The sequence below is a fragment of the Vibrio sp. ER1A genome (genome assembly GCF_000733315.1).
Classification (GTDB): Bacteria; Pseudomonadota; Gammaproteobacteria; order Enterobacterales; family Vibrionaceae; genus Vibrio; species Vibrio mediterranei.
This window is the reverse complement of the sequence record NZ_JPJA01000001.1, coordinates 1-56435: the sequence shown is the minus strand read 5'-3', so window position 1 is coordinate 56435 and position 56435 is coordinate 1. Positions and strand designations below refer to the sequence as shown.

56 protein-coding genes, 2 tRNA genes and 2 pseudogenes (1 of these 60 running past the window's edge) are annotated in these 56435 nt (G+C 45.1%); 28 read left to right on the top strand and 32 right to left on the bottom strand.

The features are described 5' to 3' along the window. Positions 1-1604: pseudogene (locus HW45_RS00300) on the top strand (hybrid sensor histidine kinase/response regulator); it begins 1825 nt to the left of the window's first position. 463 nt (positions 1605-2067) lie between these two features. Then, entirely contained in the window at positions 2068-2391 is a 324-nt protein-coding gene (locus HW45_RS00295) for a DUF3316 domain-containing protein (RefSeq protein WP_038223853.1), read from the top strand. A gap of 76 nt (positions 2392-2467) precedes the next feature. Here the strand turns inward: HW45_RS00295 and HW45_RS00290 are convergent, their stop codons facing one another. The 6 genes from HW45_RS00290 to aspA all read right to left on the bottom strand — a co-directional run bounded on the left by HW45_RS00290 (position 2468) and on the right by aspA (position 10383). Next, positions 2468-4171 (bottom strand): sodium:solute symporter family protein, encoded by a 1704-nt coding sequence (locus HW45_RS00290; RefSeq protein WP_006075414.1) that lies wholly within the window; start codon positions 4169-4171, stop codon positions 2468-2470. Positions 4172-4182: 11 nt separating this feature from the next. Beyond that, entirely contained in the window at positions 4183-4449 is a 267-nt protein-coding gene (locus tag HW45_RS00285) for a DUF4212 domain-containing protein (RefSeq protein WP_006075415.1), read from the bottom strand. 323 nt (positions 4450-4772) lie between these two features. Beyond that, positions 4773-5408, bottom strand: a complete 636-nt coding sequence (locus tag HW45_RS00280) for a response regulator transcription factor (RefSeq protein ID WP_038223850.1) — start codon at positions 5406-5408, stop codon at positions 4773-4775. 109 nt (positions 5409-5517) lie between these two features. Continuing rightward, positions 5518-7335: a protein-disulfide reductase DsbD gene (locus HW45_RS00275; protein WP_038223848.1), complete on the bottom strand. Its 1818-nt coding sequence runs from the start codon at positions 7333-7335 to the stop codon at positions 5518-5520. A gap of 137 nt (positions 7336-7472) precedes the next feature. Continuing rightward, on the bottom strand, positions 7473-8783 hold the full coding sequence (locus HW45_RS00270) for an anaerobic C4-dicarboxylate transporter (RefSeq protein ID WP_038223846.1): 1311 nt from the start codon (positions 8781-8783) through the stop codon (positions 7473-7475). Positions 8784-8931: 148 nt separating this feature from the next. After that, entirely contained in the window at positions 8932-10383 is a 1452-nt protein-coding gene (aspA, locus tag HW45_RS00265) for an aspartate ammonia-lyase (RefSeq protein ID WP_038223844.1), read from the bottom strand. Positions 10384-10735: 352 nt separating this feature from the next. Here aspA and HW45_RS00260 point away from each other — a divergent pair, with 352 nt between their 5' ends. Genes HW45_RS00260 through mutM form a run of 3 tightly spaced genes read left to right on the top strand, consistent with a single transcriptional unit; the run spans position 10736 to position 12566 of the window. Next, on the top strand, positions 10736-11239 hold the full coding sequence (locus HW45_RS00260; RefSeq protein ID WP_038223841.1) for an FxsA family protein: 504 nt from the start codon (positions 10736-10738) through the stop codon (positions 11237-11239). Between the two features lies 1 nt (position 11240). After that, entirely contained in the window at positions 11241-11747 is a 507-nt protein-coding gene (locus HW45_RS00255) for a hypothetical protein (RefSeq protein WP_081875726.1), read from the top strand. Between the two features lie 9 nt (positions 11748-11756). Continuing rightward, the gene (mutM, locus tag HW45_RS00250; RefSeq protein WP_038223838.1) at positions 11757-12566 is read left to right on the top strand and encodes a bifunctional DNA-formamidopyrimidine glycosylase/DNA-(apurinic or apyrimidinic site) lyase; all 810 of its coding nucleotides are present in this window, start codon (positions 11757-11759) and stop codon (positions 12564-12566) included. A 71-nt stretch (positions 12567-12637) separates the two neighbouring features. Here mutM and lpxM read toward each other — a convergent pair whose 3' ends face one another. From lpxM to coaBC, 4 genes are all read right to left on the bottom strand, one after another. Next, the gene (lpxM, locus tag HW45_RS00245) at positions 12638-13594 is read right to left on the bottom strand and encodes a lauroyl-Kdo(2)-lipid IV(A) myristoyltransferase (protein ID WP_038223836.1); all 957 of its coding nucleotides are present in this window, start codon (positions 13592-13594) and stop codon (positions 12638-12640) included. Positions 13595-13609: 15 nt separating this feature from the next. After that, on the bottom strand, positions 13610-14551 hold the full coding sequence (gene lpxL / locus HW45_RS00240) for an LpxL/LpxP family Kdo(2)-lipid IV(A) lauroyl/palmitoleoyl acyltransferase (RefSeq protein ID WP_038223833.1): 942 nt from the start codon (positions 14549-14551) through the stop codon (positions 13610-13612). Positions 14552-14556: 5 nt separating this feature from the next. Next, positions 14557-15147, bottom strand: a complete 591-nt coding sequence (gene slmA, locus HW45_RS00235; protein WP_006075426.1) for a nucleoid occlusion factor SlmA — start codon at positions 15145-15147, stop codon at positions 14557-14559. A 227-nt stretch (positions 15148-15374) separates the two neighbouring features. Beyond that, positions 15375-16577 carry a bifunctional phosphopantothenoylcysteine decarboxylase/phosphopantothenate--cysteine ligase CoaBC gene (gene coaBC / locus HW45_RS00230; RefSeq protein ID WP_038223831.1) on the bottom strand — a complete coding sequence of 401 codons (1203 nt, stop codon included), beginning with the start codon at positions 16575-16577 and terminating at the stop codon, positions 15375-15377. A 210-nt stretch (positions 16578-16787) separates the two neighbouring features. Between coaBC and radC the strand changes: the two genes are divergently transcribed. The 3 genes from radC to rpmG all read left to right on the top strand — a co-directional run bounded on the left by radC (position 16788) and on the right by rpmG (position 18179). Then, the gene (gene radC, locus HW45_RS00225; RefSeq protein ID WP_038223829.1) at positions 16788-17462 is read left to right on the top strand and encodes a RadC family protein; all 675 of its coding nucleotides are present in this window, start codon (positions 16788-16790) and stop codon (positions 17460-17462) included. A 299-nt stretch (positions 17463-17761) separates the two neighbouring features. Then, complete coding sequence (rpmB, locus tag HW45_RS00220; protein ID WP_004728407.1) at positions 17762-17998, top strand: 50S ribosomal protein L28; 237 nt, start codon at positions 17762-17764, stop codon at positions 17996-17998. A 13-nt stretch (positions 17999-18011) separates the two neighbouring features. Next, positions 18012-18179, top strand: a complete 168-nt coding sequence (gene rpmG, locus HW45_RS00215; protein ID WP_002535344.1) for a 50S ribosomal protein L33 — start codon at positions 18012-18014, stop codon at positions 18177-18179. A 100-nt stretch (positions 18180-18279) separates the two neighbouring features. Here rpmG and trmL read toward each other — a convergent pair whose 3' ends face one another. The 4 genes from trmL to HW45_RS00195 all read right to left on the bottom strand — a co-directional run bounded on the left by trmL (position 18280) and on the right by HW45_RS00195 (position 22523). Then, positions 18280-18756: a tRNA (uridine(34)/cytosine(34)/5-carboxymethylaminomethyluridine(34)-2'-O)-methyltransferase TrmL gene (gene trmL / locus HW45_RS00210; protein ID WP_038223828.1), complete on the bottom strand. Its 477-nt coding sequence runs from the start codon at positions 18754-18756 to the stop codon at positions 18280-18282. 471 nt (positions 18757-19227) lie between these two features. Beyond that, complete coding sequence (locus tag HW45_RS00205) at positions 19228-20352, bottom strand: M14 family metallopeptidase (protein WP_038223826.1); 1125 nt, start codon at positions 20350-20352, stop codon at positions 19228-19230. A 99-nt stretch (positions 20353-20451) separates the two neighbouring features. Further along, on the bottom strand, positions 20452-21837 hold the full coding sequence (cpxA, locus tag HW45_RS00200) for an envelope stress sensor histidine kinase CpxA (RefSeq protein ID WP_038223824.1): 1386 nt from the start codon (positions 21835-21837) through the stop codon (positions 20452-20454). A gap of 2 nt (positions 21838-21839) precedes the next feature. Continuing rightward, complete coding sequence (locus tag HW45_RS00195; protein WP_038223822.1) at positions 21840-22523, bottom strand: response regulator; 684 nt, start codon at positions 22521-22523, stop codon at positions 21840-21842. Between the two features lie 171 nt (positions 22524-22694). Here HW45_RS00195 and HW45_RS00190 point away from each other — a divergent pair, with 171 nt between their 5' ends. The 3 genes from HW45_RS00190 (at position 22695) to pfkA (ending at position 25584) form a co-directional block, all read left to right on the top strand. After that, the gene (locus HW45_RS00190; RefSeq protein ID WP_038223821.1) at positions 22695-23216 is read left to right on the top strand and encodes a CpxP family protein; all 522 of its coding nucleotides are present in this window, start codon (positions 22695-22697) and stop codon (positions 23214-23216) included. A gap of 218 nt (positions 23217-23434) precedes the next feature. Then, on the top strand, positions 23435-24346 hold the full coding sequence (gene fieF, locus HW45_RS00185; RefSeq protein WP_038223820.1) for a CDF family cation-efflux transporter FieF: 912 nt from the start codon (positions 23435-23437) through the stop codon (positions 24344-24346). A gap of 275 nt (positions 24347-24621) precedes the next feature. Beyond that, on the top strand, positions 24622-25584 hold the full coding sequence (gene pfkA / locus HW45_RS00180; RefSeq protein WP_038223819.1) for a 6-phosphofructokinase: 963 nt from the start codon (positions 24622-24624) through the stop codon (positions 25582-25584). A 121-nt stretch (positions 25585-25705) separates the two neighbouring features. Here pfkA and tpiA read toward each other — a convergent pair whose 3' ends face one another. Continuing rightward, positions 25706-26479 (bottom strand): triose-phosphate isomerase, encoded by a 774-nt coding sequence (tpiA, locus tag HW45_RS00175; RefSeq protein ID WP_006075481.1) that lies wholly within the window; start codon positions 26477-26479, stop codon positions 25706-25708. Between the two features lie 253 nt (positions 26480-26732). Here tpiA and HW45_RS00170 point away from each other — a divergent pair, with 253 nt between their 5' ends. Then, positions 26733-27080 carry a 5-carboxymethyl-2-hydroxymuconate Delta-isomerase gene (locus HW45_RS00170; RefSeq protein ID WP_038223817.1) on the top strand — a complete coding sequence of 116 codons (348 nt, stop codon included), beginning with the start codon at positions 26733-26735 and terminating at the stop codon, positions 27078-27080. Between the two features lie 14 nt (positions 27081-27094). Next, positions 27095-27454, top strand: a pseudogene (locus HW45_RS00165) (DUF805 domain-containing protein); the annotation flags it as partial. A 115-nt stretch (positions 27455-27569) separates the two neighbouring features. Here HW45_RS00165 and HW45_RS00160 read toward each other — a convergent pair. The 3 genes from HW45_RS00160 to glpX all read right to left on the bottom strand — a co-directional run bounded on the left by HW45_RS00160 (position 27570) and on the right by glpX (position 29809). Continuing rightward, a complete protein-coding gene (locus HW45_RS00160; RefSeq protein WP_038223815.1) occupies positions 27570-27899 on the bottom strand; it encodes a DUF3135 domain-containing protein in 330 nt (109 codons plus the stop codon). Between the two features lie 132 nt (positions 27900-28031). Further along, entirely contained in the window at positions 28032-28652 is a 621-nt protein-coding gene (locus HW45_RS00155) for a helix-turn-helix transcriptional regulator (RefSeq protein WP_038223813.1), read from the bottom strand. A gap of 149 nt (positions 28653-28801) precedes the next feature. Beyond that, entirely contained in the window at positions 28802-29809 is a 1008-nt protein-coding gene (gene glpX / locus HW45_RS00150; RefSeq protein ID WP_038223811.1) for a class II fructose-bisphosphatase, read from the bottom strand. A 341-nt stretch (positions 29810-30150) separates the two neighbouring features. Between glpX and zapB the strand changes: the two genes are divergently transcribed. The 3 genes from zapB to HW45_RS00135 all read left to right on the top strand — a co-directional run bounded on the left by zapB (position 30151) and on the right by HW45_RS00135 (position 32286). Continuing rightward, complete coding sequence (zapB, locus tag HW45_RS00145; RefSeq protein ID WP_006075487.1) at positions 30151-30393, top strand: cell division protein ZapB; 243 nt, start codon at positions 30151-30153, stop codon at positions 30391-30393. Between the two features lie 146 nt (positions 30394-30539). Further along, positions 30540-31193: a TetR/AcrR family transcriptional regulator gene (locus tag HW45_RS00140; protein ID WP_006075488.1), complete on the top strand. Its 654-nt coding sequence runs from the start codon at positions 30540-30542 to the stop codon at positions 31191-31193. 97 nt (positions 31194-31290) lie between these two features. Beyond that, complete coding sequence (locus HW45_RS00135) at positions 31291-32286, top strand: acetyltransferase (RefSeq protein WP_081875724.1); 996 nt, start codon at positions 31291-31293, stop codon at positions 32284-32286. 21 nt (positions 32287-32307) lie between these two features. Here the strand turns inward: HW45_RS00135 and HW45_RS00130 are convergent, their stop codons facing one another. Together HW45_RS00130 and gpmM are read right to left on the bottom strand one after the other, a co-directional pair. After that, entirely contained in the window at positions 32308-33438 is a 1131-nt protein-coding gene (locus HW45_RS00130; RefSeq protein ID WP_038223809.1) for a murein hydrolase activator EnvC family protein, read from the bottom strand. Between the two features lie 156 nt (positions 33439-33594). After that, on the bottom strand, positions 33595-35127 hold the full coding sequence (gene gpmM / locus HW45_RS00125) for a 2,3-bisphosphoglycerate-independent phosphoglycerate mutase (protein WP_038223807.1): 1533 nt from the start codon (positions 35125-35127) through the stop codon (positions 33595-33597). A gap of 396 nt (positions 35128-35523) precedes the next feature. Between gpmM and HW45_RS00120 the strand changes: the two genes are divergently transcribed. The 4 genes from HW45_RS00120 to cysE all read left to right on the top strand — a co-directional run bounded on the left by HW45_RS00120 (position 35524) and on the right by cysE (position 38621). Beyond that, positions 35524-35958 (top strand): rhodanese-like domain-containing protein, encoded by a 435-nt coding sequence (locus HW45_RS00120; RefSeq protein WP_031493039.1) that lies wholly within the window; start codon positions 35524-35526, stop codon positions 35956-35958. Between the two features lie 159 nt (positions 35959-36117). After that, entirely contained in the window at positions 36118-36585 is a 468-nt protein-coding gene (secB, locus tag HW45_RS00115; protein WP_031493038.1) for a protein-export chaperone SecB, read from the top strand. A 152-nt stretch (positions 36586-36737) separates the two neighbouring features. After that, positions 36738-37760 carry an NAD(P)H-dependent glycerol-3-phosphate dehydrogenase gene (gene gpsA, locus HW45_RS00110; RefSeq protein WP_038223805.1) on the top strand — a complete coding sequence of 341 codons (1023 nt, stop codon included), beginning with the start codon at positions 36738-36740 and terminating at the stop codon, positions 37758-37760. Between the two features lie 39 nt (positions 37761-37799). Next, positions 37800-38621 (top strand): serine O-acetyltransferase, encoded by an 822-nt coding sequence (cysE, locus tag HW45_RS00105; RefSeq protein ID WP_038223802.1) that lies wholly within the window; start codon positions 37800-37802, stop codon positions 38619-38621. A 58-nt stretch (positions 38622-38679) separates the two neighbouring features. Here cysE and HW45_RS00100 read toward each other — a convergent pair whose 3' ends face one another. Next, the gene (locus tag HW45_RS00100) at positions 38680-40023 is read right to left on the bottom strand and encodes an MATE family efflux transporter (RefSeq protein WP_038223800.1); all 1344 of its coding nucleotides are present in this window, start codon (positions 40021-40023) and stop codon (positions 38680-38682) included. 232 nt (positions 40024-40255) lie between these two features. Between HW45_RS00100 and HW45_RS00095 the strand changes: the two genes are divergently transcribed. From HW45_RS00095 to HW45_RS00085, 3 genes are all read left to right on the top strand, one after another. Continuing rightward, complete coding sequence (locus HW45_RS00095) at positions 40256-40546, top strand: co-chaperone GroES (protein WP_031493033.1); 291 nt, start codon at positions 40256-40258, stop codon at positions 40544-40546. A 68-nt stretch (positions 40547-40614) separates the two neighbouring features. Beyond that, complete coding sequence (groL, locus tag HW45_RS00090; protein WP_038223798.1) at positions 40615-42252, top strand: chaperonin GroEL; 1638 nt, start codon at positions 40615-40617, stop codon at positions 42250-42252. Between the two features lie 191 nt (positions 42253-42443). Further along, entirely contained in the window at positions 42444-43007 is a 564-nt protein-coding gene (locus HW45_RS00085; RefSeq protein WP_038223796.1) for a VC2662 family protein, read from the top strand. Positions 43008-43051: 44 nt separating this feature from the next. On the opposite strand, the gene HW45_RS00080 is transcribed toward HW45_RS00085, so the two are convergent. After that, a complete protein-coding gene (locus tag HW45_RS00080) occupies positions 43052-43474 on the bottom strand; it encodes an MgtC/SapB family protein (protein ID WP_081836363.1) in 423 nt (140 codons plus the stop codon). Between the two features lie 152 nt (positions 43475-43626). After that, the gene (gene epmB / locus HW45_RS00075; RefSeq protein ID WP_038223794.1) at positions 43627-44649 is read right to left on the bottom strand and encodes an EF-P beta-lysylation protein EpmB; all 1023 of its coding nucleotides are present in this window, start codon (positions 44647-44649) and stop codon (positions 43627-43629) included. 34 nt (positions 44650-44683) lie between these two features. Here epmB and efp point away from each other — a divergent pair, with 34 nt between their 5' ends. Next, entirely contained in the window at positions 44684-45250 is a 567-nt protein-coding gene (gene efp / locus HW45_RS00070) for an elongation factor P (protein WP_006075445.1), read from the top strand. A 60-nt stretch (positions 45251-45310) separates the two neighbouring features. Here the strand turns inward: efp and HW45_RS00065 are convergent, their stop codons facing one another. From HW45_RS00065 to frdA, 5 genes are all read right to left on the bottom strand, one after another. Continuing rightward, positions 45311-46006, bottom strand: a complete 696-nt coding sequence (locus HW45_RS00065) for a hypothetical protein (protein ID WP_038223792.1) — start codon at positions 46004-46006, stop codon at positions 45311-45313. Positions 46007-46159: 153 nt separating this feature from the next. Next, positions 46160-46522, bottom strand: coding sequence for a fumarate reductase subunit FrdD (gene frdD / locus HW45_RS00060; protein WP_006075447.1), 363 nt, complete (start codon positions 46520-46522; stop codon positions 46160-46162). A gap of 10 nt (positions 46523-46532) precedes the next feature. Beyond that, positions 46533-46916, bottom strand: coding sequence for a fumarate reductase subunit FrdC (gene frdC / locus HW45_RS00055; protein ID WP_006075448.1), 384 nt, complete (start codon positions 46914-46916; stop codon positions 46533-46535). Position 46917: 1 nt separating this feature from the next. Then, positions 46918-47658, bottom strand: coding sequence for a succinate dehydrogenase/fumarate reductase iron-sulfur subunit (locus HW45_RS00050; RefSeq protein WP_006075449.1), 741 nt, complete (start codon positions 47656-47658; stop codon positions 46918-46920). Continuing rightward, on the bottom strand, positions 47658-49475 hold the full coding sequence (gene frdA / locus HW45_RS00045) for a fumarate reductase (quinol) flavoprotein subunit (RefSeq protein ID WP_006075450.1): 1818 nt from the start codon (positions 49473-49475) through the stop codon (positions 47658-47660). The genes HW45_RS00050 and frdA overlap by 1 nt, the downstream gene beginning before the upstream one ends. 249 nt (positions 49476-49724) lie before the next feature. Between frdA and epmA the strand changes: the two genes are divergently transcribed. After that, complete coding sequence (epmA, locus tag HW45_RS00040; protein ID WP_038223790.1) at positions 49725-50699, top strand: elongation factor P--(R)-beta-lysine ligase; 975 nt, start codon at positions 49725-49727, stop codon at positions 50697-50699. Here epmA and HW45_RS00035 read toward each other — a convergent pair. From HW45_RS00035 to rsgA, 4 genes are all read right to left on the bottom strand, one after another. Next, on the bottom strand, positions 50696-51592 hold the full coding sequence (locus HW45_RS00035; RefSeq protein ID WP_038223789.1) for a DMT family transporter: 897 nt from the start codon (positions 51590-51592) through the stop codon (positions 50696-50698). The two genes, epmA and HW45_RS00035, sit on opposite strands and share 4 nt — an antisense overlap. Positions 51593-51705: 113 nt before the next feature. After that, on the bottom strand, positions 51706-53121 hold the full coding sequence (locus HW45_RS00030; protein ID WP_038223788.1) for an SLC13 family permease: 1416 nt from the start codon (positions 53119-53121) through the stop codon (positions 51706-51708). Between the two features lie 231 nt (positions 53122-53352). After that, on the bottom strand, positions 53353-54231 hold the full coding sequence (gene asd / locus HW45_RS00025) for an archaetidylserine decarboxylase (RefSeq protein WP_038223786.1): 879 nt from the start codon (positions 54229-54231) through the stop codon (positions 53353-53355). A gap of 132 nt (positions 54232-54363) precedes the next feature. Next, the gene (gene rsgA, locus HW45_RS00020) at positions 54364-55419 is read right to left on the bottom strand and encodes a small ribosomal subunit biogenesis GTPase RsgA (RefSeq protein WP_038223784.1); all 1056 of its coding nucleotides are present in this window, start codon (positions 55417-55419) and stop codon (positions 54364-54366) included. A gap of 99 nt (positions 55420-55518) precedes the next feature. Here rsgA and orn point away from each other — a divergent pair, with 99 nt between their 5' ends. The 3 genes from orn to HW45_RS00005 all read left to right on the top strand — a co-directional run bounded on the left by orn (position 55519) and on the right by HW45_RS00005 (position 56434). Further along, entirely contained in the window at positions 55519-56064 is a 546-nt protein-coding gene (gene orn, locus HW45_RS00015) for an oligoribonuclease (protein WP_006075671.1), read from the top strand. Between the two features lie 175 nt (positions 56065-56239). Then, positions 56240-56312, top strand: a tRNA-Gly gene (locus tag HW45_RS00010). Between the two features lie 45 nt (positions 56313-56357). After that, positions 56358-56434: transfer RNA gene (locus tag HW45_RS00005), tRNA-Met, on the top strand. Position 56435 lies beyond the last annotated feature (1 nt).

Here is a 56435-nt window from a genome sequence, read left to right as displayed (position 1 = left end):
TTGAGGAAGTGGCAACCATTGTTGATGAAGCGTCGGAGCTTTATCACTTTAGTCGTGGCTTGTTGCAAGGGGCAATTGAACATATTGGACAAGGCATTGCGGTAGTAGACAAACAGCTTCGGTTGGTAGCGTGGAACCGTCGATACCTCGAGCTATTCAGCTTTCCCGCTGGATTAATCTAGGTCGGCAGACCCATTGCTGATGTCATTCGTCACAATGCACAACAAGGCCTATGTGGGCCAGGTGATCCTAATGAGCACGTTCGCAAACGTATTCATTATCTGGAACAAGGCTCTCCTCATACGTCGTCTCGAGTGCGTCCCGATGGTAGTGTGATCGAAGTTCAAGGTAACCCTATGCCCGGCGGCGGTTTTGTTATGAGCTTTACTGATATTACGGTATTTAGAGAAGCGGAAAGTGCATTACGTGATGCGAATGAGCGGCTTGAAGAGCGGGTGATTGAACGAACGCAAGAGCTCGAACAGCTCAACAAACGATTGGTGTTTGCCACCAAAAAGTCTGAATCGGAATCGCAATCAAAAATGCGTTTTCTAGCTGCGGTGAGCCATGACTTAATGCAGCCATTAAATGCAGCTCGTTTGTTTGCCTCTTCTTTATCGGAGGCAAGCAAGGATGATGAAACACGCCAACTCTCTTCTCATATCGAGAGTGCATTGGGAGCCGCAGAGGAGTTGATTGGCGATTTGCTGGATATTTCACGGCTTGAGTCTGGGAAGTTGCAGACTAACGTGCGCGGGTTTCAATTGTCGGAAGTCTTTAACAACCTGAAAGCGGAATTTAGTGCTATCTCTATCGGTCAACAGATTGATTTCTCGGTTGTCTCTTCATCGCTCATTGTAAAGTCTGATCCAAAATTGCTGCGCCGCGTGTTACAAAACTTCCTCACTAATGCGTTTCGTTATAACCCAGAAGGTAAGGTGCTGTTAGGTGCAAGAAGAGTTAACGGGCGAGTAAGAATTGATGTCTGGGATGATGGCATTGGTATTCCTGAAGACAAGCAAAAAGAGATCTTTAATGAGTTTACTCGGGTAGATCAAGCACGCGCGGATCAAGGCCTTGGGCTAGGGCTTGCGATATCACGTGGTATTGCAAGAGTGCTTAATCACCAGATATCGATGCGCTCGTGGCCGGATAGAGGAAGCGTCTTCTCGATAACTCTGGATGTGGCGACTGAAGTGGCTCCTGTTGCCGACAAAGCTAAATTGGCGCCAGACGCGGGGCTAAGTCATCTCAAAGTGCTATGCGTGGATAACGAACCCGACATCTTAGTCGGGATGCAAACCTTACTAGCTCGGTGGGGTTGTGATGTTCGTACCGCGTTGGATCTGGTTGCGAGTCTTAAGCACTTAGAAGAGGGGTGGGAGCCTGATGTCATTCTATCGGATTACCGGTTAGACAATGGACGTACTGGGCTGGAAGTGCTTCAACAGTTTAGGTTAAGAATGGGTGATTCATTTAATGGTGTCATCATCAGTGCAGATAGAACCGAGTCGATGTTAGACGGGATCAAATCCAATGGTTTTGGTTTTATTGCGAAGCCTGTTAAGCCTTTAAAACTCAGAGCGATACTCAATCGCGCTTGATTACCATATCAAAATGGGAGACTCATTTGTCATAATTATGTTTATGAGTTTTCCATATCTTTACGTTAAATAACCATTCATTTACCTTTCTTGACAGACGCTTTACGTAGCTGAAGCTATCCTTATTAGTAAGCAAGGGAGCTGTTGCACTTTAATTTCAAGTTGATGAGATGTTTATCAAAACAATGGCTTGTTTTATTGCCTTAATTAACAATTGCTTATCTTTTAAGGCTAAAAAAAAGTCATTTTTCTGAAATTAGTGAGACATACGTCAGGTCTTATGGATAGCAACTAGCAAACAGAAATGATGGGTTGTCGTTACTGAAAACTAGTAATGATTGTTATTTTTGTTTTTATTTTTATTTTATCTCCTCGTAGAGGAGGTGTTGGTTGAGCGTTAGGTCGTTGTACGTTCACCTGATTGTTGATGTACCCGTGGGGTACAGCGTTATGAGGTGTCATTATGAAAAAACTACTATCTCTGGCTGCAGTGTTAGCAGCGGTACCTATGGTGTCATTTGCTCAATATGACAATATTTATGGTAACGGTGGCATTGAAACTGCACCATTTGCCAGCAAAGCAGAAGCTATGGCTGCTGCAGAACAGGCTGAGCAAGGCTTAGAAGGCATGCCTTCACATGAATTGGTTTATGTACTTAGAACTCCTCATAAAGAGTTGAAGCACAACAGTCTAAAAATCGTAAAGACAGAAGTGAAAACTCGTGAAAAAGATGGAATGTATACGGGGTTTGTTGACGTAGAATATCGCTTCTCTCGTTATGATTAATGTTAATTTTCGCTAGTACGAAATAAAAGCCACCGCAATTGCGGTGGCTTTTTAGTTTTAGCGTTGTAGCGCTATATTAGTGGTCGTGTGCTGCGCCCGCACCTTTCGGATAGCGGATTGACTCAACCATATCTTGTACTTCTTTCGGCACTTCAGCGGTGAACTTGTTAACGATGATAGAAACCGTGAAGTTCAAACACATACCTAGAGTACCGATACCTTCTGGGCTGATTCCAAATAACCAATTATCTGGTGTATTTGCTGCTGGGTTTACAAACTTGAAGTAGATGATGTAAGCCGCAGTGAACAAGATACCTGAAAGCATACCTGCGATCGCACCTTCTTTATTCATCTTCTTATAGAAGATACCTAGGATAATCGCAGGGAAGAAGGAAGCCGCTGCTAAGCCGAAGGCGAATGCTACTACCTGAGCTACGAACCCTGGTGGGTTGATACCTAGGTAACCTGCACCTATTACGGCGAGTGCGGCGCCTATCCGGGCATACATCAATTCTTGCTTATCGGTCATGTCGGGCTTAAACCCTTTCTTGAGCAAGTCGTGCGAGACGGCTGTTGAGATAACAAGCAGTAGACCTGCTGCGGTAGAAAGTGCGGCGGCAAGACCACCAGCAGCCAGCAATGCAACTACCCAGTTTGGTAATTGAGCAAGCTCTGGAGAAGCCAGTACGATGATATCACGGTTAATCTTCATCTCATTGCGTTCGTCGCCTGAGTAGAACATTCTGCCGTCACCGTTCTTATCTTCCCAACCTACTAGACCAGTGCTTTCCCAGTTTTTGTACCAGCTTGGTGCTTCAGCTGCTGCGACACCTTTCATGTCTGGACCGTTGATCGTGTCAATCATGTTAACGCGAGCGAAGGCTGCTACTGCAGGCGCAGTGGTATAAAGTAGCGAGATAAAGACAAGTGCCCAACCTGCTGAGATACGTGCATCTTTTACGCGAGGTACTGTGAAAAAGCGAATAATAACGTGAGGTAGACCCGCAGTACCGACCATTAGAGCTGCACAGATAAAGAAGACGTCGACCATACTCTTCGAGCCATCAGTATAAGCGGTAAAGCCAAGCTCTTGAGTCAAGCCATCAAGTTTATCAAGTAAGTAGGTTTCAGAGCCCGAGATAGTTGAGCCAAAGCCCACTTGTGGGAAGACTGAGCCTGTCATCATGAGTGAAGTAAACACGGCTGGTACTAAGAATGCAAAGATTAACACACAGTATTGCGCCACCTGAGTATACGTGATGCCTTTCATCCCACCCATTACCGCGTAGAAGAAGACGATCGCCATACCGATAACGATACCAAGGTTAATATCTACCTCTAGGAATCGAGAGAATACAACACCAACGCCACGCATCTGTCCAGCCACGTAAGTGAAAGAAACGAAAATTGCGCAGAATACTGCTACCATACGTGCCGTTTTAGAGTAGTAACGATCACCGATAAAGTCAGGCACGGTAAATTTGCCGAACTTACGTAGGTATGGTGCTAGACATAGAGCAAGTAGAACATAACCACCTGTCCAACCCATTAGATACACCGCACCATCGTAACCGATGAATGAGATAATACCTGCCATTGAGATAAATGATGCGGCCGACATCCAGTCAGCTGCCGTAGCCATACCGTTCGCTACAGGGTGAACACCACCGCCAGCGACATAAAATTCACTTGTTGAACCTGCGCGTGCCCAAATCGCGATACCGATATAGAGCGCGAAGGTAATACCAACAAGAATAAACGTCCAAGTTTGAATATCCATTAGTGTGCCTCTTAGTCTTCCTGTACGTTATATTTCTTGTCGAGAGCGTTCATACGAGCGACATAAACAAAAATCAGTGCAACAAAGGTGTAGATTGAACCTTGTTGTGCAAACCAGAAGCCCAGTTTAAATCCGCCAAACTGAATAGCGTTAAGTGCGTCAACAAACAGGATTCCTGCGCCGTAAGATACGATGAACCAAACGGCTAATAGGGATCCCATGATTCCTAGATTTTCCTTCCAATAGGCTTGAGCTTGTTCTGATGATTCGAACGCCATGGCCTTCTCCTTTTGTGTGGTGTTAACGTATTGTTACGTTTTATAAGGTAGCAGGCTAAAGGCGATAACTCAGTGCAACTTTAGTCGACAGAAGAAAATGATTAAGCGTATACAAAACAAAGCTTTGCTGAACTTCGGTATGAAAAGTGTGATGTTAATTTGATGTTAAATTAGCCAAAGGTCTAACGTTTATCGATAAGATTGGAAATAAAAGTAGTTGAATGAGGTAGGAATTTATTGCAAATACTGCATGAAATCCCCTTCAGAGCGCATAGTAACTAGCTCTAAAGGGAGTAGTGAAGCGAGTTGAGGAGCGGAAAGAGCTAGCTGTCGGATTCCATTTGCTGCAATAGAATCACCGCTTGAGTACGATTCTTTACACCAAGTTTTCTAAATATCGCCGTCATATGTGCTTTGATTGTAGCTTCAGAGACATTCAAATCATAAGCAATTTGCTTGTTCAGTAAACCATCAGACAACATGCCTAATACTTTGTATTGTTGTGGAGTAAGTGTCGCCAGCTTTTCCGCAAGGTCGTTGTTCTCAGCACTATCAATCAAAAGCTCAGCAGGGAAATAAGGTTCTCCGTTCAACACCTGATTCAAAGCATTAATCAGTTCACGCATGTCACTGGATTTAGGAATAAAACCAAAAGCGCCATGCGTTTTAGCCTGAGACACGATACTGGGCTCTTCACTAGCAGAGATAACGACGACCGGAATATCCGGATAGTCAGCTCGTAGGTGAATCAGTCCGGACATGCCATTGGCTCCTGGCATTTTAAGATCAAGCAAGATCAAATCTGGTTCATCATTCTTGGCAAGCAATCCAAGTAGCGAATCCAAGGAATCAGCTTCTAGTAGATTGGCACCACTTATCGCCATGTGCACTGATTGGAAAAGTGCATTCCTAAAGAGTGGGTGATCATCAGCGATAATAATGGTGTAGCTGGGTTCCATAACATCTCAACTTTTTACGAAAGTGTTAATTTATATTATTAATTCAGACGGCTCTTTGAACAAATGAATCAATGCAAAACTCTGATGAGAATCGAATTTTTATTGTCTATCATGGGCTCAAAGTATCAATCAGCTGGTTTTTACGAAGATGTTGCAAAAAATCTTCAGCAGGAACAAAGCCTGTAAGACGAGCGCTGGACACCGCATTGCCTTTTGCATCCCAAAATTCAATCGTAGGGAGTCCAAGCACATCCATCTGTTTAAGCAACTCAATATCTTGAGGTTGGTTTTTAGTGACGTCGGCTTGAAGTAACACAAACTGAGACAACACGGGCTCAACCGAGGCGTCATGGAAGGTGTACTTCTCGAACTCTTTACATGCCACACACCAGTCGGCATAGAAGTCCAGCATAACGGGTTTTCCAGCTTGTTTTGCTTTGGCGAGTTCCGCATTGAGCTCTTGTACATTACTAATCTGGATAAAACTGACAGTGACTTCGCTGCTCACATTATTGCTGGTGGAGCCAAACCAATGGTTCAGCAAAGGTTGTGCTGAAGCAAATAAACCTAGGATGGCCAGTATCCCAACACAGCTTTGTTTCCAACCGCCGAAGGGCAGTGCGTTTTTCTGATGATAAAGCCAACCAAAGGCAGAGATGCCCAGTACTGACCAAAGCACGGTACTCCAAAACTCAGGCAGTAGTCTTTCAAGTAGAAAGATTGGCGCTGCGAGTAAGACAAAACCAAACAGTATTTTAACTCGTTCCATCCAATTACCCGCTTTAGGCAGCAGTTTATTTCCAAATACCGCGGCAGCCATAAGAGGGATACCCATACCTATGGCAAGAGCATAAAGCGCGATACCGCCAGTCAGTAAATCTCCACTTTGTGCTACATACAACAACGCTCCTGATAACGGAGCTGTAGTACAAGGAGAACAGACTAAACCTGAGATAGCTCCCATGGCGAAAACACCAAATAAGTTGCCACCTTGCTGTTTATTGCTGAGATTATTGAGCCAAGTTTGCAGTCCGCTTGGGAGCTGTAGGGTATACAAACCAAACATAGATAATGATAGCGCGACAAACAAAGTACTGAGGCCGATCAACACATACGGATGCTGCATCGCGGCTTGAAACTGCATACCAGCAGACGCGACGACTAGTCCCAGCAGTGTGTAAGTTAACGCCATACCTTGTACATATACGAGGGATAATACCAGTGCTTGTTTATGGCTGCGTTTACCTCCGCCCAACACGATGCTGGTTAGGATAGGGTACATAGGTAGCACACAAGGCGTGAAGGCGAGCCCTATGCCTAATAGTAAGAATAATGCAGGCGTCCACCAGTTTTGAGCCAGTTTATCAGTCAGCTCACTATCTCGAGTTTTCGAGTGGGTGGCGCTAGCAGTATCCGCAGCTGTTGCTTTAATGTCATTCGCGTTATCGAGAGGAGTTGCACTGTCAAAGTCGAATGGACTGATGTCTATGACACGTGTTTCTGGTGGATAACAGAAGCCTGCTTTTGCACAGCCTTGGTACTGCACAATGAGCTTGGCTCCAGTCTGATATTGACTCATTGGTACTTCGACAAAAAGGGGTTCTGTGTAGATATTGACGTCACCAAAAAATTCATCTTTATACGGTGTTCCGTCTTCCATCTTGATGCTGCCAATAGCGACATTTTCACCACTGATTGCAATGCGCTCTTGATAGAGGTAATAGTCCTCTTTGACCTGCCAATCGATGAACACTTTATTACCTTGTTGGTAGAAGTTCATAGGGAAAGCTTCATCAACAGGGACAAAAGTATTGGCGGTATTTGGAGCGAAAGCTGGTGCATTATTGGAGTTGCCAAATAGCGCCCAGCTCGGGGTAGAGAAGGCAATAGCGAAAAGTAAGATGAACGGAGACAATATTCGGTACATACAAGCCAAGTAAACGCGATCGTGAATAAGTTGAGGTTATATTAACTTAGGACAGGAAGATAGGCTGTTTTGTTTCAACTCAGACAAAAAAAGAGCCGCGTATCAACGCAGCTCTCATTTTTTAGAATAGCCTAAGGTTAGCCAATCAAAATGCCGCCAAAGGCAAAGCCTAGTGCAACTGCTGTCGCGATAGTTGCCACACCAGGAATGAAGAATGGGTGGTTAAAGACTAGATTACCAATTCTCGTTGAACCTGTGTCATCCATTTCTACCGCCGCCAATAAGGTTGGGTACGTTGGAAGAACGAATAGTGCACTAACCGCTGCAAATGAGGCAACAGCTGTGAGAGGAGCAACTCCAATCGCCAATGCTGCTGGCATAAGTGCAACTGTCGTTGCGCCTTGAGAATAAAGCAGCATAGAAGCAAAGAACAGTACTAGGGCTAGCATCCATGGGTAGTCAGCAAGTAGCGCGCCTGCAAACTCTTTGATGCCGTCTACGTGTGCGTTAACGAATGTTGAGCCTAACCATGCAACACCTAGTACGCACACACATGCTGTCATGCCTGAGCGGAAGGTGGCTGCTGAAGGAATTTTAGACGCATCGATCTTCGTGGTTAGCGTGATGATGGCTGCCGCTGCTAACATCACCGTCATAATTGCTTCGTTACGTCCAAGTGCAGGGTCTTCAATCAAACCAATAGAGCCGGAGATAGCCGCTGCGTAACAAACAACGAAGGCAATCGCACCTAGGAAGATGTAGGTTGCTTTCTTCGCTGTCGGTAGGATCTCACGTTTTTGAGCAGTGTTTAGTTTGATAAGACCTTGAGCCAAGCGTTCTTGATAAACCGGATCATCTTTAAGCTCACTACCCATAAAGTTGGCAACAAACGCACCGACCATACAAGCGATAAAGGTGGTTGGGATACAAACCGCAAGAAGTGTTAAGTAATCAACGCCCATTGGCGCTAGCATAGCTGCAAAAGCGACAACTGCGGCTGAGATTGGAGACGCTGTAATCGCGATTTGGGAAGCGACAACGGCGATTGAAAGCGGGCGAGATGGACGAACGCCCTGACCTTTTGCCACTTCGGCAATTACAGGTAGTGTAGAGAACGCGGTATGACCTGTACCAGCCATGAGTGTCATCAAGAAAGTTACAATTGGAGCGTAAAAGGTAATCCTTTCTGGATGTTTGCGAAGAAAATCTTCAGCAACTTGTACTAACCAGTCCATGCCACCAGCAACTTGCATTGCGGCAATCGCAGTAATGACTGACATGATAATTAGAATAACATCCACCGGGATGTAAGCTTGGCTTGTCGGTACGCCTAAGACTAAAGATAGGGCAATAACACCCGCACCACCCGCTAAACCAATTCCAATACCGCCTATACGTGCACCTAAATAGATAAATAGCAGTACGACGGCCAGTTCTATAGCAACCATAGCAATTCCTCGCATTATATCTTTGGGTCATTTGTGTAAATGACGGAAGATATTTGTTTATGTCGTGTTATTTGAATTTTATAAAGTCTTTAATTTGGCAAAGTAACAACTAAAAAGGCTCCCCAAAAGGAGAGCCTTAACAGCAGTATTACTCGTAGCGTTTCGCTTTATACTGAGGTTTCATCAGATTGTCTACTGAGAATATGTCATCGAGCTCTTCTTCTGAAAGTAGCCCTCTCTCAAGCACTACTTCACGAACACTCTTACCAGTTTCAGCACAAATCTTACCCACAATGTCGCCTTCGTGGTGACCAATATAAGGATTTAGGTAAGTCACAATACCAATAGAGTTAAAGACATAGCCCTCACAGACTTCTTTATTAACGGTGATGCCATCTACACATTTATCACGAAGGTTAATGCAGGCATTCTTTAGAATATCGAGAGACTCAAACATGCTTTGTGCGATGACTGGCTCCATCACGTTAAGCTGAAGCTGTCCACCTTCTGCTGCAAATGAGATAGTGTTGTCATTACCAAGTACTTTGAAGCACACTTGGTTAACCACCTCAGGCACTACAGGGTTTACTTTAGCTGGCATAATGGATGAACCAGCTTGAAGCTCAGGTAGGTTCAGCTCGTTCAAGCCTGTACGTGGGCCTGAAGACAACAAACGAAGATCATTACAGATCTTAGATAGCTTAACCGCCAAGCGTTTTAGAGCGCCGTGTGTCATTACATAAGCGCCACAATCTGACGTTGCTTCAATCAAATCTTCAGCTGGAACACATTCTAGTCCAGTGACTTCAGTTAGGTGTTTAACGGCTAACTCTTGATAACCTTCTGCAGCGTTTAGGCCTGTACCGATGGCTGTTGCGCCTAGGTTGACTTCAAGCAGTAACTTAGAGGTGTAGTCTAGGTTACGAATTTCTTCGTTCAAAGTGACGGCCCAAGCATGGAATTCTTGGCCCACAGTCATAGGAACGGCATCTTGTAGCTGGGTACGGCCCATTTTTAGAATCGTAGAGAACTCTTGGCTCTTGTCTTCAAATGAACCTTTTAGATACTCGATAGCATCAATGAGTTTACGAACACTGTTGTAAACCGCGATGCGGAACCCTGTTGGGTACGCACAGTTGGTAGACTGGCTCTTATTTACATGGTCATTAGGGTTGATGAACTCATATTGACCTTTTTCTTTACCCATCAGCTCTAGCGCAACGTTAGCAATGACTTCGTTGGTGTTCATGTTGACAGAAGTGCCTGCGCCGCCTTGGAACACGTCAGATGGGAATTGGTCCATGCACTTGCCAGTTTCCAAAATAACATCACATGCTTGAATAATGAATTGCGCGATGTCTTTTGGAATGACGCCTAGTTCTCTGTTGGCTAATGCGGCTGCTTTCTTGGTCATTACCATACCGCGAACAAAGTCGGGTACATCAGAAATGGTAACGTTGGAGATATTAAAGTTTTCGATAGCGCGCAGCGTGTGAATGCCATAATAAGCATCCGCCGGGACATGACGTTGGCCTAATAGATCTTCTTCAATACGAGTGGCTTGAGTTGCTACAGGATTAGCGTGTGTGGTTGTAGCCATATTTTGGATCCTTAGATTATTGTTCTGCGTTGATTACAGTATATTTGCCAAATCTGTTTTAAGAATCCATTCGCCAGAATAATTGGCTAGTTATTACGTCCTGACTTATGGGGTACATATTACTCAAAGTAGCACATAAAAATAGTATCCAGATCACCTTTTTCACCGAAAGTTTGCACAACGTTGCGTAACGAGTCGGAGATGCGATAACCATCAAAAAAATTCATGAATTTATTGTTCAAATTTATACTTTGTAAAACTAAATCTGTGCTTTATACAGGTGAAATTGAGCATTTTATTTGTGGTTTGGTTCTAGGTCAGCGTAAACTGACATCAAACCAAGGAGGACGTTGTGTTTCCGATATTATTATTACTGTTTATTTTTGTACCAATTATCGAAATTGGGTTGTTTATTCAAGTCGGTGGTTTCCTAGGATTGTGGCCAACAATCGGGTTAGTTTTACTAACGGCTTTTGTGGGTGCGTCTTTAGTAAGAAGCCAAGGTTTGCAAACGCTAATGTCGGTGCAAACGCGACTTCAGCAAGGTGAAATGCCTGCACAACAAATTGTTGAAGGTGTCATGCTAGCGGTATCGGGTGTCCTATTGCTTACCCCTGGCTTTATGACGGATGCACTTGGCATGTTAGTCCTATTACCGGCACCGCGTGCGGCGATAGCGAAATATTTGATGAGTAAAATGGTAGTGAAAACCATGTCTAACGGAGCGTTTCACCAAGGCGGCTTCCAAGGTCATGATCCTTTCCAACAAAATCCTTTCGACAAGCACCAAGATGGCAATACTTTTGAAGGTGAATACGAGCGTAAGGATGACGATGATCGTAATAAGTTAAACTAACGTGATATTCAAACGTTTCAAGCTCACCAAGCGTCGTTGGAACAACATATTAATTATCGCCATCTCGGCGTTTATGTTGTTGATGGCGGCGCCAAATCTCATTAAGCAGTATCTTATTGAGCAAGATGTCGAGCCTCAGGTTTTAACTGGGTTGGTGCTAGATCCAAATGCCAGTCCAATTGAAATCAACTACGCAGGCATACAGTTTTATCTTGATGACGAGACTTGGCATGCCATTCCTGAAAAATGGACGTCAGACGCAGCTAGTGTCATTCAGCGTTGGCGAGCCATTCAGGGGACTCCTGTAGATGAGAAGACCTACGCCAAACTAAAACCTGTATTGGAAAACCCAGTGACGGTCGAGGTGTGGTATCAAGAGAAAGAAGAGCCTCAACGTATTACGGCCTATCAGCTTGAAAAATTCTGGCTGCTGAATACCTACGATGAAAATTGGGTTGCAGTCAGCTTTGAAGCCAGTAGTCTAATACCTACCGAATCCAATCAATAAAGGGCTCTTATGCCAGAGTTACCTGAAGTAGAAGTGTCTCGTCTTGGGATCAGTCCACACTTATTGGATGAGACCATTAAAGAAATTGTGGTACGCCAAAGACAATTGCGCTGGTTGATCCCACAAGAAATTCATCAGTTACATGGGCAAGCGATCACGTCGATTCGTCGTCGAGCTAAATATTTGCTGATAGACACTGATAAAGGAACGGCAATTGTTCACCTTGGTATGTCGGGAAGTTTACGTGTTCTTGAGAACCCACCTGAAGCGGAGAAACACGATCACGTTGATTTGGTTTTGAGTAACGGTAAAGTGATGCGTTACAACGATCCACGTCGCTTTGGGGCTTGGCTTTGGTGTGCGCCTGGAGAATCTCATGAACTCCTAGCGAACTGTGGTCCTGAGCCATTGACGGAAGAGTTTTGTGCCGATTGGATGTTGGAGAAAGCAAGAAACAAACGTGTGGCGGTAAAAACCTTCATTATGAACAACGCCAATGTTGTGGGGGTAGGCAATATCTACGCTTGTGAGTCCTTGTTTAGCGCTGGAATACACCCAACAACACCCGCTTATAAAGTGACTTTGACTCAGTGGCAGTTACTCGTTTCAGAAATAAAGCGTGTTTTAGCACAAGCGATCACTCAAGGTGGTACGACGTTAAAAGATTTTTCTCAATCGGATGGTAAGCCAGGGTACTTCGCTCAAGAGTTGCAAGTCTATGGACGAGCTAACGAACCTTGCCATCAGTGCGGAGAACCAATAGAACAAATGAAAATCGGGCAGAGAAACACCTTTTTTTGTTCCCATTGTCAGCAGTAATATTGTGTCTTGTATTCAAACAAAAGCGCTTGCCGAGGCAAGCGCTTTTGTTTTTGATTGATGTTTGGCGACTAGATATTGTCGTAGATACGAATACCGTCACGTTGGGTTTCGAGAAGGTATAGGTTCCACATATACTGCTCAGGTTTATCTCGTAGCAAATCTTCAATCGCTTTATTCATCGCCCGTGCATCTTGCTCCTCATCACCCGTAGGGAAGTTGTCGATAGCAGGCAGAATATGCACTTCGTATTTGCTGGTTTTGTCGTTATAGGCAGGCAGGACGGGTACTACTTTCGCTCGCGATAATCGAGACATTTTGCCAAAGCCTTTTAATGTGGCTTTTTCAGTAGCAAAGAAAGGCACAAATACTGAGTTTTGTGGACCATGATCCTCATCAGGCAGCCAATATCCGATATACCCATCTTTAATAGAGCGTACGAATGGTTTCACTCCAGCACTACGAGCAAAGATACGACCACCATATTGCATACGCTGAACATGCATCAGCCAATCACCAATAGGGTTGTTTTGTGGCTTCATGATCGTTGCGACTTTGTAACCTTGCGCAGCGAGCATCACCGCCGGGTAATCAACAGCCCATGCGTGTGGTGCTAAGATAATCACATTCTCACCAGCATCTAATAAAGGCATCAGATTTTCTTCACCGATCATAACGCCGCGCTTCTGGTTGTGTTTAGTTGAGCGAATCAAAAACTCTGAATACCCCAACAAGTATTGACCCGCTTTAGCAAACGTCTCTTCGACAATATGCTGGATCTCTTGCTCGGACTTTTCGGGAAAACACTTTTGTAGATTGAGGCGAGTACGCCTTACTACACGACCATTTTTGCCAACGATAATACCAGAGATGTAGCGGGCAAATTTATCGCGTGGTTTAGCGGGTACAAAAGCCAGCAAAACAGCAAAGAGAATACCGAGCCAAGTTCCCCAGTGTTTTGGGTGTAAGAATGCCCATTGGAATGTAGGATTGTAGAGGTTCTTATCTACGTGTTGTTGATTACTCATTCATTACCTTTGAGCTTATTGATACCTTGAGTCTGTAAGAGTTTTATCTGGCAGCGATTTGAACCGTTTGTGCATCCACAACCATTGCTCTGGCGCACGTAGGATAATTTGCTCAACATACTTATTCATGTAAGCGGCTGCGGCAGTCTCATCTTTCTTAGGGTAGTCGCCTTCTATGGATTCAGCAGCGATGATCTCATATTTGCCTTCGCTAGTCCTAAAACCTGACCCAGGAACAATGGCACACTTACTGGTGTATGCTAGGATACTGGTTCCTGTTGTTGTGCAGGCTTCTTTGACCGCAAATAGTGGAACAAACACTGACTTATTGTGACCATAATCCTGATCAGGTAAATAGAACAAACGATGGCCTTGACGCATAACGCGGATCATCGATTTCAGGTCAGTTCGATAGATCAGTTTATTACCATTACGTGTTCTTCCACGGTATTGAATGAACTCATACGCGGGGTTACTGTGAGGACGATAAGCTCCGTAACCAGGAAGCCCTAACACTGCGAAAGCTCGAGCGGTAATTTCGAGATTTAACGCATGTACACAGCACAGCAGTACACCTTTACCTTCAACTTCATGCTTTTCAAGCGCACTGATATCTTTTGCAACCAAAATACGCTTAAAGCGCCATGTTGGCCAAAACCAGGTGATTCCCGTTTCAATCAGAGCCATACCAGAGTTTTTAAAGTTCTCTTCGACAAAAGTATCAAGCTCTTGCTCATTCATCTCAGGAAAAGCGAGCTCAAGATTTCGCCGAGCAACTTTCGCTCTTTTCTTACCATAGCGCATCCCAAATTTGCCCAAACCTCGGCCTAGTTTGAGGAGGAGAGAATAAGGAAGCAAATTTACAATCAGCGCCAGTAGACCAAACCCGAACCATACTCCCCAATATTTAGGATGAAGTAACGATAAGGTAAAGTCTGGCTTTTTATCTGTTTTCATTCGGTTTACTGCAATTGTAGTTTGAGTAACGCCCAGTATTCATCAAACGTGGACGTTGGCGTGTATTTAAAGTCAGAGCGAACAAAGCGGTTTAAGCTACCTTCAACTTGACCAAGCAGTTGTGCTGCTAGGATTTTATCATCAACGGGGAAGCTTTTACCTTCGCGAATTTTGCGCTCACGAAGGATTTGACGTAAAGATGTCTCAATTCTTTCATAAAGCTGATTAATTCGGTCGCGTAATCGTTCATTCTCAAACATTAGAGCATGACCAGAAAGAATGCGACTTAATCCTGGGTTGCGCTCGGAGAAAACGAGAATCAATTGAAGCACCAGACGAATACGTGTCAGTGTGTCTTTTTCTTCATCGAGAATGCGGTTAATTCGAGACATTAAAGATTCTTCAATAAACTCGATAAGCCCTTCGAACATACGGGCTTTGCTGGGAAAATGACGATAGAGGGCTGCTTCAGACACCCCAACTTGCTTGGCAAGCTTTGCGGTGGTGATGCGAGATGTTCCTTCATTAGACTCAAGCATTTGAGCGAGTGCTTGAAGGATTTCCTCTTTTCTATTCGACTTTTTCGTAGCGGACATAAATCCTTTTCCTTTTGATTACTGCATGCCAATTTCAGCACGATATCGCCCATAAGTAGATCTGTTAGTGTACCTAAGCGGCTTATAACTACACAGTTCAACATGGTAAATGGTTGAACTGTGTAACAATCTCTGTTTTGGAGAGTACATTAACGGAAAGGCACTCTGTGATAAGCAGTTTGCCTATGAGTAACACAAACAGTGTGTGCCACCTTGTCTCATTAGATTTATGCTAGCTGCTCTGAGATAGCTTCCCAAATGGCGTGACTTAACTCAGTTTTCATTGCGCTGCCTAATGACTTGCTACCGCCTTGCCAATATACGGTAATCGCATTTGAGTCACTGTTAAAGCCTTGACCAGCGATAGATACATCATTTGCACAAATCATATCCAGATTCTTACGTTGTAGCTTATCTAAGGCGTACGCCTCGACATCTTGTGTCTCAGCGGCAAAGCCTACAGTAAAAGGACGTGACGCCGATAACGATGCCACTGAGGCAATGATGTCAGGATTCTTCACCATAGTGATATGCATATCATCGTTATCTGCAGTTTTCTTGATTTTTTGAGCGGCAATATCGACAGGGCGATAGTCGGCTACAGCAGCGCAGCCAATGAAAATATCGTGATGGGTGGCATTGGCTATAGCCGCTTGATGCATCTCTTCGGCACTGACAACGTTAATGCGCTTTACTCCATTTGGCGTTTGGAGAGAAACTGGACCTGAAATCAACGTAACCTCAGCACCGAGCTGCTGTGCTGCTTGAGCCAAAGCGAAGCCCATTTTTCCAGAGCTGTGGTTAGAAATATAACGGACAGGGTCGATAGCCTCACGAGTTGGGCCTGCGGTGATCACAACCGACTTGCCTGACAATGTCTTAGGACCAAAGAACTGCTCACATTTCTCGACCAATTGCATTGGTTCAAGCATGCGTCCTGGGCCAACGTCACCACAGGCTTGTTCACCAGCGGCAGGTCCCCAGATCATCATTTCTCGACGTGCGAGTGTGGCGATGTTTTCTTGGGTTGCTACGTTAAGGTACATTTGTTGATTCATTGCCGGTGATACGGCAACAGGAGCATCGGTAGCCAGAACCAGCGTTGACAGTAAGTCATTCCCCATACCCGCTGACATTCTAGCAATAAGGTCGGCAGTTGCTGGGGCTAGAAGAACAAGGTCAGCCCACTTAGCTAATTCAATATGACCCATGGAAGCTTCGGCAGCAGGGTCGAGTAAACTATCGGAGACTGGTCTGCCGGAGACGGCTTGCATGGTGAGAGGGGTAATGAACTCTTTGGCCGCTTTCGTCATGACGACTTGCACTTCTGCGCCGCGCTCGATGAGTCGACGCGTTAGCTCTGCACATTTGTAGGCTGCGATACCACCGCTAATGCCCAATAGTATTTTCTTTCCAGCTAATGTTTGCATAACCAGCTCCTTAAATTTTTCTGCGGCTAAGATAGCAAATGCGTTGATGTCCCGCCACTTTCAAGGGGCTTACCTGCAAAACTGCTGTTTGATAAACCGCGCAGTTACATACTAACGAGTATTGATTCGCAGCTTACTTGTTGCCACCTGTCTATTTATTGCTAACTAAGTAATAAAGCAGAGACCTAAGTTCTACTTTAACTATCCATCATGGTTCTAAAACATCTCCCTAGTGAATCATTACCTCGAGAGAAGCTGCTAAATAGAGGCAGTCATGCTCTGAGTGATGCTGAGCTGCTTGCCATTTTTCTGCGTACTGGAACAAAAGGCATGAATGTCGTGCAACTGGCAGATGCTTTGTTGTCAGATTTCGGTTCTTTAAGATCTCTGTTTACTGCTAGTCAGGAGGCATTTTGTCAACGTAAGGGGTTGGGGCTGGCAAAATACGTTCAGTTGCAAGCTGTGTTGGAAATGAGCCAGCGCTATTTATGTGAGACCATACAGCGAGGAGATAGTTTAAATAGTCCAGAGCAGACTAAACACTATTTAATGAGTGTGCTGCGAGATAGGCATAGAGAAGCTTTCTATGTTCTGTTCTTAGACAACCAGAATCGTGTCATTGCCGATGAAATAATGTTTGAAGGTACGATAGATGCTGCGTCTGTTTATCCTAGGGAAGTGGTAAAGCGCGCTCTGCATCATAATGCGGCGGCTTTAATCCTTGCTCACAATCATCCTTCGGGCGTGGCAGAGCCTAGTCAGGCCGATAGGCGTATCACTAGACGTTTAGCTGATGCGCTCGGCTTAGTCGATATTCGAATCTTGGACCATTTTGTCGTGGGGGATGGGGAAGTGGTCTCTTTTGCGGAAAGAGGCTGGATTTAACTGCTTAAATAGAAGAAAGTACATTTTATTGTAATAACTGTGATACAGAGCTTTTGTTTTGGTGATTTTCTGCTATGATTCGCGCACTAAATTATCAACCAACATCAGCTCAAAGTGAAAAAGATCAGCAAATTCTTAAAAAAGGATCTGTTCGGGTCTTGAGCAATGCATGTCAAGTTAGTATAATGCGCGACCTTTGATAGCCTTGTATGGGTATTCCATAATGGTTATGGCCTCTTATAATTGAGGTTCGGCCACCAAGGTTGATATCGAGCTGAAACGATTTGGAGAAGACATTCATGTCCCGAGTATGCCAAGTAACTGGTAAGCGTCCTGTAACGGGTAACAACCGTTCACACGCACGAAATGCTACCAAGCGTCGTTTTCTGCCGAACCTACAAACTCATCGTTTCTGGGTAGAAAGCGAAAAACGCTTTGTTAAACTACGTCTGACCGCTAAGGGTATGCGTATTATTGATAAGAAAGGCATCGATGCTGTTCTTGTTGATATCCGTGCTCGTGGCGAGAACGTATAAGAGGAATTAAGCAATGGCTAAAGGCATTCGTGAGAAAATTCGTCTAGTATCATCTGCTGGTACTGGTCACTTCTACACAACTGACAAGAACAAGCGTAACATGCCAGGCAAATTTGAGATCAAAAAGTTTGATCCAGTTGTTCGCCAACACGTTATGTACAAAGAAGCTAAAATCAAGTAATTGATTAGTTTCTTCTTGTTACGTATTGAAAACCCAGCTTAGTGCTGGGTTTTTTATTGCCTGAATTTCAGGCTCGGTTAACGCTCTCGCTAAAAAGGGCTTAAACCGCCCCTTCAAAACCAAACTGTCGCCACGCTTCATAGGCAATAATCGCCACCGCATTAGATAGGTTTAGACTGCGCGCATCTGGCATCATCGGAATGCGAATGCGTTGCTCCATCAGTAGACTTTCAATCACTTCTGCGGGCAGACCGCGGGTCTCTGGTCCAAATAGCAATACATCACCTTGCTGGTACTTCGCATCCGTGTGATGGCCGGTGGTTTTTGTGGTGCAAGCAAATAAGCGGTAGCTCGGATTGTTCTCTTCAAGGTAAGCGATAAAGGCGGCGTAGTCTTTATGACGTTTGACGCGAGCTAGATCATGATAGTCGAGACCGGCGCGACGCACTTTCTTCTCTTCTAAATCAAAACCAAGCGGTTCGATTAGGTGTAGGTTCGCGCCACAGTTGGCACAAAGTCGGATGATGTTTCCGGTATTCGGAGCAATTTCTGGCTCGTAAAGGGCGATATCAAACATATTGGTTGTAGACTCATACTAAACAATGAGATGAGTATACCTGAAGAGTAAAAAGAACGGCATCCTTCAAGCCTATCGTTATCCTGAAAACTATCGTCATCCCCGTGTAGGCGGGGAGCTACCCAAAGTGCACACCAAGCCTCATGTAGATTCCTGTCTACACAGGAATGACGACGTTGTAGAGTACGTCGTAGCTAAAATTGTCGTCATCCCCGCGAAGGCGGGGAGCTACCCATAGCGCGCATCAAGCCTCAAGTAGATTCCTGTCTACACAGGAATGACGACGTTGTAGAGTACGTCGTAGTTAAAATTGTCGTCATCCCCGCGAAGGCGGGGATCTACCCATAGCGCGCATCAAGCCTCAAGTAGATTCCTGTCTATACAGGAATGACTATGTTATAGAGTATGTCGTAACCCCAATTATCGTCGCCTCTGCGCAGGCAGAAGTGACGAGATACTCTAACTGCGAGATTAAAGCTTATCCGTCACAGCTAGCGTTGCCGCTACCATGTCATGACCAAACATAATACTGCGCTCTGGTGACCAACCGTAGAAAGGATCGGGATAGTTGTTGTTATCCTTAAATGGCATTTCAATAGTGTAAGACAAGCACTTAAATTGCTCAGCAACCCAATTAGAGCCAACCGTTAGGTTAGCCTTGCCCGGTTCATCCTTATCATAGCCATAGTCGTCTTGGAACTCAGGTGTGATAGTCAGTAGTGCCTGTTTGAACGCCGATTCCAGTGATGCTAAGCGCTCATCATAAGATGGGATCCCTTCAGAGCCAGCAGCAAAGTTGTATGGAATTGCTTCGTCACCGTGAATATCAAGGAACATATCCACACCGGTTTGCAGCATACGTTCGCGTACTAGATAGACTTCAGGACTCTGTTCCATAGAAGGCGTTTGCCATTCACGGTTAAGGTTCACGCCTACTGCGTTGGTTCTAAGGTGGCCGCGAATGCTGCCATCTGGGTTCATATTTGGTACCACATACACAACGGCTTGCTCAAGTAAGGCTTGAGCGGCGGTGTCGCTGTCATCAACAAGACGCTGAATTAGGCCTTCAATAAACCATTCCGCCATAGACTCACCTGGATGCTGGCGTGCAATGATCCAAATGTTCTTCTTACCTTCTTCTGGCTCACCAAACGTTAGCAACGACATATCGTTACCATCAAGAGTATGGCCTAGAGTTTCAAGGGTGCAGTGGTGCTCGTTTTGAGCCATGTGCAATAAGTCGAGATGGCGATCGTAGCTGTAGGGAGCAAAGTAAGCGAAGTACATTGAACTTCTCTCTGGAAGGAAGCTACAGCTCAAGGTGTCACCGTCAAAGTCACAAGGAATACGGAACCACTCCTCACGATCGTAGGACGCGACAATATCGTATCCCTTCCAGCCCTCTGGATAGGCTGACTTAGCTAAGTCTATGATCTTAATGGTATGTGCTAGCTCAGGTGTTGACTCCAAGCGAAAGTGAAACCACTGATAAAATTCTGACTGATTGTCGTTGACGATTTTAAGTTGGATATCATCTTTGTCATCGGCTTTGACGACTTGGATATTGCCACTTTCAAAGTTGCTGAAGATTTTCATCGGCTGAGTTCTCTTTATTCTGTGTATTGAGCAAGACGTCGAGGCTACCACATACCGCGCCTATTTGAGTATAAATACAATGTCAGTTTCGTGCCGACTTTATAGCGGGAGCTCGACATGCATCTTTAAACCACCTAAATGGCTTCGCGATGCTGTTATCTGACCACTATGCTGCAAGATTGCGCTCTGTGTTATAGCAAGTCCCAAACCCGTGCCTCCGGAGTCTCTATCGCGAGCCGTTGATACTCGGTAGAACGGACGGAAAATATCTTGTAGCTCGTCATCTGGTACGCCTGGGCCGTCATCCTCCACAGTAATCAGCAATGTCTCTTTATGAGTAGACAGGGTGATATCAATGGTGGCTGTACCGTAACGAATGGCATTTCTTACAATATTCTCAATAGCGCTCATGAGCAGTTTCGGGTTACCAGTGACTGTGACATCTGGGATAGTGGTAAAGCGTAAGGTCTTGCCTACTTGCTCTGCTTCAAACTCAGCATCGCTGAAGATCTCCTCCCATAAGCTGCTAGCTGGTTGTGACTCGCGTGTGACATGGCTGTCAGTATTCATGCGTGACAGTTCTAAAAGCTCGCCAATCATCTGTTCTAATCGTTGAGCTTCAGTATCAATACGCAACAGTTCTTGGCTTTCACCTTGCTTACGAGTTGCGAGTGCCGTTGCCATTCTCAAGCGAGTAAGTGGCGAGCGTAGTTCATGAGAAATATCGGACAATAAACGCTGCTGTCCAGAGATCATTTGATTCACGGCCATTACCATTTGGTTAAAGCTGCTGCCTGCTTGCTTGAACTCGGATGTGCCTTTTTCCAACTCAGGATCCTGCTTGAACTCACCATTTGCCACTCGCTTCGCTGCACGCTCTAATCTTCTCGCGGGTTGGCTTAATGCCCATGCGAGCCATAAGAGTAGTGGGGTACTGACCGCCATCACGGCAAATAGCAGTTGGAATGGCTTATCAAACATTCGCAGCAAGAACGGTGGCGGCTCTGTCCAACGTAAGCCGATATACAGATAAAAATCTTGTTTGGCTAGTTTAATCGGAACGGGACCTGCGAGCATGTAGCGGCCATACAGTTTCTGCATTGGTGTATCGAATGAGTCAACAGAGGTGATAAAATTCTTGAGGATTTTGGTCTTAAAATCCGGGTGTTTCTGTGTGCTGAGAATGTTACCTTCTTTATCAACGATAAACATACTTGGGCTACGTGGCTTACGGTTACCCATATGTTTAGGTTCAGGTTTATCAAGCTGATAGATAATACGCCCAAGGTTGGTTTGTCCTTCAAAACGTTTTTCTACTTTATCTCTTAAGGACAATAACTGTTGTAGTGGCTCTCCGGAAATCTCTTTAGTGACGCGCGGATCAAGGTGCGGTAAAGCAAGCACCGCAATGAGGACCAATAACATGGTAAACCAGAATATGGCAAAGATACGGCCATAAAGGCTGGTTATCTTGGGCAGTTTCATCATTATTCCTTAACCAACAAATATCCGCGTCCACGCAGTGTCTTGATACGTGGTTTGCCATCGGCTTTTTCTGGGAGTTTTTTACGTAAATTCGAGACATGCATATCGACGGCGCGATCGAAAGCAGACAACCTTTTCCCTAGCACATCAAGACTGAGAGACTCTTTGGTTAAGGTCTCCCCTGGTTTTTGTACGAAATAGTGTAACAGTGCAAATTCTGTAGTCGTTAAGTCTAGTAACTGCCCTTGGCAGTGAGCTTCTTGTTTGCCTGGGAAAACTTGAATGTCGTCGAATGACAGGCAATCAGTAGCGGCTGATTCTGGCTTAGATTGAGTGCGACGAAGAATCGCTTTAATGCGAGCGAGCAATTCTCGATCACTAAACGGTTTCGGTAAGTAGTCATCGGCGCCAAGCTCTAGACCGATAACACGATCTATTTCCTCACCTTTAGCCGTCAGCATCAAAACAGGGGTTTCCCACTTTTCGCGTAGTTTCTTTAGGGTATCCATACCATTGAGCCGTGGCATCATGACATCCATCAATACCAGATCGATATCCTGATGCATTGCTTCTAATCCGGCGATTCCGTCATTAGCCTCAGAGATCTCAAATCCTTCAAAGCTCAAGATGTCTTTAAGTAAGCTGGTTAGCTCGGTATCGTCATCAATGATAAGTATGTGTGCCATAAACTACCTCTATCTTGTCCTGTGCCCTGTAATAATAAAGCGTTAAATATCAGAAAAAGCGATCTTTACGATTCTTTACGCTCACTGTACGTTACTTTACTCACCAGACCCTATTCTATACTCAAGCGCTGCAGAGGCAGCCATGGTATGAATCACATAAGGGTAAAGATTATGAAATTTTCAAAAAAACTGGTTATCGCTGCAACGGTTCTTCCACTAGCACTAGGTTCAGCAAGCGCATTGGCATACGGTGGTGGCAAAGGTGGTCATCATGGTAAAGGCGGCGAAGGGATGTGCGGTGGCTTCGATGGTAAGCGTATGTTCCGTGAACTTGACTTGACGGATGCACAGAAAGAGCAAATGAAAGAACTTCGTCAGGCAAACAAAGAAGCAATGAAAGCGAAATTCTCTGGTGACTTTGCTGCTAAGAAAGCGGAAATGCAAGCTCGCCAACAAAAGATGCAAGATCTAGTACTTGCTGACAATTTTGATGTGGATGCAGCGAACGCTCTGGCTTCAGAAATGGTACAGCAACAAACAGAGCGTCGTGTTCAAATGCTTGAGAAGCAACACGAAATGCTTAATATTCTAACGCCAGAGCAAAAAGTGAAGTTCAAAGAGCTTCAGCAAGAGCGAATGGAAAAGTGTTTCTCTAAAATGGAGTCTCGTGCGGAGAAGCGTGCTGCTCAGTAACCATAACGAGTTCTTGGTTCGATAATATATAGCCCCTATGAGCTTTTTAGTCAGAGGGGCTTTCGTTTATACGACGCATCAAAGAATTTTGTCCTCAGAGCCTCGTCCGAATATTTGTCACTATTTTGTGTGACATCCAGCACGCTTTTTCTATTTTTGTCATCATTTATCAGTATACTTATACCGTGTTAGCAACAAGACAGGGAACGAGTGCAAGCATGACAAAGGGCAACTACGCTAAGTTGGTGACTACCGCAGCATGGGCTGCTACCACGATCGCGACTATCCTTCTTATTACCAAAGTGGTTACATGGTGGATAACAGGTTCTGTTAGTTTGCTAGCGTCAGTGATCGACTCACTACTAGATATTGCAGCATCAGTGGTTAATTTACTGGTGGTGCGCTACTCACTGCAACCTGCTGACAAAGAACATACCTTTGGACACGGTAAGGCGGAGTCGTTAGCTGCTCTAGCACAAGCCATGTTCATTTCTGGTTCCGCTTGCTTTCTTATCTTAAACGGCGTTGATCGTTTCTTTAGACCTCATGAATTGAACTCGCCTGAGCTAGGTATTTATGTCAGCTTTTTTGCGCTAGTGGTCACCTCTGGTTTAGTTGCATTTCAGAAATACGTGGTGCGCGAAACAGGCAGTCAGGCGATAGCAGCGGACTCGTTACACTATCAAACTGACTTGTATATGAACGCCGCTATTATGATCGCGCTCGCCTTGAGTTGGTATGGTATAGGTCAAGCAGACTCAGTATTTGCCATTGGCATTGGTATCTTCATACTGGTAAGCGCCGTTAAGATGGCTTATGAAGCAATACAGTCATTGCTTGATAGACAGCTTCCTGAAGAAGAACTCGTCAGAATTCGAGAAGTGTGTAATGAGGTTGAAGGTGTCATCGGCGTCCACCAACTGCGAACACGAATGTCTGGGCCAGTGCGTTTTATTCAACTGCATTTAGAGTTAGATGATAACTTGCGTCTGATCGACGCTCATAGAATTGCCGATTGTGCAGAGGAGCGATTGATGCTGGAGTTTCCTGAAGCGGATGTCATTATCCATCAAGATCCATACTCTGTTGTGTTATCGGAAGAAAAACAGCAAAAAGAGCAGGGCTGGTAACCAATACGTAAACAAAAGTGACTGTGAAAGCATTGAGAATGGCAACTTCAAAATCGATTGTCTATTATCAAGGCTCATGATAAAAAAGTGCGATTCTGATGTGAATCAACACAATAGTTCTTATAAACTGTAATACTCTTACATAAGTAATAAAGTTACGTCGGTGATGTTTTGGGGAACACATCGAAAAATCGTAGCAATAACAACAAATTCCGTGTGTCGCTACTAGGCGGTACACTCAAAATTGAAATTAGATTGCCAAATCGAGGGTGAGCATGATTAAGAAAATCGGTGTTTTGACAAGTGGTGGTGATGCACCAGGTATGAATGCTGCGGTACGTGGCGTAGTTCGTACGGCTTTGTCAGCGGATTTAGAAGTATACGGCGTATACGACGGTTACCTAGGTCTGTATGAAGACCGCATCCAAAAACTGGATCGTTCAAGCGTTTCTGACGTTATCAACCGTGGTGGTACTTTCTTAGGTTCTGCACGCTTCCCAGAGTTTAAAGAAGTGGAAGTCCGCGAAAAAGCGATTGAAAACCTTAAGAAGCACGGTATCGATGCTCTAGTAGTTATCGGTGGTGACGGTTCGTACATGGGTGCGAAGAAGTTGACTGAAATGGGTTACCCATGTATTGGTCTACCAGGCACTATCGATAACGATATCGCAGGTACTGACTACACAATTGGTTACCTAACAGCACTGAACACTGTTATCGATGCGATTGACCGTCTACGTGACACGTCTTCATCTCACCAACGCATCTCAATCGTCGAAATCATGGGTCGCCACTGCGGTGACTTAACGCTTATGTCTGCGATTGCTGGTGGTTGTGAGTACATCATCACACCAGAAACTGGCTTGAACAAAGATCAGCTTATCAACAATATCCAAGACGGTATTGCGAAAGGTAAGAAGCACGCTATCATCGTGCTGACTGAGCTTATGATGGATGCTAACGAGCTGGCTAAAGAGATTGAGACTGCAACTGGTCGTGAAACTCGTGCAACGGTTCTAGGTCACATCCAACGTGGTGGTCGTCCAACTGCGTTTGACCGCGTACTAGCGTCTCGCATGGGTAACTATGCAGTACACCTTCTAATGGAAGGTCATGGTGGTCGTTGTGTGGGTATCCAGAAAGAGCAATTGGTACACCATGACATCATTGATGCGATCGAGAACATGAAGCGTCCAGTTCGCGATGACCTATTCAAGGTTGCAGAAGAGTTGTTCTAACTTACTGCTATTCTAAAGATAAAAACCGCGGCTTAAGTCGCGGTTTTTATTTGCCTCAATAAAATGAAGGCATAAAAAAACAGGCTCGAATGAGCCTGTTTTTCAGTAATGCGATAAGCGATTACTTAGCTTTTGCTGCTGCCGCTGCTTTAGCGATTGCTGCGAAGCTCTTAGCATCTAGAGATGCACCACCAACTAGAGCACCGTCGATGTCTGGTTGTGAGAAGTATGCTTCAGCGTTCTCTGGCTTAACAGAACCACCGTATTGAATGATTACTTGCTCAGCAACTGCAGCGTCTTTTTCTGCGATTAGAGCGCGGATAGAAGCGTGGATGCGTTGCGCATCTTCAGCTGTTGCTGCTTTACCAGTACCGATAGCCCAGATTGGCTCGTATGCGATGATAGCGTCGTTTAGCGCTTCAACACCGTATGCGTCGATTACTGCGTTGATTTGACGTGCACAAACTGCTTCAGTTTCGCCCGCTTCGTTTTGAGCTTCAGATTCACCGATACAGAAAACTGGCTTCAGGCCATTTTCTTTTAGGAAAGCAAATTTCTTAGCGATGAACTCGTCAGATTCGTTGTGGTATTCACGACGCTCTGAGTGACCAATGATGATGTGAGAAGCACCAAAGTCTTTAAGCATTTCTGGAGACATGTCGCCAGTGAATGCACCGCTGTTGTTTAGGTCTGTGTTTTGTGCACCAAGAATGATCTTGTTGCCGCCTTCAGCGATTACGCGCTCTGCTAGGTCGATGTATAGTGCAGGTGGAGCTACCGCCACGTCTACACCAGTTACGCCTTCAAGTTCAGCGTTTAGGCCAGTTAGCAGCTCAGTTACCATTGCTTTGCTGCCGTTGAGTTTCCAGTTACCCATAACTACAGGTTGACGCATGAGATTTTCTCCAAAATCAGTGTTTGTAAAAAACGAATGTAAAAAATAAACGTGATTACGAAAGAATATAACAGATTAATTCATGTAGATCATGATTGGGGTCATTTCTTTATCGCTTTGACGTTTTATCCTAGTAAACAAGCCCAGAAGCTCACCTCAGTGATCCAGTAAACAGAATAATAGAATACTTCTCGGAATTTTCCTTATAGCTTGTTATACCTTGTCGCTTGATGGTTAAAAATAGGGATGTACCATGCCAAACCTTGTACTAGAGTACTCAAATACAGCGGACGAAAGACTGAATGTTCAGGGGTTGCTGGAAGACTTACACAGAGTCACGCTAAACTGTGGATTATTCGAGAAAGATTCTGTGAAATCACGCTCTTTACGTAGCCACAATTGGTTGATTGGTGAGTATGGAGACAGTGAAGATTTTGTTCATATTAGCTTTGAACTTTTGTCAGGTCGCACTGAGGAACAGAAAAGAGAGCTTTCGAGAAAGTTAATGGAAGTACTTCGAGAGCAGGCGGGACATATCAAAAGCTTGACGGTCAATGTCCGTGATATGGATAAAAGCTGCTTTCAAAAAATTACCAATTAAAAAGAGATTATGTGATGTCGTTTAAATCGTTACTGTTTTCGTTTCAAGGTCGTGTGGGACGCAAAACATTCTGGATGTGGAATGTCTGTTATTACCTTGCCATTATGATTTTTGCTCAAGGTATGAACGTACTGTTCCCGGCATTGGTACATATTTTGTTGCCAATCTTCTTGCTCATTATCTTGATTCCAGATTTGGCGATTACGGCAAAGCGTTGGCATGATCGTAATAAATCGAGTTGGTGGCTATTGCTGAATATCCCATTGGTCTTTGGTCGAATGAGCCTGCCGACATTGGATCCAGCAACCGCAGCTCAGCCGTCCATGGTACAAAGTGTTATCTCCTTTGCTGCGCTGGCTTGTGGTTTGTGGATATGAGTTGAATGTGGCTTTATGAAAGGCACAGAAGGCGAAAACCAGTATGGACGTGAGCCTCAATAAGATTGACGAATAATCAAAAAGGGAAGCATAGCTTCCCTTTTTTGTTGGTTTAGCGCCATTCTTCAGGTTTAGAGAAAGGCAAAATATCGGCGCTTTTGTTGCTCTCTGACGCTTCTCCATTTAAGGCTTGCGAGAATTTAACGATTTGACGATGCAATTCTTGACGTAATAACACATTGGCGTGAATGGGGTTTTTGGCGCGCTGTAAAACCCGTTCAATGTGAGATTGTTGAGCGTGCAGTCGAGGCTGCATCTCATCAGAACAGGTAGCGATAAACTGCTGGGACAAGTCGTGACGCAGTCGACTCAACTTCTCGGGGTTGTCCTTGGCCATTGCGGCTAGTTCATCGAATGACGGTAGAGTAATAGGCGTTACCATGTACGTTCCTCACCAAAAGAATCTCCATGCATATAATCAGCGTAGGAGTTAATGAGAAAAGACAAAATAAAACTGTAAATAGTCTCAGGAGTGAGACGAGCCAGCAGCGTTGCTATGAGCTGTTTATTGAAGTTAGCTTCTGTTGCTAAAGATATATACGCAGCGACGAGCACCTTGAACAATATGTTCGTCTCGTTGAACCGAAATATCGTTACCAACGAGGGCTTGAAAGACATTCAGCTCAGACTGACACAGAGTTTCACAGCGTTGTGCGGCTTTACAGATTGGGCAGTGATTTTCAATTAAGACAAAACCATCTTCAACCTGTTGAAATTCAGCCATGTACCCATCCTTATCGCGCAGTTCAGTGAGTTTCTCTACTTTACTTTGTAGGTCGGGAAGGCTGTCAAAATGAGGACGATAAGTCGCGAGGGTGTTTGCTTCGCGCTCTTTGGATACTTTATTGAGTCCTTCAGTACCAAACACTTGTTCAATTGCATCAATAAACTGAACCGTTAAATCACTGTGGCGATCGGAAAACTGGGCATGCCCTTTGGCAGTGAGTGACCAATGTCGATTCGGTCGACCTACTTTAACTTTAACATCTTCAAAACGTAGAAATCCTTCCTCTTCTAGGCCCTGCAAATGTTGCCTAGCGCCCATCGTGGTGATGTTTAAACGTGAAGCAATCTGTTTAGCGGTGACTGCTCCTTCTCGTTTTATGATGTCAATAATCTGGTCAGTGGCTTTCATTAGTGCGTCCGTTTCTCTTAAATCAGCCTATGGATAACGATAGTTGGGGTATTATGGCGAATAAGGTTAATAAAGCAAATTATTTACTATCTTCATAATAGATGAAAAAAACGCTGGCTACAGCCAGCGCTTTATTTCAATAATGGCGATTATAAAATGATATCGCGAATCTCTGGGTCTTTACGCTCTAAATAGTGCGTTGATTTAATACGGCGAATCGTACGGCAGCGGCCACGAATAAGCAGTGTTTCACTAGTCGCGATATTGCCCTGACGTGTGATGCCTTCAAGCAGGTCACCTTTAGTAATGCCTGTTGCCGAGAACACCACATTGTCACTACGTGCCATGTCTTCCATGCGAAGCACAATGTTGGCTTTGACACCCATATGTGCGCAGCGCTCAAGTTCAAGCTCACCCGCTTTACGGTTTTCTTCGTTATCGCCTTTCACTTCATGACGTGGAAGTAAGCGACCATGCATGTCACCATCTAGAGCACGAATAACAGCGGCAGAAACTACGCCTTCTGGTGCGCCACCAATGCAATACATAACATCTACTTCACTATCCGGCATACAAGTCAGAATAGACGCAGCTACATCACCATCTGGCACAGCAAAAACACGTACGCCCATGGCTTGCATCTCAGCGATAATGTCATCATGACGTGGCTTTGCCAGTGTCGTAACCACAAGCGTATCAAGAGATTTGCCTAAGGCCGCTGCAATGTTGGTTAAGTTTTCAGAAAGTGGTTTGTCTAGGTCGATAACCCCTTTAGCGCCTGGGCCCACTACCAACTTTTCCATGTACATATCAGGTGCTTTCAAGAAGCTGCCTTTTTCACCAGCGGCTAGAACAGCAAGTGCATTCGACTGACCCATCGCTGTCATGCGAGTACCTTCAATAGGGTCAACCGCGATATCAACAGCGTCACCACCAATACCAACTTGCTCACCGATATACAGCATAGGTGCATCATCAATCTCACCTTCACCAATAACGATTTCACCTTCGATATCGGTTTTGTTCAGTAGGCTGCGCATGACTTCTACTGCGGCACCATCCGCAGCATTCTTGTCGCCACGTCCAAGCCATTTATAACCTGCTAGGGCGGCACCTTCGGTAACTCGTGAAAAAGCCATTGCTAAATCGCGCTTCATACTGACTCCAATTAAATGAAAAATGACAAAAGGATTTATGGCGCGAATTCTAGCATATCCAAAAGGAAACGTTTGCTTTTTTGTGGTTTTGGTCGCTATCTTGTCGCTAAGTTATGATTACTCATTGAGAAAGTGCAGGGAGAAAGGTCAGAGTAAAGTGATAGCAGGGAAGGTTTGACAAGTTTTAGGTAAAGCTTATGTCATTTTGCGATGCTTTTTTGACCGAATGGTGAAAAATCTGCAATATAGGGCGTGTCTATCTTCTCTATGCTGAGTAGAATGGGACAATATAGAGTATGAAGTCTTTTCATGTCACAGAATTAAATTAAGGGTAGGCCGAGATGTCTTTTGAAGTACTGGAACAACTAGAAGCAAAAATTCAAACTGCAGTTGACACAATCGCGCTTCTTCAAATGGAAGTTGAAGAACTGAAAGAAGAAAAAGTGCAACTAGCAAATCAAGCGGAAGAGCTACGTAATAGCCGTGAAGAATTGGTTCAAAAGACTGAGCAAATGCAACGTGAGCACGGCCAATGGCAAGAGCGTATTCGTAACCTGCTTGGTAAAATGGACGAAGTAGAGTAATTCATTCGTCAAACGTATTCGAAAGCACTCATTTGAGTGCTTTTTTTATATCATTTGGTCTAACCAGTGCGACTCACCGTCTCATGACTTTTCGTACACAACTTGAGCACGTATACTAACCCCAACTAGGGAAAGGAAAAGTTAGAATGAAAACACGTGACAAAATAGTGTATGCCGCCCTCGACTTATTTAATTTAGATGGCGAGCGCAACGTGACGACCAACCATATTGCTGCTCATATCGAGATTAGCCCAGGTAACCTCTATTACCACTTTCGCAATAAACAAGAGATAGTGAGAGAGATCTTTGCGCTGTATTCGCAAGAGCTCATTGAACGTTTTACTCCTATCCAAGGTCAGCAAGAAAGTTTGGCGCTCCTCAAGCACTATCTTGATTCTATCTTTAATCTAATGTGGAAATATCGTTTCTTCTACGCCAACCTGCCAGAGATTCTGCAACGTGATCCTAAGCTACACGAAGAGTATATTGAGGTTCAGGAGCGATTGCAGGGTAACTTAGTTAATATCCTAAGAGCCTTTGTTGAACTCGATTTATTGACGATTAACGAGAAAGAACTTAAGTCATTGGTGACCACTCTGCATATGATGGCGGTTGGTTGGTTGAGCTACCAATCGGCGATGTCACCGAAGACTCAAATTACTGAAGAGGTAATTCAGCAGGGTATGCTACACATGATTAATGTCGTGAAGCCACTATCAACGGCAAAAGGTCGTGAACAGCTGTCTCTACTAGAAGATGGTGTAAAAATGATGGGGTCGACAGACAGTCGCTCGCTCTAACGGCATGATATATAGCCAATTCATCTTGTTACAAACCCTGCTATCTTAGTAGGGTTTGTTGTTTTAGACACCAGATTAATTGGAGAGTGACGACGGGATGGCTGATAACGAAATGAAAGCAAAAACTCACTATGATGTATTTAATGGTGATGCCGATGGTATTTTGTCATTGCTGCAATTGCGATTAGCTCAGCCGAAAGAAACACAGCTGATCTCAGGGATTAAGCGTGATATTGCGCTGTTACAGCGAGTCCCCGTCGCAGAAGCAGGCTCTGTTACAGTGCTCGACATCTCCATGGATAAAAACCAAAACGCCTTAGATGAGCTTTTGGATCATAATGTGCCTATTACTTATATCGATCACCACAAAGCATCAACTATTCCCCACAGCGACATTTTGGATGCGCATATCGACCTTGATGCCAATACGTGCACCGCACTGATTGTAGATAAGCTATTACAAGGTCAGTATCGAACTTGGGCGATTGCTGCGGCCTATGGAGATAATATGTTGAGTAGTGCTGAGCATTTAGCGAATGAGCTTAAACTCACGCACGAGCAACGACACTTTCTCAAGCAATTAGGAACCTTGGTGAATTACAACGGTTATGGAGAGAGTTTAGCTGATCTGCATTTTGACCCAGTCATCCTTTATCAGGCGTTATTGGCGTACCCTGACCCGTTTGATTGCCAGAAAGACGCCTCTTCTCCGTATTATACTCTTAAATCGGCGTTTGAGAGTGATGAAATAGCGTTAGAGGGAACGGAAACTGTCTTTGAGTCGGACATCTTGAAAGTGGTAAAGCTGCCAGCAACGCCAGCGGCGAGGAGAATGTCGGGGACTTGGATAAATCGCTTGGCGAATGAAGCGCCTGACCAAGCTCATATTTCGTTAGTGCCGAGAAGCGGCTCGAGCAAAAGCGCTAGTTATACCGTTTCAGTCAGGGCTCCGCTGAACAATAAGCAAGGCGCTGCTGAGATTTGTAGTCAGTTTGCCACAGGTGGTGGGCGAGAGGCGGCAGGGGGCATCAATGAGTTGCCGGAGCATGAGGTAGAGCGACTGATTCAAGTCGCTCAAGAGTGTTATCGCTAAGTACCCACACTTGGCTTTACGTTATCGTTTTAGCCAGCTTTTTGGGTTTTGTACTTTACTGTTGCGGCGGATTTCGAAATACAGCGATGAGCTTGATTGACCGCCCGTGTCACCAGCAAGTGCGATGGTCTCTCCTGCGGAGACTTTATCCCCTTCTTTTTTCAGCAATGTCTGGTTATAACCATAAAGCGTCATGTCACCTTTACCATGGTCCAATAGTACCACCAGTCCGTAGCCGCGTAGGTAGTCGGCGAAGACGACAGTACCAGAATAAACAGACTTTATAGATTCTCCGTAATTAGCTTGAATAACCATGCCTTTCCAGTTCACTTGTCCAGTTTGCTTGGTCCCAAAGCTATGTAGAACTTTCCCTTTTACCGGCCAAGGCAGCTTACCTTTCTGTCGAGCCAGACCATCCATAGGTACTTGATTGCGCTTAGCAGCTTTGGCGATTTCCGCCTTCAAGCGTGTTTCATTACGTTGCAGTTCAGCTAGGTAGGTCTTATCGCTTGAGATGCTCTTTCTGATTTTAGATACCGTACTTTTGCGACTGGCTTGGTTTTTCGCAAGAGAGTTTCGCTTGTCTTTTTGTTGCTCGAGTAATTGTGCAATTTGATTACGTTCAAGCTCAAGGGCACGTTCACTCTCTGCCAGCTCCAGTTCAGTTTGTGCTAATTTCTCCAAAGTCTCTGCACGTGCTTTGGCAAGATATTGGTAGTACTGGCTAATACGGTCTTCATCTGGATTTGTACTAAACACACTCGAGGCTGAGTTGTTCTGCTTTGTCACGTAATAGGTTTGCACCAACTCGGCGAGAATCTTTTGCTGCTGTTTTTTCTGCTCGGTGAGCTCTTCGACTTGTTGATGAAAACTATCGAGGTTGCGATTAGCTTGAGCAAGTTGAGCGGTGGTCGATTTTATCTCTTTCTCAATGTTAGAAATGCCGACTTCTTGTTGACGCAAAGACTTTTGTAATTTATCGAGCTCTTTTTGCTGCGCAGACAGTTCTTTCTGTTGGCGTGTAATTTCGCTCTTTACGCCAGTCAGTTCATTTTGGTTGGCTAAAGTGAGAGTCGGGTATGTAACAAGCCCGATGCTAAGAATCCATGCCGATATAGAGGGGATGAAAGGCGTTTTATTATTGGGTTTCATTCTACTTCCGTTAAAAATACCGACCAAGTCTGTTCGTGCCCAGATGCGCAACCACCATTATATCCACACTTAGGGCCAGAGGTGCAAGCATACAAAAACGCCGATGCGTATGCACCGGCGTTTTATCAAGCTTATGTCATTACTTTGCGAAGCTGATTACTTAACCAGTACGTCGCCAGACATTTCTGCTGGAATTTCCATGCCAGTCATAGAAAGCATAGTTGGAGCTAGATCAGACAGCTTACCACCTTCTTTGAACTCAACCGCTTTATCACCTACGTAAATCAGCGGTACTGGTAGGTTAGTGTGAGCAGTGTGAGTACCACCTGTCTCAGGGTCCACCATCATTTCAGCGTTACCGTGGTCAGCAGTGATCAGCATTTGACCGCCAACTTCTTTAATCGCTTCAACCACTTTACCTACACTTGCGTCTAGAGCTTCAATCGCTTGCTCAGCGGCTTCGTATACGCCTGTATGGCCAACCATATCTGCGTTTGGATAGTTACAGATAATAGTGTCGTATTTACCTGACTTGATAGCCGCAACCATTTTTTCAGTCAGCTCTTCAGAGCTCATCTCTGGTTGTAGGTCATAAGTAGCCACTTTTGGAGAAGCAACAAGTTGACGCTCTTCGCCGTCAAATTCGTTCTCAACACCACCGTTGAAGAAGAAAGTGACGTGTGCGTACTTTTCTGTCTCAGAAATACGTAGCTGAGTTTTGCCTGCTTTAGATAGCCACTCACCGTAAGTGTTTTCAAGAGAGGCTGGTGGGAATGCACATGCAAGTGGGATATCAGCTGCGTATTGAGTCAGCATAACGAAGTCAACCGCTGGGAAGACTTTACGCTCGAAACCATCAAATGCAGGTACGAATGCACGAGTAATTTCACGAGCACGGTCAGCACGGTAGTTCATGAAGATAACGGCATCGCCATCAACGATAGCAGCTGACTCTTGGCCTTCTGCACGAATTTCTGTTGGTGCAACGAATTCATCGTTTTCATCACGAGAGTAAGCCGCTTCTAGACCTGCAACTGCAGAATCAAATGTGAAGGCGCCTTCTGCTTGAGTCAGTAGGTCGTACGCTTTTTCTACGCGATCCCAGTTGTTATCACGATCCATTGCATAGTAACGACCAACAAGAGACGCTACACGGCCTTTGCCTAGCTCTGCAAATAGAGCGTCAAAGCGTTGCAGTGAACCTTCCGCGCTACGTGGTGGTGTGTCACGACCGTCTAGGAAGCAGTGTAGGTAGATTTTCTCTGCGCCACGCTCTGCTGCCATTTTCACTGCAGCGTAGATGTGATCTTCGTGAGAGTGAACGCCACCTGGAGACATAAGGCCCATTAGGTGAACCGCTTTACCTGCTGCGATAGCTTTATCCATTGCCGCAACAAGGATTTCGTTTTGACCGAATTCACCGTCAGTAATAGATTTTGTGATGCGAGTAAGGTCTTGGTATACCACGCGACCAGCACCAATATTGGTGTGACCCACTTCTGAGTTACCCATTTGACCATCCGGTAGACCTACGTCCATGCCAGAAGCCGAAATTAGTGTACGTGGATTGTTTGCCCACAAGCCGTCCATAACTGGAGTTTTTGCGTTGTTGATTGCGTTGCTTGCGTTGTCTTCACGGTAACCCCAACCGTCAAGAATCACTAGAGCCATTGGCTTCTTAGCTGACATAGTTATAACCTCGTCAAATCGATAGTAACTTTACAGAAAACAAATTAGCGTAATTTTACTACACTTTTTAACCAAAACTGTAGTGGCAGATCAAATAATGTTTGTGATTGCCGTTACTTGTTTTCAGTTTTGGACAGTTGAAACCACTAATAGTTTTCCGCGTGAGGTAATCATAGACGCTATTTTTGGATGATTCCTCGCCTTTGTTTCTATTAATACGCCTTTACTAGCAGGTTTGGCTAATTGGTTTTCTCTATCTCTGCAATAGTAATGTCGTCTGGGTTGAGGAGAGGGATCTCAATTCTTTGTTCGAAACATTTTCCCCTCTCGCCAGAGCACGACTAAGCCGCTATACTCCTCGACTGATTTAATGTTCAACTATTAAGAGCGCAAGCTATGCAAGAGTATTTAGAATTTTTTCAACAAAACATGATCATGGCACTAGTGTGGGTTGCACTATTCGTCGCTCTGATTGCCAACATCTTCAAATCAGCAAATGCTGCATATAAAGAAGTATCGGCTGCGCAAGTGACTCATATGATGAACCGTGAGAATGGTTTAGTGGTTGATATTCGTTCAAAAGACGACTTCAAGCGTGGCCATATTACTGACTCGGTAAATGTGCTGCCGTCTGATATTAAGTCAGGTTCAATCCCAAGCCTTGAAAACCATAAATCAGACCCAATCATTGTTGTATGTAAGACTGGTCAAACAGCGCAAGAGAGCGCGAATCTGCTAGCTAAAGCAGGGTTTGAGAAAGTTTACTTGCTGAAAAATGGTCTGACGGCATGGAGCGAAGCGAACCTGCCACTGATCAAAGGCAAAAAGTAATCGAGAATTTTGAGTAATTTCGCGGCAGTTATGACTAAGGGATGTGATAAGTGCCACGGAATTAACGGCTCGCCTAGTCATAGAAGATTGGCTCGGATAGTCTGCAAGACAACTCATAAACGTTTTTGACAATTTTAGACGTATTTAAGGAAAAACATCATGGCTGAAGCAGCTCCACAAGAAGCACAACAAAACTTCGCAATCCAACGCATCTTTCTAAAAGACGTATCTTTTGAAGCGCCAAACTCGCCAGATATGTTCCAGAAAGATTGGAACCCAGATGTTAAGCTAGATCTTGACACTCAAAGCCGTGAACTAGGCCAAGGCATCTATGAAGTTGTTCTTCGCCTAACTGTGACTGTGAAAAACGCAGAAGACACAGCATTCCTATGTGAAGTTCAACAAGGCGGTATTTTCACTGCTGAGCAGATGGAAGCAGGTCAACTTGCACATTGCTTAGGCGCGTTCTGCCCGAACATCCTATTCCCATATGCTCGTGAAACTATTTCTAGCCTAACGATGAAAGGTACGTTCCCTCAACTGAACCTAGCGCCAGTTAACTTTGACGCTCTGTTCATGAACTACCTACAACAGCAAGCTCAACAAGAAGGCCAAGCAGAAGCTTAAGCCTTTTTCGCAGAACATATTTTCTGCACGAGTAAGCGAAGTGAATAGACTTAGCTAATAAAAATGCACAGCGCATCGCGATGTGCATTTTTTATTTGCTCCGTACGGAGTAGACTAACTACATTAAGCCATAACGAAAATTTGGTGGTGTTATGAATAACGCATATGGAAAAGAAATCGCAATGACCGTTATCGGTGCCGGTTCTTATGGAACCTCATTGGCGATCTCTCTTGCTCGTAACGGAGCAAACGTGGTGATTTGGGGACACGAGCCTGAACACATGGCGAAGCTTGAAGCAGACAGAGCCAATCATGAGTTCTTGCCTGGGATTGAATTTCCAGAAACGTTGATTGTCGAGTCTGACTTGAACAAAGCCGTTCAAGCCAGTCGCGATCTTTTGGTTGTGGTACCGAGCCATGTATTTGGTATTGTGCTTAACAGCATCAAGCCTCATCTTCGTCAAGACAGCCGCATCTGCTGGGCAACCAAGGGTCTAGAGCCTGAAACGGGTCGATTGTTGAAGGATGTTGCTCATGACATTATTGGTGATGACTATCCGTTGGCAGTGCTTTCTGGACCTACTTTTGCCAAAGAGTTGGCAGCGGGACTTCCAACTGCGATTGCCGTGGCCGCTCCAAATGCTGAGTTTGTGGCTGATCTTCAAGAAAAAATCCACTGTAGTAAAACCTTCCGTGTTTATGCCAACGATGACTTTACTGGCATGCAATTGGGCGGTGCGGTGAAAAACGTGATTGCGATTGGTGCGGGTATGTCGGACGGCATCGGTTTTGGTGCAAACGCACGTACCGCGCTGATTACCCGAGGCCTAGCTGAAATGACACGTCTAGGTGCTGCCTTGGGTGCCAAGCCGGATACCTTTATGGGTATGGCAGGTCTTGGTGATCTAGTACTGACGTGTACTGATAACCAGTCTCGTAACCGCCGTTTTGGTTTGGCACTTGGTCAGGGTAAAGATGTGGATACGGCTCAGACAGAGATCGGTCAGGTTGTTGAAGGCTACCGCAATACTAAAGAGGTATGGTTGCTATCTCAGCGCATGGGTGTGGAAATGCCAATTGTTGACCAAATCTATCAAGTACTGTATCAAGGTAAAGACGCAAGACTTGCAGCGCAAGATTTGCTTGCTAGGGATAAAAAAGCGGAGCAGCAATAACGCTCTGTTGGTGATTGAGTACCAGTCGTAGGACAAGAAATGAAACACTGTGAAAAGAAGAATGTCTGGGAGTGCATTGTAAGAGAAGCGCGCGAGCAAGCAGAGCAAGAGCCGATGCTTGCGAGTTTCTATCATGCCACCATAATCAACCACGAAAGCTTTGGTGCAGCATTAAGCTACATTTTAGCCAATAAGCTGAAGACTGCGTCAATGCCAGCAATGGCAGTACGTGAAGTGGTTGAGCAAGCGTTTAATGCTGATCCATCAATTACTGATGCAGCTGCTTGTGACATTTGTGCGACAGTGAACCGAGATCCTGCGGTTGCCATGTACTCAATGCCGCTACTTTATCTGAAAGGCTACCATGCACTACAAGGCTATCGTGTCGCCAATTGGCTGTGGAACCAAGGGCGTATGGCTCTTGCGACCTATTTACAAAACCAAATATCCGTTGCGTGTCAGGTAGACATCCACCCTGCGGCTCGCATTGGTAAAGGAATCATGCTTGACCACGCCACCGGCATTGTTATTGGTGAAACCGCTGTCGTTGAAAATGATGTTTCCATCTTGCAGAACGTCACACTAGGCGGTACCGGTAAAGAGTGCGGTGATCGACATCCTAAGATCCGTGAAGGCGTTATGATTGGCGCTGGGGCGAAGATTCTAGGTAATATTGAAGTCGGTAAGGGAGCCAAAATTGGTTCTTGCTCTGTGGTACTTCAACCAGTACCTCCGCATACTACTGCTGCTGGTGTTCCTGCAAAGATTGTCGGTAAACCGAAAACCGATAAACCATCACTAGATATGGATCAGCAATTTAACGGTAAGTCACAAACCTTTATGGGCGGAGATGGTATTTAAACAAGCCTGAGAAATGAATCAAAAACGTAGAGCCAAGGTATCAGCCTTGGCTTTATTTTTAACTGGCTTGGTACAGATGTTTTTTTCTCACACCAAGCGCATAAAGATACGCCAATACTCCGCCCAGAACATTACCGACTGCAACGCCAATAAACATGCCTTCGACATCATAATAATGGCTACCTAGGGCCGCGGCTGGCAAGGTGAAGACAAACAGTCTCATCGCACTCCACATAAAGGCTTTGTTCGGTTCGTGTAACGCATTCATACCACTACCCAGCATCATGATGATCCCTTGGAATCCATAGCTGAATGGTACTACGAGTAAGTAATGCCAAAGAATGTCTCTTACGGCTTGTTCTTGGGAAAACAGCGCAGAAATTGGAATGCTGAGTGGTACCATCATTGCGAAGATAAACAGCTGGAATACGATCGAAAACCGCATACTCAAAAATAAGCCGGCAAAACTTCGATCAGGCTGTTTGGCGCCAAAGTTCTGTGACATAAATGGCGTTAGTGCAGAGCTTAGCGAGATTAAAACCAAAATTAGAATCGACTCAACACGCTGTGCAGCTCCATAAGCGGCGACCGCAGCGGTGCCATGAGAAGACAGCATCTTCATTAAAATTGCACCTGAGATCGGAGACATGGCCGTTGATAGTCCTGATGGTGTTCCAATGCGTAATATAGCGATCCAATCTTGCCAAATTTCCGTAGGTTTGAGCTTACCCAATAACTTTTCGCGTTTGATGAGCACAAACAGCGAGCCAGACAGCGCTCCAAACCAAGCAATGCCGCTAGCAATGGCAGCACCTTGAATGCCCAACTCTGGGAAAGGGCCTATACCGAAGATCAACAGAGGGTCGAGCACGCCATTTATGAAACCGGATAGCATCATGATCTTTGCGGGGGTTTTGGTATCACCAGTAGCTCGAATCGCACTGTTTCCCGCCATCGGAATAACCAGCAATGGTACCGTTAAATACCAGATCACCATGTACTCGCTGATTAATGGAATGATGTCATCGCTAGCTCCAAGCAGTTTAAATAGTGGCTCTATGGTCAGCAGCCCGAATGCTGAGGCAATGGTCACAAGTACCACCGCGAGCAGTAATCCGTGCGTGGCAAAACGAGCCGCGTTTTGAGTATTTCCTTGTCCCAGTAATCGCCCAATATTGGTAGAGAGTCCCATACCAATACCCATGGTGATGCAATTGACTCCAAACGTAACCGGAAAAGTAAAGCTGATAGCGGCCAGTGCTTGTGTGCCAAGCAGCGATATAAAGAAGGTATCAACGAGGTTAAATGCCAAGATTGCAACCATGCCAAATACCATAGGAACAGTCATGTTTCTAAGGACAGTAGAGATGGGAGCAGAAAGTAGGCCGTGTTTATCTTGCATGGCATTCAGTGCTGATGAAACAGGCGCTTAGAATACAGCAATTGATGAGTTGGTGCGAGAATGGGTTTGGTAAGGAAGGTCATTCACTAGCCAAAGCTCATTTTCGTTATTTTTGTCACAATTTTTTGTCATGCTGCCCTTGGGATCGTAGAAAACGCCCCCAACATATTCAACACAAGGCCTTGAAGGCTATCTAATAAGCTAAATGGAAAATAATCAGGAGAATCGACCGATGAATATCCGTCCTCTACACGACCGAGTTATCGTTGAGCGCCAAGAAGTTGAATCTAAATCTGCTGGCGGCATCGTTCTAACTGGTTCTGCTGCAGAAAAATCGACACGTGGTACTGTTTTGGCTGTGGGCAAAGGCCGCATTCTAGAAAACGGTACAGTACAGCCATTGGACGTGAAAGTAGGTGATACGGTTATCTTTGCTGAAGGCTACGGCACGAAAACAGAAAAGATCGACGGTAAAGAAGTTCTGATCATGTCTGAAAATGACATCATGGCTATCGTTGAATAATTAAGTAGACGTTGAGTAATTTTTTACTCTAAACAAGCTATCCACTGAATTTAGATAAGGAAATAACAATGGCTGCTAAAGACGTTAAGTTTGGCAACGACGCACGAATCAAAATGCTAGAAGGTGTAAACGTTCTAGCTGACGCAGTAAAAGTTACGCTTGGCCCTAAAGGTCGTAACGTAGTTCTAGATAAATCTTTTGGTGCACCAACCATCACTAAAGATGGTGTATCTGTAGCGCGTGAAATTGAACTGGAAGACAAGTTCCAGAACATGGGTGCACAAATGGTGAAAGAAGTTGCTTCTCAAGCTAACGATGCTGCAGGTGACGGTACAACAACTGCTACTGTACTGGCTCAATCTATCATTTCTGAAGGCCTAAAAGCGGTTGCTGCTGGCATGAACCCAATGGACCTTAAGCGTGGTATCGATAAAGCAGTTGCTGCTGCGGTTGAAGAGCTAAAAGCTCTGTCTGTTGAGTGTAAAGACACCAAAGCGATTGCTCAGGTTGGTACTATCTCTGCAAACTCTGACTCTACGGTTGGTAACATCATTGCCGAAGCAATGGAAAAAGTAGGTCGTGATGGCGTTATTACTGTTGAAGAAGGTCAGGCTCTACAAGATGAGCTAGACGTAGTAGAAGGTATGCAGTTCGATCGTGGTTACCTATCTCCTTATTTCATCAACAACCAAGAAGCTGGTAGCGTTGATCTAGAGAGCCCGTTCATTCTTCTTATCGATAAGAAAGTGTCGAACATCCGTGAACTTCTACCAACTCTTGAAGCAGTAGCTAAAGCATCTCGTCCGCTGCTTATCATTGCAGAAGACGTAGAAGGCGAAGCGCTAGCAACACTTGTTGTGAACAACATGCGTGGTATCGTAAAAGTAGCGGCGGTTAAAGCACCTGGTTTCGGTGACCGTCGTAAGTCTATGCTTCAAGACATCGCTATCCTAACTGGTGGTACAGTAATTTCTGAAGAAATCGGTCTAGACCTTGAGAAAGTGACGCTAGAAGATCTAGGTCAGGCTAAGCGTGTAACCATCACTAAAGAAAACTCAACTATCATCGATGGCGCGGGCGAAGAAGCGATGATTCAAGGTCGTGTTGCACAAATTCGTCAACAAATCGAAGAAGCAACGTCTGACTACGATAAAGAGAAACTTCAAGAGCGTGTTGCTAAACTTGCTGGCGGTGTAGCTGTTATCAAAGTTGGTGCTGCAACTGAAGTTGAAATGAAAGAGAAGAAAGACCGAGTAGAAGACGCACTTCACGCTACTCGCGCTGCTGTTGAAGAAGGCGTAGTGGCTGGTGGTGGTGTTGCACTTATCCGTGCGGCATCTAAAGTTGCTGGCCTCGAAGGTGACAACGAAGAGCAAACAGTGGGTATCCGCGTTGCACTTCGCGCAATGGAAGCACCAATTCGTCAAATCACTGCAAACGCAGGTGATGAAGAGTCTGTAGTAGCGAACAACGTGAAAGCGGGTGAAGGTAGCTATGGTTACAATGCAGCAACGGGTGAGTACGGCGATATGCTAGAGATGGGTATTCTAGACCCAACAAAAGTAACGCGTTCTGCACTTCAATTTGCTGCATCTGTTGCTGGTCTAATGATCACAACGGAAGCAATGGTAACAGATATTCCTCAGAAAGATGCTCCAGCAATGCCTGATATGGGCGGCATGGGTGGCATGCCTGGTATGATGTAATCCGCATCAGAATGTTCTGACAAGCCGAAGGGAAACCTTCGGCTTTTTTTGTATCTGGTTCAATAATAGCCAAGTAATTTGTGAGAATGTTGCTGAATATGACATTTCACTGACAAATCGTATAGTTGTCCTTTTTAGCATCGTCTAAACTTATTATTCGACAACAAGAAAATGTCAGTGGAGACAATATAATGAAAAAAGTCATTTCAGCCCTAACAGTGGCAGCAGCGGTAGCTTCACCAATGGCGTTAGCAGATAGCACGCCAGTTATGTTCTCATCACTAAACGGCTTTAACGCACCAGATGCAAACGCAGTTGGTGGTGTTCGTCTAGCAGTACTTCATGGTCAAGTGAATGAAGTAAAAGGTGTCGACTTCTCTGTACTAGGTATGTCTGAAACTCAACGTACAACAGGTGTGAACTTCGGTCTATTCTTCGGTGCGTCTAAAGTAACTCAAGAGATGAAAGGTGCTTCTCTAGGTATCTTCAACTGGAATACTGGTTCAACAACGGGTGTTAACCTTGGTGCCGTTAACGTAACTAACGATGTGAAAGGTCTGAACTGGAGTGCAGTGAACTACTCTGAAGGCTATACAATGGCTGATATCGGTCTTGCTAGCTTCTCAAACAAGTCTAACTTCCAGTTTGGTTTCTTCAACAAAACCAACACGATCGACGGTGTTCAGATTGGTCTGATCAACTGTGCAGATAACGGTTTCTTCAAGTGCTTCCCAATCATCAACTTCGCGAAGTAATTTGAATTGATTCGTCAAAAAAGCCCTGAATAATCAGGGCTTTTTTATTTTCTCATTCGATTGCGATTCTGCATGGTTTGATGAACGCCGCGACGTAAGCTTTTAAAGCTGCTTTCAATCTTATCTACGCCTAATAGGACCGTTAATGCCAAAACGGTTAGAATGATCGATTCTTTATGATGGCCGAGTCCAATCATCATTCCTAACCCTGCCAAAACCCAGATAACGGCCGCTGAGGTTACGCCATGAATTTTCCCGTCTTGAGTCATCATCACCCCCGCACCTAAAAAGCCAACGCCAGTAATGATTTGCCCTAATACTCGCGCTTGATCAAGCGTGTTCGGAGAAAGGGATACGGCCATGGACATAAACAAGTACGTACCCGACACAATCAGAATCGCAGTACGAATACCAACAGGTTTTCCGCGTGTTTGGCGCTCGAGGCCTACTAAGGCACCGTTGAGCATACAAGCCCCAAGTGCAGGCCATGAAAAAGGCCCTAAGTCGAGCAGTTGTGCATTGAATAACTGTGTCAGTTCCACATTGCCTCCTAAAAAGCGCAGTATCTGACTATTAGACCGTCTGATCGAACAAAAATATTTTGTCGAGACGAAAAAGGTTACTCGAGATGTAAATCCAGTGGTGTCTTGCTGGCTCTACCGCCTTCTTCTCGCGTCAGTTTAGGGACTAAATACCCAGACACTCGTTTGATCAGCCCATGAATGATGGCTTTGGCGTCGTCATCGCTAATAAAGAAGTGTGCCGCGCCTTGAACCTTATCCAATACGTGAAGGTAATAAGGCAATATGCCCACAGAAAACAGCGCATGACTGAGCTCAAACTGAGCATCAACAGAATCATTGACACCTTTTAGCAGTACTCCTTGATTCAACAATGTTGTGCCCGTGTCTTTAATACGTGCCATTGACGCAGAGAATTCAGAATTCACTTCATTAGCGTGGTTGATATGCGTTACCAAAATGGTATTCAGTCGAGTCTGTTTAAGAAGCTGACACAACTCTTCTGTAATGCGCTTTGGGATCACCACAGGTAATCTGGAGTGAATGCGAAGTGTTTTTAAATGATGAATAGATTCTGCTTTTTGAACAAGCCATGCTAACTCAGAATCTTTGGCCATCAGTGGATCGCCGCCAGACAAAATGATCTCGTCGATCTCTGGATGAGCCGCAATATAGTCGAGTGCGACTTGCCAGTTAGCTTTACCGCCTTTGTTATCTTCGTAGGGGAAATGACGACGGAAGCAGTAGCGACAATTCACAGCACAGCCACCTTTGACAATTAGTAGCGCGCGATTGTGATACTTATGCAGTAGGCCGGGCACCGCTGCATCTTGCTCTTCTAAGGGATCTTCAGAGTAACCGTTGTGGACTTCAAACTCTTGGCTTAATGGCAAAACTTGCCTTAATAGTGGGTCGTACGGGTTGCCTTGTTCCATACGATCGACAAAGCTTTGTGGAACACGCATCGGGAAAAGACGTCGAGCGGTTAAGCCGTTTTCCCACGGAGTCGCATCAATTTCTAGCTGCTTAAGCAGTTCATAAGGGTCTGAGATCGCATTCGATAGCTGTTTGAGCCAGTTTTGCTCAACAGAAACAAGATTTCGGGTTATGATAGGCGACATTAAATTTTAACTCGAAGAACACTAAGAGGATACAATGGCTACTGTTAGCACGAATGAATTTAAAGGCGGCCTTAAATTAATGCTGGATAACGAGCCTTGCGTAATTCTAGAAAACGAATACGTGAAGCCAGGTAAAGGTCAGGCATTCAACCGCGTAAAAATTCGTAAGCTACTGTCTGGTAAAGTTCTAGAGAAAACCTTCAAGTCTGGCGAAACTGTTGAAGTTGCTGACGTGATGGACATCGATCTAGATTACCTATACACAGATGGTGAATTCTACCACTTTATGAACAGCGAAACATTCGAACAAATCGCTGCGGAAGTTAAAGCTGTTGGCGATAACGCGAAATGGTTGGTAGAAAACAACACTTGTATGATTACTCTTTGGAATGGTAACCCAATTACCGTGACTCCGCCTAACTTTGTTGAGTTAGAAGTAACTGAAACCGATCCAGGTCTAAAAGGTGATACGCAGGGCACTGGTGGTAAACCAGCAACACTAACGACAGGTGCTGTTGTACGTGTACCGCTATTCATCCAAATCGGTGAAGTAATTAAAGTTGATACTCGTACAGGTGAGTACGTAGGCCGCGTTAAGTAAGCTTACTCTTTGCTGTATGAAGAAAGGTCGCTTAGGCGACCTTTTTTAATGGAAGAGGCATTACTCTTGTGGTCGCCAGCTTAAAGCACTGGCTACGGTGCCAAGCGCTAAGGTGTCCATTTCTGCTTTAGGCAGATTGGCTAAGGTTTGTAAGGTAATAGCGCCGTTGATTTGTGCTGCGGCTACCTCGATACTACCACGGCTAAAACTATAACCAAGTGGGTTATCGACACTCATCATTAAGCCTTCACCATCGTGGATGGATTCCACGTTAAAATGGGTACTGTCTAAGCGAATGAAGCCAGTTTCTTTTTTAGCTGTCGACAAACTAATAGCTTCCGACTTTCTGGCCATTTGATACTCACCCACCGACTTACCATTTTCGCTGATCTCACAAACATAGGGACCGTTACCACCGAACGAGAAGCTGCCAAGGTCGACGCTGGTACCGCCACCACTGCAAACGAGCGTCCAAGTTTTACCGTTATCCTTGCGAGTCACCTCTGCAACCATCTCTCCTTCTTTGGTATTAATGGTATTGAACCAAGAGCTAGTGGAAGCACTGCGCGAGTATTTACCTTGATACAATCCGGCAAGATCAAAACTGCCCTCAGGACCAAAGCCCCAAAATGTACCATCCGTTTTAAGCATCAGTTTTGGTTGAGCTGCCACGGCATCTGATGTGGTCATATTAACGGTAGAACCACACCCAAAAAGTGCACTAGAAATAAGCAGTGCGCAAATAGACTTCTTCATTGTTACATCTCTTTTTTATTATCAAGCGGCGCGGATTGTATAGAGAGAGTTGGGTTCTGCGTGTAAGCATTTGTCTTCTTAAATGCTGAGTCACAAAAAACTGGCAATAAAAAAGGCAGCGATATCGCTGCCTTTGAGGTTTGTGTCTGTTGCTTAGATCATAAAGATGAAGATAACAGACAGTGCGCTGATTAAGCCTGCAAAGAAGTAGCAAGCGATTTTACCTGCTACGCCCGCGTGGATTTTCAGATCGTGCATACCGTGATGCAGGCGGTGCATCGCATGCCACATTGGAAGCGCTAATGTGGCTATGATGAATAGGGCACCAATGATGCTTGTAGCAAAATCTGCGACACGTTCATAACTCATCGCTTCTGGGCTAATAATGCCCATTGGCACTAGAATACCAAGCACAAGTACCGTTACTGGTGTAATCATGGCAAACCAAGTACCACCTGCACCAAATAGTCCCCACCATACTGGTTCGTCAGAGCGTTTTGGGTTTTGATTAATCACGATTCACTCCTTATACAATGATGAGAACGACTAGTGAGATAGCGGCTACCGCTGCCCACTGAGTAAGAACGATGGTTTTCTTTTCGACCAGTTTGCCTTTCAGCTTGATCGGCATAACTTGCGGCATCATGCTAAAGAAAGTTTGAGCATGGAATAGACTGCCTGCGAGTGCCACGATGTTAATCGCGATGACGATAGGGTTTGCCATAAACTCCAGCCAACCTTGCCAAGCTTCAGGGCCTTTCACTAATGCACCCAAACCAAAAGTCAGGAAGATAGTGAATAGAATAAGAGGCAGTACCGTCGCTTCACGCAACATATAGAAGCGATAGAATGGATGGTTTTTCCACCACGTGCGTTTGATTTCACGAACATAAGGTTTTCTGTTACTCATTCTACGCCTCCTGTGGTTTTAGCATTGCAATGACGAAGTCTTTAGAAGACTCCACTTTACCTTGGTTAACCGCTGCTGCTGGGTCAACGTTCTTCGGACAGACTTCAGAGCAGTAGCCCACAAACGTACAGCCCCAAGCACCGTTTTCGCCGTTGATCATCTTCATACGCTCTGCGGCACCATTGTCACGGCTGTCAAGGTTATAGCGATGAGCAAGTGTCAGTGCTGCTGGACCGATGAACTCTGGGTTTAGACCAAACTGAGGGCAGGCTGCGTAGCAAAGGCCGCAGTTAATGCAGCCAGCAAACTGCTTGTACTTCGCCATTTGCTCAGGTGTTTGGATGTTGGTGCCATCTTCTGGTTTGCGATCATTACCGATGATGTATGGCTTGATAGCTTCAAGGCGCTCGATGAACGGCGTCATATCGACAATCAGGTCTTTCTCGATAGGGAAGTTAGCCAAAGGCTCAATCTTCAGGCCATTTTGATGGTCACGAAGGAAGCTTTTACAAGCTAACTTAGGCACTCCGTTCACCATGATGCCGCACGAACCACAAATCGCCATACGGCAAGACCAGCGGTAAGACAGATCTTTATCTAGGTGATCTTTGATGTAACCAATCGCATCAAGTACAGACATGGTCTCATCAAACGGAACTTCAAATGTTTGGAAGTAAGGTTCTGAGTCCTTTTCTGGGTCATAACGCAGGATCTCAACTTTCTGAATACGATTAGCTGACATTATGCTTGCTCCTCCGCACTGTTATCTTGAGATGCTTTCGCTTCTGCCGCGGCAGCTTTTTCTGCTGCTTCACCGTATAAGCGCGCTTTAGGTTGAGACTTAGTGATCTTCACATCGCTGTAATCGATGCTTGGCGCGTTATCCTCTTGGAAGAACGCCAGAGAGTGCTTAAGGAAGTTCACATCATCACGCTCAGTACAACCATCATCTAAACGTTGGTGTGCGCCACGTGACTCTTTACGCAGGATAGCGGAGTGAACCATAGCTTCTGCAACTTCAAGTCCATAACCCACTTCAATGGCATAAAGAAGGTCAGTGTTGAACACCTTACCTTTGTCTTTGATGCTGATTTTCTTATAACGCTGTTTGAGCTCAGCAATCTTATCAAGCGTGGCTTGCATTAGATCTTCTTGACGGTAAATACCGCAACCCGCTTCCATGGTGTGACCCATTTCAGTACGGATTTCAGCCCAGTTTTCATCGCCTTCTTGGTTCATTAGTGCAGCAATACGAGCTTCAACAGCTTCAACTTGTTGTGCGATAGCAGCGTCATCCCAGCCTTTAAACGCTTTGGCACGCTCTACAGCTTGTTCACCTGCAACACGGCCAAATACCACGAATTCAGCTAGAGAGTTAGAGCCTAGGCGGTTAGCACCGTGCAGACCAACAGAAGCACATTCGCCCACAGCAAATAGGCCTTGAATACGTGTTTCACATTGACCATTGGTTTCGATACCACCCATGGTGTAGTGAACGGTAGGACGGATTGGAATTGGCTCTTTCGCTGGGTCAACGTTCACATAAGCTTTTGCAAGCTCACAGATAAACGGTAGACGCTCCTGTAGATACTCTTCACCAAGGTGGCGAAGATCGAGATGCACAACATCACCAAGTGGATGCTTGATCGTGTTGCCTTTTTGCTGTTCGTGCCAGAATGCTTGTGACACTTTGTCACGAGGACCCAGTTCCATATATTTGTTCTTCGGCTGGCCAACTGGCGTCTCAGGACCCATGCCGTAATCTTGTAGGTAGCGGTAACCATTCTTGTTAACGATGATACCACCTTCACCACGACAGCCCTCTGTCATCAGGATACCTGTACCAGGAAGACCGGTTGGGTGATATTGAACAAACTCCATGTCACGTAGTGGTACACCATGACGATAGGCCATCGCCATGCCGTCACCTGTTACGATACCGCCATTGGTATTACAGTGATAAACGCGGCCAGCGCCACCTGTTGCAAGCACAACAGACTTGGCTTTAATGGTAACCAGTTCACCTTCAGACATATGAATAGCAATCAGACCTTGAACCTCGCCTTCAACGACAAGTAGGTCAACCACAAAGTATTCATCAAATCGTTTGATTTGCTCATACTTCATCGAAGTCTGGAACAGAGTGTGTAGCATATGGAAGCCGGTTTTATCAGCGGCAAACCATGTACGTTCAACCTTCATACCACCGAAACGACGAACGTTAACTTCGCCATTTTCCTTACGGCTCCATGGGCAACCCCATTGTTCCATTTGGATCATTTCACGTGTGGCATTTTCTACGAAATATTCGACAACATCCTGTTCACAAAGCCAGTCACCACCACCAACAGTATCGTTGAAGTGGTTATCTAGGCTATCTTCATCCTTGATTACAGCTGCAGAACCACCTTCCGCGGCCACAGTATGTGAACGCATTGGGTAGACTTTAGAAATCAGAGCAACTTCCATTTCTGGGTTTGCTTCTGCTGCTGCAATGGCAGTACGAAGACCGGCGCCGCCTGCGCCGATGACTGCGATATCTGTGGTAATTGTTTTCACAGTTATCCTCCAGTGTGTGAGAGCGAGTTAGCTCGCGAGTTATAATTAAATGCTTAAGTAAGCTTTTATAGAGTAAGGTTTTATATTAGATAAGCTGTATGGCAAAAAAATTGATTGAGTTAGGTTTTTGCTCCGGAAATGCAAAGAGAAGCATAGTATTTATATGATGTGTGATTAAAATCACGCGTTATTGAGTAGAAATCTCCACAATCGTATAATTATCAATAAACAGAGCTAATGAGTTTAATTATGATTTGCAATGAGTGGCAGCCCACAGCATCTGTGGCTTTGCTGAAAAAAAGAGCGCAAATAATCCATTCAATACGAGACTTTTTCCTATCAAGGAATGTAATGGAAGTGGATACGCCTGCTATGAGTCATGCGACCGTGACAGATATCCATTTACATACGTTCCAAACGGAGTTTGTTGGGCCGGGTTATGCGGATGGTCGTAAGCTGTATTTTATGACTAGTCCTGAGTTTCATATGAAGCGTTTGTTGGCGGCGGGCAGTGGCTCTATTTATCAAATCAATAAAGCATTCCGCAATGAAGAAAGCGGTCGCTACCACAACCCTGAGTTCACCATGCTTGAGTGGTATCGCGAAGGCTTTGACCACCACCAGTTAATGGATGAAATGGATGAACTGTTAAGGATGGTGTTGGCGTGTGATGGCGCTGAGCGCATGACATATCAACAGGCGTTTATGACCCACTTAGGAGTGTGTCCGCTAGTAGCGAGTATGCCAGAACTCCGAACGGCGGCTGGAAGCTTAGGGCTAAGTGATATTGCGGATAAAGAACAAGATCGAGATACGCTATTGCAATTGCTTTTTAGCATGGGAGTCGAAACCAAGATCGGCCAAGACGTTCCGGCATTCGTGTATGACTTTCCTGCCTCACAAGCTGCTCTGGCTAAGGTTAATCCAAACGATGAGCGTGTTGCTGATAGATTTGAAGTCTATTTTAAGGGCATAGAGCTAGCGAATGGTTTTCATGAGCTAGACAACCCAAACGAACAATTAGCTCGCTTTGAAGAGGATAATCGTAAGCGTCAGCAAATGGGACTTCCTCAGCAGCCAATTGATTACCATTTAATAGATGCACTAAAGTCAGGCCTTCCTGCATGTGCCGGCGTTGCTTTAGGTATTGACCGCCTCATTATGTTAGCACTTGGTGCAAAACATATTGATGAAGTGGTTGCGTTTTCGTTCCCGCGCGCTTAACTGACCAATATGCTGGTGCCCGCGACAGCTAATAGGGCACCTAACCAAGCATATTTATTGGGGCGCTGCTTGGTGTACAACCAAAGTAGTGGCAGCACCATAATCGGCGTGGTCGAAGAAAGCAAAGCGACCATCCCCACATTTCCGGTTTGCAATGCAAACAGAATCAGCGTCATGCCTACCGCCATCGCTAAGAAACCGTTAAGTGCCGTAATACCAAATATCGACCAAGTAATAGGGTTAATGCTCTTAGCGTGTCGAGCCCCGGTAAATAGAAACAAGCTATGGGCGATAAAAGCGGTGATCATACGTATGGCAGAGGCAGCGACAGGGTCCACTGAAGTTTGCATCACGGGCTTGGCAATAATTCCACCAAGAGCCTGACACAAGGCTGCGGTGATACCAAGTCCTACACCAAACCACACATTACCTTTGATGGTTTCGAGTTCGCTGGCTTTATGGTTACTCTTCCCACGTCGCCCAAAGAAAATAGCCGTAGCAACCCCGGAGAAAACTAAAGCGGAGCCGACCAACTCTAACGATGTCATGGTTTCTGCAAATAAGAAGTAACCTAATACCGCCGAGAACACGGCGTGGCAGGAAAATAGTAGCCCTGCTTGTCTCGGTCCCATACGGTTTAGGCAGGCGAACAGGGCGGTATCACCTATAAAGATACCAATAAGCCCAGAGAGCATCATCGGTGTAATATGACTGGCTTCTACGCTTGACCAGCCACCAGTAATGGCAGCCATCGTGGAGAGTATGATTGCGGTACAACCCATGCGCCAGCGACTATAGGAAAAGGATCCTAGATGCTTGGCCGGGGTGACGGAAATAATGCTAGATACCGCCCATAAAAAAGCGGCGATCAGCGCCAGCCATTCAAATCCCATTGTTATCCCTAACGTGTATTATCCCTTTTAATTCATTAGGTTTTACTATGGCACGGTGAAAACTGCAATGAAATCCTCTTACTTATAAGCAAGAGGACTTTATTCACCTATGATCAGGTGAGGATGAGCGTTGCTGCATAGACTATGAGCAGGCCGATTACACCAATGATAAGACCGGTTTTTGCCATGTCTTTACTTTCTATAAGCCCGGTGGAGTACGCCAAGGAGTTTGGTGGTGTGGACACTGGTAAAATCATACCGAGGGATGCTGAGAATGCGACCACCACGAGCAACCCTTGTAAACCGCCAATGCTGGCTAAGCTTTCCATTGATGCACCGATTGCCGCCGCGATAGGCATTAACAGGTTTGCGGTTGCGGTATTGGACATAAAGTTAGCCATTAACCAACAGACAATCGACAGCGTAATCACGACAGCAAATGGAGAGAGGGACTCGTAATCAATGGCATGCGCTAATGCTGCGGCCAGTCCGGTTTTATCCAAACCAATCCCAATGGCGATACCACCCGCGACTAACCAAAGTACGTCCCAGTTAATGAGCTTCAGTTCATCTTTACCCATGATGCCTGTTAGCGTAAATACAGCAAGTGGAATTATAGAAACTACATAGGTATTCATGCCATGAAGCTTGGTGGTCATCCATAGTAGTATCGTTGTGGCAAAGGTGACATAGACAACCATAGCCCGCCAGTTTCTCTGGAACGCGCCTTCCAGTTTGAGCACCATTTTGTCTTCAGAAGATGGAAACAGTTTCTGCAGAAGGAACCAAGCTAATGTGAGCTGAATGATGACAAACGGTAGTCCCATCATCATCCATTGCAAGAAATCAATCGTGTTTTCACCAGTAAGATACTGCAGCGCGATAGCGTTTGGTGGTGTTCCGATCGGAGTGGCAATGCCCCCGGTGTTGGCGGCTATCGGAATACAAAGCACTAAAGCTTTGATACCCAAGTCACCTTTGGGTGCTGAGGCTACGATAGGACCAAGGAGGGCTAACATCATGACTGTTGTTGCGGTATTAGACATGAACATTGAGAACACAGCCGTAATCAACATTAACCCCAGCATAATGAACTTAGGCTGCTGTCCAAAAGGTTTAAGCAGTACGCGAGCTAGGTTGTTATCAAGTTCGTATTTTGAAGCGGCGATCGCAAGCGCGAAGCCGCCCATAAACAGAATAATAATAGGTGATGAGAAGGCACTGAAAATATCGGTGTAAGCCATCAGTTCACCAAGTTCATGACCTGCTGGTGGCGTGCGGAATAAGTGAAGTCCTTTGTCAGAAATCATGATCAACTCAAGCGCAATGATCAAAATTGAGGTGGCAAAGACTGGTACTGGCTCGAGTACCCATAGCAAAGCGGCAAGTAAAAAGATGGCTAATAATCGGTGCTGAATCAGCGTGAGGTCATCAATCGGAATCCAATCAATAGGCATCATCAGGACGCCTAACGGCACTAAAAAGCAGATGAATAGCTTTATGAGTGTCCCAGTATGTATCTTCGGCATAGGGGCGGTCACCATGGTGGATATTTAAACTGCACCTAGGTTAAAAGATATTCTACTTGGGGTCTTAGACTGGTATTAAAGTTTTGAAAAGTCGAGGGAAGATTCGTAAGGTGTTTTGCTTTGCGTCAAAATCTGAATGGCTATTTATCACGGGATTTTAAAGTGAAGTGTCGTTTATCATCTAAACAAAAAACGGTGCCTAGGCACCGTTTAAGTTTGTTATTCGTCGTCTTATAACACACTTTCCGTTTGGTTTTGCTGATGAGCGTATGGGGTGCCCATAACCGTTGGCGCGTTATTCTGCATGCTGTCATCAAAGCGAATGCTGTCTTTAGCAAATAAGTTGATGACCGTTGAACCCAGTTTGAAGCGACCCATCTCCTCGCCTTTCTTCAGTACGACTGACTTATCACCTTCTGCAGGGTAGTCCCAGGTGTAAACAGTATTACCGCGAGGTGGTGTTACTGTGCCAGCCCAGATAAGCTCAATACTGCCCACGATTGTTGCCCCAACCAGTACTTGAGCCATTGGTCCAAACTCAGTATCGAAAATACACACAACGCGCTCATTTCGGGCGAATAGGTTTGGTACATTTTCGGCTGTCAATGGGTTTACAGAGAACAGATCGCCTGGAACATAAATCATCTGACGCAAGGTGCCATCGCATGGCATGTGCACTCGATGGTAGTCTCTAGGCGATAGATAGAGAGTCGCAAATTCGCCTTCAGCAAATTCAGCCGCTAAATCAGCATTGCCACCAAGTAGCTCCTGCGCGGTATAGTCGTGGTTCTTCGCTTGGATGAGCTTACCATCTGTGATTGGCCCAAATTGGCTCACGCATGCGTCTGCAGGATGGGAAATCACCGTTTCACCTTCAGCAATTGGACGCATTCCTGGTTTCAGCTCACGCACAAAAAACTCATTGAAGGTTTTAAAGTGAGCTGGATCTGCGTGCAAAGCTTCGTCCATATTGACGTTATATTGCTTGATAAACCAACGAATGATCGCTGTTGTTAGACCGCCTGCTTTTGCTGATGCCAGTTTACCTACCAAACGGGTCAAGCCGTGCTGAGGTATCCAGTATTGCAGTCCAACTTTAATCTTATCCATTGTTTACTATTCCAACATTAATTGAGTGTTATTAATTCAGGGCGCGAGATACTAATGTAATTCGCCCTAAATGTCAGCAATTTGTGAATGATACACGGTCAGAGTGTTAATCTCGCCCATGTTCTAGGGTTATCACAAATCGGCTTTTTTGTTTCTTGAATATTGTCGGTTCGCTTTGCCTTCGCTCATGCTATCGATAATTCGATGGTAGTTATCAAAGCGTACCTGGTCGATTTTACCTTCTTCTACCGCTTCACGAAGAATGCAACCAGGATCATCGAGGTGTTTACAGTCCCTAAACTTACAACCACCTAGATAGGGCTTGAACTCAACAAAGGCTTCGGTGACTTCATTTGGTTCCAAGTGCCACAAGCCAAACTCACGTACCCCTGGAGAGTCGATAAGATCGCCGCCTGATGGGAAATGGTACAATCTTGCTGCTGTCGTGGTGTGTTGGCCTAAACCAGAGTTAGTGGAAACCTCACCTTCCTCTACATCGAGTTCTGGCATCAGGGCGTTAACCAAGCTTGATTTGCCTACACCAGATTGACCAACAAAAATATTGATCTTGTCTTTTAAGTGAGTCTCGAGCTCTTCTATGCCTTCGCCACTCTCTTTACTGACCAGCAATACTTTGTAACCGATGTTCTTGTATACATCTAAAAGCTGGTAAAACGTCTCGCGATCTTGCTCTGGAAGTAGGTCTATTTTATTTAGAACCACAAGTGGCGCGATTTCTAATGTTTCAGAGGCAATCAAATAGCGATCGATGATGTTTAAAGACAACTCTGGCACTACAGCAGAGACGATCACCATTTGGTCAACGTTTGCTGCTACGGGCTTGAGACCGTCATAGTAGTCAGGTCTAGTTAGCATTGAGGTTCGTGGCTCTACAGCTTCTACAACGCCAGAAATACCATGCATAGATTCAAGGCCAACTCGCCATTTAACGCGATCGCCAGACACCAAAGATTCTATGCCGCGCCTTAAGTTACAGCGGTGAATTTCTTTAGTTTCGAGATCTTCAATGTCGGCATGTTGCCCAAAACGCGTGATAACAAGCCCCTGCTTGACTGCACCAAGCATGGTTTCATCCCACTGGACCGTTTCTTCCTTTGCCAGTTTTTTCTTTTGGTTGCTGCGTACACGACGCACCTGACCTTTGGTTAGTTTTTTCTTTTTCGCCACGATATTTCAATGATGCAATTTGCATCAAACCATTTGGGTTACTGAATTTAATTTCGGTATAGTACCTCTTTTAGCAGAAAACAAATAGACGAGGGCATTATGTCTTTCAGTGATGACAACTTGATCTGGGTTGATTTGGAGATGACAGGACTGGATCCTGAGCAACACAAAATTATCGAAATCGCCAGTATAGTGACGGACAGCGAGTTAAACATTCTTGCTGAAGGCCCAGTAATCGCCATTCACCAATCGGATGAAGAGTTGGCCAAAATGGATGATTGGTGCACTAATACCCATACTGCAAGTGGGCTGGTGGCTCGCGTTAAAGACAGTGAGTATGATGAAGCGGAAGCCATTAAACAAACCATCACGTTTTTAGAGCAATGGGTACCAAAAGGAAAATCACCGATTTGTGGCAATAGTATTGGTCAAGACCGACGTTTTCTCTACAAACATATGCCGGAACTTGAAGAGTATTTCCATTACCGATACGTGGATGTCAGTACGTTAAAAGAATTGACTCGTCGTTGGAAACCGGAAGTCCTTGATGGTTTTTCTAAACAAGGAACCCATCTAGCGTTGGATGACATTCGTGAGTCTATTGCTGAACTCAAATATTATCGTGAGACTATTTTTACTATCTGATCTTCGAATATTTGTTAAAAAGATAAGTTTAGGGCTGTAGCTGGCGGAAAAATAACGTATTTTTGTGTGCTTTTTCATCAAACGAAAAAAAAGTTGGTTTTTTTGCTGATAAGGACTTGCATCACAAAAAAATGCTCTTATAATTCGCAGCCCTGAACGACGAAAGACGTTCAATGCGACACTAGCTCAGTTGGTAGAGCGCAACCTTGCCAAGGTTGAGGTCACGAGTTCGAACCTCGTGTGTCGCTCTCGTATGAACGTCTGAAGGTGACTAAGCGGAGACACAATACGGACGCGGGGTGGAGCAGCTTGGTAGCTAGTCGGGCTCATAACCCGAAGGTCGTCGGTTCAAATCCGGCCCCCTCAACCAA

Bases quoted from the DNA above. Each gene is read 5' to 3' on its own strand.
- HW45_RS00295 (WP_038223853.1), top strand. From the start codon at position 2,068: ATGAAAAAACTACTATCTCTGGCTGCAGTGTTAGCAGCGGTACCTATG.
- HW45_RS00290 (WP_006075414.1), bottom strand. From the start codon at position 4,171: ATGGATATTCAAACTTGGACGTTTATTCTTGTTGGTATTACCTTCGCG.
- HW45_RS00285 (WP_006075415.1), bottom strand. From the start codon at position 4,449: ATGGCGTTCGAATCATCAGAACAAGCTCAAGCCTATTGGAAGGAAAAT.
- HW45_RS00280 (WP_038223850.1), bottom strand. From the start codon at position 5,408: ATGGAACCCAGCTACACCATTATTATCGCTGATGATCACCCACTCTTT.
- HW45_RS00275 (WP_038223848.1), bottom strand. From the start codon at position 7,335: ATGTACCGAATATTGTCTCCGTTCATCTTACTTTTCGCTATTGCCTTC.
- HW45_RS00270 (WP_038223846.1), bottom strand. From the start codon at position 8,783: ATGGTTGCTATAGAACTGGCCGTCGTACTGCTATTTATCTATTTAGGT.
- aspA (WP_038223844.1), bottom strand. From the start codon at position 10,383: ATGGCTACAACCACACACGCTAATCCTGTAGCAACTCAAGCCACTCGT.
- mutM (WP_038223838.1), top strand. From the start codon at position 11,757: ATGCCAGAGTTACCTGAAGTAGAAGTGTCTCGTCTTGGGATCAGTCCA.
- lpxM (WP_038223836.1), bottom strand. From the start codon at position 13,594: ATGAGTAATCAACAACACGTAGATAAGAACCTCTACAATCCTACATTC.
- lpxL (WP_038223833.1), bottom strand. From the start codon at position 14,551: ATGAAAACAGATAAAAAGCCAGACTTTACCTTATCGTTACTTCATCCT.
- slmA (WP_006075426.1), bottom strand. From the start codon at position 15,147: ATGTCCGCTACGAAAAAGTCGAATAGAAAAGAGGAAATCCTTCAAGCA.
- coaBC (WP_038223831.1), bottom strand. From the start codon at position 16,577: ATGCAAACATTAGCTGGAAAGAAAATACTATTGGGCATTAGCGGTGGT.
- radC (WP_038223829.1), top strand. From the start codon at position 16,788: ATGGTTCTAAAACATCTCCCTAGTGAATCATTACCTCGAGAGAAGCTG.
- rpmB (WP_004728407.1), top strand. From the start codon at position 17,762: ATGTCCCGAGTATGCCAAGTAACTGGTAAGCGTCCTGTAACGGGTAAC.
- rpmG (WP_002535344.1), top strand. From the start codon at position 18,012: ATGGCTAAAGGCATTCGTGAGAAAATTCGTCTAGTATCATCTGCTGGT.
- trmL (WP_038223828.1), bottom strand. From the start codon at position 18,756: ATGTTTGATATCGCCCTTTACGAGCCAGAAATTGCTCCGAATACCGGA.
- HW45_RS00205 (WP_038223826.1), bottom strand. From the start codon at position 20,352: ATGAAAATCTTCAGCAACTTTGAAAGTGGCAATATCCAAGTCGTCAAA.
- cpxA (WP_038223824.1), bottom strand. From the start codon at position 21,837: ATGAAACTGCCCAAGATAACCAGCCTTTATGGCCGTATCTTTGCCATA.
- HW45_RS00195 (WP_038223822.1), bottom strand. From the start codon at position 22,523: ATGGCACACATACTTATCATTGATGACGATACCGAGCTAACCAGCTTA.
- HW45_RS00190 (WP_038223821.1), top strand. From the start codon at position 22,695: ATGAAATTTTCAAAAAAACTGGTTATCGCTGCAACGGTTCTTCCACTA.
- fieF (WP_038223820.1), top strand. From the start codon at position 23,435: ATGACAAAGGGCAACTACGCTAAGTTGGTGACTACCGCAGCATGGGCT.
- pfkA (WP_038223819.1), top strand. From the start codon at position 24,622: ATGATTAAGAAAATCGGTGTTTTGACAAGTGGTGGTGATGCACCAGGT.
- tpiA (WP_006075481.1), bottom strand. From the start codon at position 26,479: ATGCGTCAACCTGTAGTTATGGGTAACTGGAAACTCAACGGCAGCAAA.
- HW45_RS00170 (WP_038223817.1), top strand. From the start codon at position 26,733: ATGCCAAACCTTGTACTAGAGTACTCAAATACAGCGGACGAAAGACTG.
- HW45_RS00160 (WP_038223815.1), bottom strand. From the start codon at position 27,899: ATGGTAACGCCTATTACTCTACCGTCATTCGATGAACTAGCCGCAATG.
- HW45_RS00155 (WP_038223813.1), bottom strand. From the start codon at position 28,652: ATGAAAGCCACTGACCAGATTATTGACATCATAAAACGAGAAGGAGCA.
- glpX (WP_038223811.1), bottom strand. From the start codon at position 29,809: ATGAAGCGCGATTTAGCAATGGCTTTTTCACGAGTTACCGAAGGTGCC.
- zapB (WP_006075487.1), top strand. From the start codon at position 30,151: ATGTCTTTTGAAGTACTGGAACAACTAGAAGCAAAAATTCAAACTGCA.
- HW45_RS00140 (WP_006075488.1), top strand. From the start codon at position 30,540: ATGAAAACACGTGACAAAATAGTGTATGCCGCCCTCGACTTATTTAAT.
- HW45_RS00135 (WP_081875724.1), top strand. From the start codon at position 31,291: ATGGCTGATAACGAAATGAAAGCAAAAACTCACTATGATGTATTTAAT.
- HW45_RS00130 (WP_038223809.1), bottom strand. From the start codon at position 33,438: ATGAAACCCAATAATAAAACGCCTTTCATCCCCTCTATATCGGCATGG.
- gpmM (WP_038223807.1), bottom strand. From the start codon at position 35,127: ATGTCAGCTAAGAAGCCAATGGCTCTAGTGATTCTTGACGGTTGGGGT.
- HW45_RS00120 (WP_031493039.1), top strand. From the start codon at position 35,524: ATGCAAGAGTATTTAGAATTTTTTCAACAAAACATGATCATGGCACTA.
- secB (WP_031493038.1), top strand. From the start codon at position 36,118: ATGGCTGAAGCAGCTCCACAAGAAGCACAACAAAACTTCGCAATCCAA.
- gpsA (WP_038223805.1), top strand. From the start codon at position 36,738: ATGAATAACGCATATGGAAAAGAAATCGCAATGACCGTTATCGGTGCC.
- cysE (WP_038223802.1), top strand. From the start codon at position 37,800: ATGAAACACTGTGAAAAGAAGAATGTCTGGGAGTGCATTGTAAGAGAA.
- HW45_RS00100 (WP_038223800.1), bottom strand. From the start codon at position 40,023: ATGCAAGATAAACACGGCCTACTTTCTGCTCCCATCTCTACTGTCCTT.
- HW45_RS00095 (WP_031493033.1), top strand. From the start codon at position 40,256: ATGAATATCCGTCCTCTACACGACCGAGTTATCGTTGAGCGCCAAGAA.
- groL (WP_038223798.1), top strand. From the start codon at position 40,615: ATGGCTGCTAAAGACGTTAAGTTTGGCAACGACGCACGAATCAAAATG.
- HW45_RS00085 (WP_038223796.1), top strand. From the start codon at position 42,444: ATGAAAAAAGTCATTTCAGCCCTAACAGTGGCAGCAGCGGTAGCTTCA.
- HW45_RS00080 (WP_081836363.1), bottom strand. From the start codon at position 43,474: ATGCTCAACGGTGCCTTAGTAGGCCTCGAGCGCCAAACACGCGGAAAA.
- epmB (WP_038223794.1), bottom strand. From the start codon at position 44,649: ATGTCGCCTATCATAACCCGAAATCTTGTTTCTGTTGAGCAAAACTGG.
- efp (WP_006075445.1), top strand. From the start codon at position 44,684: ATGGCTACTGTTAGCACGAATGAATTTAAAGGCGGCCTTAAATTAATG.
- HW45_RS00065 (WP_038223792.1), bottom strand. From the start codon at position 46,006: ATGAAGAAGTCTATTTGCGCACTGCTTATTTCTAGTGCACTTTTTGGG.
- frdC (WP_006075448.1), bottom strand. From the start codon at position 46,916: ATGAGTAACAGAAAACCTTATGTTCGTGAAATCAAACGCACGTGGTGG.
- HW45_RS00050 (WP_006075449.1), bottom strand. From the start codon at position 47,658: ATGTCAGCTAATCGTATTCAGAAAGTTGAGATCCTGCGTTATGACCCA.
- epmA (WP_038223790.1), top strand. From the start codon at position 49,725: ATGATTTGCAATGAGTGGCAGCCCACAGCATCTGTGGCTTTGCTGAAA.
- HW45_RS00035 (WP_038223789.1), bottom strand. From the start codon at position 51,592: ATGGGATTTGAATGGCTGGCGCTGATCGCCGCTTTTTTATGGGCGGTA.
- HW45_RS00030 (WP_038223788.1), bottom strand. From the start codon at position 53,121: ATGCCGAAGATACATACTGGGACACTCATAAAGCTATTCATCTGCTTT.
- asd (WP_038223786.1), bottom strand. From the start codon at position 54,231: ATGGATAAGATTAAAGTTGGACTGCAATACTGGATACCTCAGCACGGC.
- orn (WP_006075671.1), top strand. From the start codon at position 55,519: ATGTCTTTCAGTGATGACAACTTGATCTGGGTTGATTTGGAGATGACA.